Origin of the sequence: Pseudaquidulcibacter saccharophilus (assembly GCF_019455445.1) — a bacterium.
GTDB classification, from domain to species: domain Bacteria; phylum Pseudomonadota; class Alphaproteobacteria; order Caulobacterales; family Aquidulcibacteraceae; genus Pseudaquidulcibacter; species Pseudaquidulcibacter saccharophilus.
In genome coordinates, this window is sequence record NZ_JAHWUS010000001.1 from 634,386 (window position 1) to 690,878 (window position 56,493).

At 41.8% G+C, this 56,493-nt stretch carries 57 protein-coding genes, 1 tRNA gene, 3 pseudogenes and 1 riboswitch (2 of these 62 running past the window's edge); of the genes and pseudogenes, 40 read left to right on the forward strand and 21 right to left on the reverse strand.

What is annotated here, in order from left to right; translation table 11 throughout:
• A protein-coding gene (locus tag KXV15_RS02970; protein WP_240006673.1) for a winged helix-turn-helix transcriptional regulator crosses the window boundary here: on the reverse strand, positions 1-49 show its start. It extends 305 nt beyond the left edge of the window; the window shows 49 of its 354 coding nt (coding positions 1-49); the start codon lies at positions 47-49; its stop codon lies beyond the left edge, outside the window.
• A 140-nt stretch (positions 50-189) separates the two neighbouring features.
• Between KXV15_RS02970 and gstA the strand changes: the two genes are divergently transcribed.
• Positions 190-798 carry a glutathione transferase GstA gene (gene gstA, locus KXV15_RS02975; protein ID WP_240006674.1) on the forward strand — a complete coding sequence of 203 codons (609 nt, stop codon included), beginning with the start codon at positions 190-192 and terminating at the stop codon, positions 796-798.
• 39 nt (positions 799-837) lie between these two features.
• Here the strand turns inward: gstA and KXV15_RS02980 are convergent, their stop codons facing one another.
• The 4 genes from KXV15_RS02980 to KXV15_RS02995 form a co-directional block, all read right to left on the reverse strand.
• Entirely contained in the window at positions 838-2,298 is a 1,461-nt protein-coding gene (locus KXV15_RS02980) for an AMP nucleosidase (protein ID WP_240006675.1), read from the reverse strand.
• A 65-nt stretch (positions 2,299-2,363) separates the two neighbouring features.
• The gene (locus tag KXV15_RS02985) at positions 2,364-2,933 is read right to left on the reverse strand and encodes a hypothetical protein (RefSeq protein ID WP_240006676.1); all 570 of its coding nucleotides are present in this window, start codon (positions 2,931-2,933) and stop codon (positions 2,364-2,366) included.
• 66 nt (positions 2,934-2,999) lie between these two features.
• Positions 3,000-5,708 (reverse strand): PAS domain S-box protein, encoded by a 2,709-nt coding sequence (locus KXV15_RS02990; protein WP_240006677.1) that lies wholly within the window; start codon positions 5,706-5,708, stop codon positions 3,000-3,002.
• A gap of 374 nt (positions 5,709-6,082) precedes the next feature.
• Positions 6,083-6,159: transfer RNA gene (locus KXV15_RS02995), tRNA-Arg, on the reverse strand.
• Between the two features lie 233 nt (positions 6,160-6,392).
• On the opposite strand from KXV15_RS02995, the gene KXV15_RS03000 reads away from it, so the two are divergent.
• The 5 genes from KXV15_RS03000 (at position 6,393) to rimM (ending at position 10,789) form a co-directional block, all read left to right on the forward strand.
• Complete coding sequence (locus tag KXV15_RS03000) at positions 6,393-7,442, forward strand: hypothetical protein (RefSeq protein WP_240006678.1); 1,050 nt, start codon at positions 6,393-6,395, stop codon at positions 7,440-7,442.
• 52 nt (positions 7,443-7,494) lie between these two features.
• On the forward strand, positions 7,495-7,956 hold the full coding sequence (locus tag KXV15_RS03005; protein ID WP_240006679.1) for a transcriptional repressor: 462 nt from the start codon (positions 7,495-7,497) through the stop codon (positions 7,954-7,956).
• A gap of 334 nt (positions 7,957-8,290) precedes the next feature.
• Positions 8,291-9,814, forward strand: coding sequence for a signal recognition particle protein (gene ffh / locus KXV15_RS03010; protein WP_240007194.1), 1,524 nt, complete (start codon positions 8,291-8,293; stop codon positions 9,812-9,814).
• Positions 9,815-9,841: 27 nt separating this feature from the next.
• The gene (gene rpsP, locus KXV15_RS03015) at positions 9,842-10,255 is read left to right on the forward strand and encodes a 30S ribosomal protein S16 (RefSeq protein WP_240006680.1); all 414 of its coding nucleotides are present in this window, start codon (positions 9,842-9,844) and stop codon (positions 10,253-10,255) included.
• A gap of 3 nt (positions 10,256-10,258) precedes the next feature.
• Positions 10,259-10,789: a ribosome maturation factor RimM gene (gene rimM, locus KXV15_RS03020; protein ID WP_240006681.1), complete on the forward strand. Its 531-nt coding sequence runs from the start codon at positions 10,259-10,261 to the stop codon at positions 10,787-10,789.
• Here the strand turns inward: rimM and KXV15_RS03025 are convergent, their stop codons facing one another.
• A complete protein-coding gene (locus KXV15_RS03025) occupies positions 10,790-11,347 on the reverse strand; it encodes a TetR-like C-terminal domain-containing protein (RefSeq protein ID WP_240006682.1) in 558 nt (185 codons plus the stop codon). It lies immediately after the preceding gene.
• A 92-nt stretch (positions 11,348-11,439) separates the two neighbouring features.
• Between KXV15_RS03025 and rph the strand changes: the two genes are divergently transcribed.
• Entirely contained in the window at positions 11,440-12,201 is a 762-nt protein-coding gene (rph, locus tag KXV15_RS03030; RefSeq protein WP_275671532.1) for a ribonuclease PH, read from the forward strand.
• A 373-nt stretch (positions 12,202-12,574) separates the two neighbouring features.
• Here rph and mtaB read toward each other — a convergent pair whose 3' ends face one another.
• Positions 12,575-13,885 (reverse strand): tRNA (N(6)-L-threonylcarbamoyladenosine(37)-C(2))-methylthiotransferase MtaB, encoded by a 1,311-nt coding sequence (gene mtaB, locus KXV15_RS03035; protein WP_240006683.1) that lies wholly within the window; start codon positions 13,883-13,885, stop codon positions 12,575-12,577.
• A gap of 57 nt (positions 13,886-13,942) precedes the next feature.
• Here mtaB and KXV15_RS03040 point away from each other — a divergent pair, with 57 nt between their 5' ends.
• A complete protein-coding gene (locus KXV15_RS03040; protein ID WP_240006684.1) occupies positions 13,943-14,161 on the forward strand; it encodes a PLD nuclease N-terminal domain-containing protein in 219 nt (72 codons plus the stop codon).
• 63 nt (positions 14,162-14,224) lie between these two features.
• Here KXV15_RS03040 and KXV15_RS03045 read toward each other — a convergent pair whose 3' ends face one another.
• The gene (locus tag KXV15_RS03045; protein WP_240006685.1) at positions 14,225-15,085 is read right to left on the reverse strand and encodes an alpha/beta fold hydrolase; all 861 of its coding nucleotides are present in this window, start codon (positions 15,083-15,085) and stop codon (positions 14,225-14,227) included.
• A gap of 105 nt (positions 15,086-15,190) precedes the next feature.
• A riboswitch (TPP riboswitch) is annotated at positions 15,191-15,297 on the forward strand.
• A gap of 39 nt (positions 15,298-15,336) precedes the next feature.
• Here KXV15_RS03045 and thiC point away from each other — a divergent pair.
• From thiC to KXV15_RS03060, 3 genes are read left to right on the forward strand one after another with little or no spacing between them, the layout of a single operon-like run.
• Entirely contained in the window at positions 15,337-17,166 is a 1,830-nt protein-coding gene (gene thiC / locus KXV15_RS03050; RefSeq protein WP_240006686.1) for a phosphomethylpyrimidine synthase ThiC, read from the forward strand.
• An 8-nt stretch (positions 17,167-17,174) separates the two neighbouring features.
• Positions 17,175-17,579, forward strand: coding sequence for a hypothetical protein (locus tag KXV15_RS03055; protein WP_240006687.1), 405 nt, complete (start codon positions 17,175-17,177; stop codon positions 17,577-17,579).
• Positions 17,580-17,638: 59 nt separating this feature from the next.
• Positions 17,639-18,097 carry an SRPBCC family protein gene (locus KXV15_RS03060; protein WP_240006688.1) on the forward strand — a complete coding sequence of 153 codons (459 nt, stop codon included), beginning with the start codon at positions 17,639-17,641 and terminating at the stop codon, positions 18,095-18,097.
• 33 nt (positions 18,098-18,130) lie between these two features.
• Here KXV15_RS03060 and KXV15_RS03065 read toward each other — a convergent pair whose 3' ends face one another.
• The 3 genes from KXV15_RS03065 to KXV15_RS03075 form a co-directional block, all read right to left on the reverse strand.
• Positions 18,131-19,522, reverse strand: coding sequence for a methyl-accepting chemotaxis protein (locus KXV15_RS03065; protein ID WP_240006689.1), 1,392 nt, complete (start codon positions 19,520-19,522; stop codon positions 18,131-18,133).
• A gap of 169 nt (positions 19,523-19,691) precedes the next feature.
• Positions 19,692-21,062, reverse strand: coding sequence for a methyl-accepting chemotaxis protein (locus tag KXV15_RS03070; RefSeq protein WP_240006690.1), 1,371 nt, complete (start codon positions 21,060-21,062; stop codon positions 19,692-19,694).
• Between the two features lie 117 nt (positions 21,063-21,179).
• Positions 21,180-22,127 (reverse strand): cation diffusion facilitator family transporter, encoded by a 948-nt coding sequence (locus tag KXV15_RS03075; protein ID WP_240006691.1) that lies wholly within the window; start codon positions 22,125-22,127, stop codon positions 21,180-21,182.
• Positions 22,128-22,261: 134 nt separating this feature from the next.
• On the opposite strand from KXV15_RS03075, the gene rpmH reads away from it, so the two are divergent.
• The 4 genes from rpmH to yihA all read left to right on the forward strand — a co-directional run bounded on the left by rpmH (position 22,262) and on the right by yihA (position 25,326).
• Positions 22,262-22,396 carry a 50S ribosomal protein L34 gene (gene rpmH, locus KXV15_RS03080; RefSeq protein WP_240006692.1) on the forward strand — a complete coding sequence of 45 codons (135 nt, stop codon included), beginning with the start codon at positions 22,262-22,264 and terminating at the stop codon, positions 22,394-22,396.
• A gap of 69 nt (positions 22,397-22,465) precedes the next feature.
• Complete coding sequence (gene rnpA / locus KXV15_RS03085) at positions 22,466-22,867, forward strand: ribonuclease P protein component (RefSeq protein ID WP_240006693.1); 402 nt, start codon at positions 22,466-22,468, stop codon at positions 22,865-22,867.
• A gap of 32 nt (positions 22,868-22,899) precedes the next feature.
• Positions 22,900-24,693, forward strand: a complete 1,794-nt coding sequence (gene yidC / locus KXV15_RS03090; protein WP_240006694.1) for a membrane protein insertase YidC — start codon at positions 22,900-22,902, stop codon at positions 24,691-24,693.
• Positions 24,694-25,326, forward strand: a complete 633-nt coding sequence (gene yihA / locus KXV15_RS03095; protein WP_275671533.1) for a ribosome biogenesis GTP-binding protein YihA/YsxC — start codon at positions 24,694-24,696, stop codon at positions 25,324-25,326.
• 6 nt (positions 25,327-25,332) lie between these two features.
• Here yihA and KXV15_RS03100 read toward each other — a convergent pair whose 3' ends face one another.
• A complete protein-coding gene (locus KXV15_RS03100; RefSeq protein ID WP_240006695.1) occupies positions 25,333-25,677 on the reverse strand; it encodes an ArsR/SmtB family transcription factor in 345 nt (114 codons plus the stop codon).
• Positions 25,678-25,762: 85 nt separating this feature from the next.
• Here KXV15_RS03100 and KXV15_RS03105 point away from each other — a divergent pair, with 85 nt between their 5' ends.
• From KXV15_RS03105 to KXV15_RS03160, 12 genes and pseudogenes are all read left to right on the forward strand, one after another.
• Complete coding sequence (locus KXV15_RS03105) at positions 25,763-26,014, forward strand: helix-hairpin-helix domain-containing protein (protein ID WP_240006696.1); 252 nt, start codon at positions 25,763-25,765, stop codon at positions 26,012-26,014.
• Positions 26,015-26,144: 130 nt separating this feature from the next.
• Positions 26,145-26,933: pseudogene (gene phnC / locus KXV15_RS03110) on the forward strand (phosphonate ABC transporter ATP-binding protein); the annotation flags it as partial.
• Positions 26,934-27,017: 84 nt separating this feature from the next.
• Positions 27,018-28,079, forward strand: a pseudogene (gene phnD / locus KXV15_RS03115) (phosphate/phosphite/phosphonate ABC transporter substrate-binding protein); the annotation flags it as partial.
• Complete coding sequence (gene phnE / locus KXV15_RS03120; RefSeq protein ID WP_420830563.1) at positions 28,079-28,915, forward strand: phosphonate ABC transporter, permease protein PhnE; 837 nt, start codon at positions 28,079-28,081, stop codon at positions 28,913-28,915. The pseudogene phnD and the gene phnE, both read left to right, overlap by 1 nt.
• 96 nt (positions 28,916-29,011) lie before the next feature.
• Positions 29,012-30,181 (forward strand): OprO/OprP family phosphate-selective porin, encoded by a 1,170-nt coding sequence (locus KXV15_RS03125; RefSeq protein ID WP_240006697.1) that lies wholly within the window; start codon positions 29,012-29,014, stop codon positions 30,179-30,181.
• Positions 30,182-30,257: 76 nt separating this feature from the next.
• Positions 30,258-31,316 carry a substrate-binding domain-containing protein gene (locus KXV15_RS03130; RefSeq protein WP_240006698.1) on the forward strand — a complete coding sequence of 353 codons (1,059 nt, stop codon included), beginning with the start codon at positions 30,258-30,260 and terminating at the stop codon, positions 31,314-31,316.
• Between the two features lie 113 nt (positions 31,317-31,429).
• Complete coding sequence (gene mutT / locus KXV15_RS03135; RefSeq protein ID WP_240006699.1) at positions 31,430-31,831, forward strand: 8-oxo-dGTP diphosphatase MutT; 402 nt, start codon at positions 31,430-31,432, stop codon at positions 31,829-31,831.
• Between the two features lies 1 nt (position 31,832).
• Positions 31,833-32,021 (forward strand): Flp family type IVb pilin, encoded by a 189-nt coding sequence (locus tag KXV15_RS03140; RefSeq protein WP_275671534.1) that lies wholly within the window; start codon positions 31,833-31,835, stop codon positions 32,019-32,021.
• Between the two features lie 75 nt (positions 32,022-32,096).
• A complete protein-coding gene (purD, locus tag KXV15_RS03145; protein WP_240006701.1) occupies positions 32,097-33,374 on the forward strand; it encodes a phosphoribosylamine--glycine ligase in 1,278 nt (425 codons plus the stop codon).
• A 24-nt stretch (positions 33,375-33,398) separates the two neighbouring features.
• Positions 33,399-34,373, forward strand: coding sequence for a CorA family divalent cation transporter (locus KXV15_RS03150; RefSeq protein ID WP_240006702.1), 975 nt, complete (start codon positions 33,399-33,401; stop codon positions 34,371-34,373).
• The gene (locus KXV15_RS03155) at positions 34,373-34,867 is read left to right on the forward strand and encodes a methylated-DNA--[protein]-cysteine S-methyltransferase (protein ID WP_240006703.1); all 495 of its coding nucleotides are present in this window, start codon (positions 34,373-34,375) and stop codon (positions 34,865-34,867) included. Before KXV15_RS03150 ends, KXV15_RS03155 begins: the two co-directional genes overlap by 1 nt.
• The gene (locus tag KXV15_RS03160) at positions 34,867-35,667 is read left to right on the forward strand and encodes an ABC transporter ATP-binding protein (RefSeq protein WP_240006704.1); all 801 of its coding nucleotides are present in this window, start codon (positions 34,867-34,869) and stop codon (positions 35,665-35,667) included. The genes KXV15_RS03155 and KXV15_RS03160 overlap by 1 nt, the downstream gene beginning before the upstream one ends.
• Position 35,668: 1 nt before the next feature.
• On the opposite strand, the gene KXV15_RS03165 is transcribed toward KXV15_RS03160, so the two are convergent.
• Together KXV15_RS03165 and tadA are read right to left on the reverse strand one after the other, a co-directional pair.
• Positions 35,669-36,247 carry a GNAT family N-acetyltransferase gene (locus tag KXV15_RS03165; RefSeq protein WP_240006705.1) on the reverse strand — a complete coding sequence of 193 codons (579 nt, stop codon included), beginning with the start codon at positions 36,245-36,247 and terminating at the stop codon, positions 35,669-35,671.
• Between the two features lie 100 nt (positions 36,248-36,347).
• Complete coding sequence (gene tadA, locus KXV15_RS03170) at positions 36,348-36,809, reverse strand: tRNA adenosine(34) deaminase TadA (protein ID WP_240006706.1); 462 nt, start codon at positions 36,807-36,809, stop codon at positions 36,348-36,350.
• Between the two features lie 72 nt (positions 36,810-36,881).
• Here tadA and KXV15_RS03175 point away from each other — a divergent pair, with 72 nt between their 5' ends.
• Positions 36,882-37,715: a pseudouridine synthase gene (locus tag KXV15_RS03175; RefSeq protein ID WP_240006707.1), complete on the forward strand. Its 834-nt coding sequence runs from the start codon at positions 36,882-36,884 to the stop codon at positions 37,713-37,715.
• Here KXV15_RS03175 and KXV15_RS03180 read toward each other — a convergent pair.
• Positions 37,610-38,578: a CPBP family intramembrane glutamic endopeptidase gene (locus tag KXV15_RS03180; RefSeq protein ID WP_240006708.1), complete on the reverse strand. Its 969-nt coding sequence runs from the start codon at positions 38,576-38,578 to the stop codon at positions 37,610-37,612. The two genes, KXV15_RS03175 and KXV15_RS03180, sit on opposite strands and share 106 nt — an antisense overlap.
• Complete coding sequence (locus KXV15_RS03185) at positions 38,571-39,326, reverse strand: ComF family protein (protein WP_240006709.1); 756 nt, start codon at positions 39,324-39,326, stop codon at positions 38,571-38,573. Before KXV15_RS03185 ends, KXV15_RS03180 begins: the two co-directional genes overlap by 8 nt.
• A 46-nt stretch (positions 39,327-39,372) precedes the next feature.
• Between KXV15_RS03185 and KXV15_RS03190 the strand changes: the two genes are divergently transcribed.
• Both KXV15_RS03190 and KXV15_RS03195 read left to right on the forward strand, forming a co-directional pair.
• Positions 39,373-40,200: a methyltransferase domain-containing protein gene (locus KXV15_RS03190; RefSeq protein ID WP_240006710.1), complete on the forward strand. Its 828-nt coding sequence runs from the start codon at positions 39,373-39,375 to the stop codon at positions 40,198-40,200.
• 57 nt (positions 40,201-40,257) lie between these two features.
• On the forward strand, positions 40,258-41,448 hold the full coding sequence (locus KXV15_RS03195) for a hypothetical protein (RefSeq protein WP_240006711.1): 1,191 nt from the start codon (positions 40,258-40,260) through the stop codon (positions 41,446-41,448).
• A 61-nt stretch (positions 41,449-41,509) separates the two neighbouring features.
• On the opposite strand, the gene KXV15_RS03200 is transcribed toward KXV15_RS03195, so the two are convergent.
• Positions 41,510-42,163 carry a COQ9 family protein gene (locus tag KXV15_RS03200; protein ID WP_240006712.1) on the reverse strand — a complete coding sequence of 218 codons (654 nt, stop codon included), beginning with the start codon at positions 42,161-42,163 and terminating at the stop codon, positions 41,510-41,512.
• 235 nt (positions 42,164-42,398) lie between these two features.
• Here KXV15_RS03200 and rpsU point away from each other — a divergent pair, with 235 nt between their 5' ends.
• Positions 42,399-42,617, forward strand: a complete 219-nt coding sequence (rpsU, locus tag KXV15_RS03205; protein WP_240007199.1) for a 30S ribosomal protein S21 — start codon at positions 42,399-42,401, stop codon at positions 42,615-42,617.
• Positions 42,618-42,700: 83 nt separating this feature from the next.
• Here rpsU and KXV15_RS03210 read toward each other — a convergent pair whose 3' ends face one another.
• The 3 genes from KXV15_RS03210 to KXV15_RS03220 all read right to left on the reverse strand — a co-directional run bounded on the left by KXV15_RS03210 (position 42,701) and on the right by KXV15_RS03220 (position 46,953).
• Complete coding sequence (locus KXV15_RS03210; protein ID WP_240006713.1) at positions 42,701-43,477, reverse strand: dienelactone hydrolase family protein; 777 nt, start codon at positions 43,475-43,477, stop codon at positions 42,701-42,703.
• Positions 43,478-43,629: 152 nt separating this feature from the next.
• Entirely contained in the window at positions 43,630-45,219 is a 1,590-nt protein-coding gene (gene purH / locus KXV15_RS03215) for a bifunctional phosphoribosylaminoimidazolecarboxamide formyltransferase/IMP cyclohydrolase (RefSeq protein WP_240006714.1), read from the reverse strand.
• Positions 45,220-45,252: 33 nt separating this feature from the next.
• On the reverse strand, positions 45,253-46,953 hold the full coding sequence (locus KXV15_RS03220; RefSeq protein ID WP_240006715.1) for a polysaccharide biosynthesis protein: 1,701 nt from the start codon (positions 46,951-46,953) through the stop codon (positions 45,253-45,255).
• Between the two features lie 402 nt (positions 46,954-47,355).
• On the opposite strand from KXV15_RS03220, the gene KXV15_RS03225 reads away from it, so the two are divergent.
• From KXV15_RS03225 to KXV15_RS03265, 9 genes and pseudogenes are all read left to right on the forward strand, one after another.
• Positions 47,356-47,799, forward strand: coding sequence for an iron-sulfur cluster assembly scaffold protein (locus tag KXV15_RS03225; protein WP_240006716.1), 444 nt, complete (start codon positions 47,356-47,358; stop codon positions 47,797-47,799).
• 187 nt (positions 47,800-47,986) lie between these two features.
• Positions 47,987-48,220, forward strand: a pseudogene (yidD, locus tag KXV15_RS03230) (membrane protein insertion efficiency factor YidD); the annotation flags it as partial.
• Positions 48,221-48,360: 140 nt separating this feature from the next.
• A complete protein-coding gene (thrS, locus tag KXV15_RS03235; protein WP_240006717.1) occupies positions 48,361-50,295 on the forward strand; it encodes a threonine--tRNA ligase in 1,935 nt (644 codons plus the stop codon).
• 12 nt (positions 50,296-50,307) lie between these two features.
• Positions 50,308-51,546 (forward strand): O-antigen ligase family protein, encoded by a 1,239-nt coding sequence (locus KXV15_RS03240; RefSeq protein WP_240006718.1) that lies wholly within the window; start codon positions 50,308-50,310, stop codon positions 51,544-51,546.
• Positions 51,539-52,369, forward strand: coding sequence for a glycosyltransferase family 2 protein (locus KXV15_RS03245; protein WP_240006719.1), 831 nt, complete (start codon positions 51,539-51,541; stop codon positions 52,367-52,369). The genes KXV15_RS03240 and KXV15_RS03245 overlap by 8 nt, the downstream gene beginning before the upstream one ends.
• A gap of 42 nt (positions 52,370-52,411) precedes the next feature.
• Complete coding sequence (locus KXV15_RS03250) at positions 52,412-53,152, forward strand: chorismate mutase (protein ID WP_240006720.1); 741 nt, start codon at positions 52,412-52,414, stop codon at positions 53,150-53,152.
• A gap of 50 nt (positions 53,153-53,202) precedes the next feature.
• Positions 53,203-54,279 carry a histidinol-phosphate transaminase gene (hisC, locus tag KXV15_RS03255; RefSeq protein ID WP_240006721.1) on the forward strand — a complete coding sequence of 359 codons (1,077 nt, stop codon included), beginning with the start codon at positions 53,203-53,205 and terminating at the stop codon, positions 54,277-54,279.
• Positions 54,279-55,181 carry a prephenate/arogenate dehydrogenase family protein gene (locus KXV15_RS03260; protein WP_240006722.1) on the forward strand — a complete coding sequence of 301 codons (903 nt, stop codon included), beginning with the start codon at positions 54,279-54,281 and terminating at the stop codon, positions 55,179-55,181. Before hisC ends, KXV15_RS03260 begins: the two co-directional genes overlap by 1 nt.
• Before the next feature lie 260 nt (positions 55,182-55,441).
• Positions 55,442-56,086 carry an NADPH-dependent FMN reductase gene (locus KXV15_RS03265; protein ID WP_240006723.1) on the forward strand — a complete coding sequence of 215 codons (645 nt, stop codon included), beginning with the start codon at positions 55,442-55,444 and terminating at the stop codon, positions 56,084-56,086.
• Here the strand turns inward: KXV15_RS03265 and KXV15_RS03270 are convergent.
• A protein-coding gene (locus KXV15_RS03270) for an NAD(P)H-dependent flavin oxidoreductase (RefSeq protein ID WP_240006724.1) crosses the window boundary here: on the reverse strand, positions 56,019-56,493 show its end. Its footprint extends 488 nt past the window's final position; 475 of the gene's 963 nt are visible here — the last part of the coding sequence; its start codon lies beyond the right edge, outside the window; it ends in the stop codon at positions 56,019-56,021. The genes KXV15_RS03265 and KXV15_RS03270 overlap by 68 nt on opposite strands.

Here is a 56,493-nt window from a genome sequence, read left to right on the forward strand (position 1 = left end):
AACATTTGCCAGTTGGAAGTTTGAATTTGGCTGGGCGATGCTTTAGCATTTTTATGCCTATTTAAAAAAGTGCAAATTTGGAAATCAGGTTACCGATTGTAAACCTATAAAACCAGTAACATAAAGTAACCATGTTTACAAATGTAATAATGGATAATAGAGTTCGCCATCATTAAAAGAGAGGATATTATGAAATTATATTATAGCCCTGGCGCATGTTCATTATCACCACATATCGTTTTGCGTGAACTCGGACTTGAGTTTGAGCTTGTCAAAACCGATATTCGCGCCAAAAAAACCGAAAACGGCGATGACTATTTTCAAATTAACCCAAAAGGCCAAGTGCCTGCGCTTTTGCTCGATAGTGGTGATTTAATTACCGAAGGGGTTGCAATTACCCAATATCTTGCGGACACACACCAAGATAAAGGCCTTGCGCCTGCCGCACCGTCAATTGAACGTGCAAAATTAGTTGGTGTGTTAAATTATATTGCCGCAGAATATCATAAATCTTTCTCCCCATTGTTTAACCCGATGGCAAGTGATGAAGTAAAAGCATTCGCATTGGGTAATGTAAAACTTCGCCTTGATTATCTTGAAAAAGAACTTTCTGATGGTCGCGAATTTATTATGGGCGATAAATTCACAATTGCCGATGCTTATTTGTTCACCGTAACTAATTGGGTGAACCACGTTGGCTTAAAACTTGTGGATTGGATAAATCTTGCAAATTATTCAAAACGTATTGCTGGCCGTCCGGCTGTTCAGGCTGCATTAAAAGCAGAAGGTTTGATTTAAATTAAAAACCCCCTCCTTTTATTTGGGAGGGGGTGTTTTTTATCTAAATGGTGGCTCATCAAAAGAGCGAAGTTTACGGGAGTGAACCACACGACCCTCATTGCGAAGGTTTTCAATGGTTCGGATACCGATTTTCAAATGCTCTTGAATTGCGCGCTCATAAAATACGTTTGCCGCACCTGGAAGTTTGATTTCACCATGCACTGGCTTGTCAGAGATACAAAGCAATGTGCCATATGGAACACGATGGCGGAAACCTTGCGCTGCAACCATGCAGCTTTCCATATCCACACCAATGGCGCGTGACATATTGATAAGCTGCCGCTCTTTGGACCAATAAAGTTCCCAGTTTCTATCAGCAAAGCTAACCACTGTGCCGGTTCTTAGGCGGCGTTTAAGGGTTTCCTTTTGTTCGCCAGTGATTTGTTTTGCCGCCTCAAAGATTGCGATTTGCACTTCTGCAATTGGTGGGATGGGAACAGATACCGGTAAAATATCGTCAAGGACATTATCGCGGCGCAAATAAGCGTGGGCAAGGACATAATCTCCAATCCGTTGGCTTTGGCGCAAACCTGCACAATGGCCAACCATCAACCAGCAATGTGGGCGCAAAACCGCCAAATGGTCAGTGATGTTTTTGGTATTTGAAGGCCCAACCCCGATGTTAACAAGGCTAATGCCTTCGCCTTCTTTGCTAAGCAGGTGATAGGCCGGCATTTGATATTTGCGCCAATCGCTTTGCGAAGTAATCCTTACGGCATCATCGGCATTATTAATGTCGATTTCCACACCACCAGAGCATACAAGCTTATAATATGGGGTATTGGGGTTTTTAATTTCTTCGGCCGCCCATTTAACGAATTCATCAACATAACGGGCATAGTTGGTAAACAAAATCCATGGCTGGAAATTGCGCCAATCGGTTCCGGTGTAATGCAATAGACGTTTTAGGGAATAATCAGTCCTTAGGCCGTCATAAAGTGAAAGCGGGCGAATATTATGCCCATTAATGTCCCAAAGGCCGTCTGCAACCTCGTCACCAACGTGGTTTAAATCAGGGGTTGGGAAATGGCGCGCCAATTCATCGGGGGGGACATCGCCAACCCCAAGTTCATTTGCGCCTTCCATAACAAAGCCATAAGGAATTTCTTGATCCGAATATGTGATTTCATATTGTGGATCATATTCGTCAAACAATGGCTCTAATTGTTCGCGCAAATAATGGGCAAACTCATTAGGGTGGGTAAAGGTTCCAAGATAAGTTCCGGCAAAGTTAAACTTTGCATAGGCCCGCGCAGAAACCGGCGGTGGCTTATCCGGATTATATTTCAAGATTAATTGTGGATAGCGGAATTTTTGCCGCGTTTCATTACTTGGTGGCGTACGTGTTTTCACATATTCCGCCAATGCACCCCTTAGTGCATCAGATGCCGCCATGTATTTTTCGTTAAGTTCGTTTATAATTTTTTCGATAGTATTTTTATTATTGTTTTTATTCATACTCTTAATCATGAACCCGCTTTAAATTCTTGTCAAGCGGGGTATAAAATAAGTCCAACAAAGTTTTATGACGCAACCCATAAATTCCTAATAGATTTTGTATGGTTTTCAAAATTATTGACCAAACTCTTTAGTTTCGTAACAATAATTTCTTGCTTTGAAGCCTCAATAAACTCAACTTCTTTTCGATTGCTTTGACCGTTATTAGCATAAATGAGTAACATACAAACATACTTACCACTTTCGTCTCTTAATATCTTTGATGCTCCATGTGCAAGAAAGTTTCTTAGATTCTCATATTTTTCAATTTCTTTAAGAGGTTTTTTAATTTGCCCAATTTTTGATTTTAACTTGTTATCCTCTGAACTTAGCGTCAACATTAAATCTGTTCTGTAAGCATTTGTATTGGGAATATCTGCCTTTAAAATTTCAGTATTGTTTTTTAAGGCGAATAACGTTTCACACAGAAGTATCTCAAATCTTGTAAATTCACTTAAGAATTGTCCCCGAAAAAGATTGAATTCCGCAGCAATTTTTAGGTAATTATTGTCTCTTTGATTATTATTCGCTGCCTGTGGAACCGCATTTTTAGGCGCACATTTAGGGTTGATTTCTGCGTTGTTTGTTTTTGTCATTGAAAACTTATAGCGCAAAAATATAAAAATTCGCTTTTAAGGCTATGTAAAATTTTAACAAAACTCTTAAGCTATTTTAGCCGTTTCGTTATCATCTTCCGCCTCTAGTGCGCTTTCGATTGCGTTGAAAAGCGTGCTGATATTGATTGGTTTGGGTACGACATTGTCAAACCCGCTATTTAGATAGAGGTCAATTTGCTCTTTCAATGCATTGGCAGTAACCGCGATTATTGGGGTTCTGTCGCGGTGTGATGCGCATTCAAGATTTCGTATTTCCCGTGTCGCAGATAACCCATCAAGCACCGGCATTTTTATGTCCATAAGGATTATATCAAAATTCTGATTTTGCCAGCGTTCAACCGCCTCTTTGCCATTACAAACAATCTCGGCATCCAAATTGATTTGTTCTAACATGGTGCGGATAACAAGTTGGTTGGTTGGGTTATCTTCGGCGACGAGGATTTTTAAATCTTCACTATTTTCGCTTTCGTCAACCTCATGGTGGTTGGTGTCGTGCGCTACTTCTTGGGTTTGAATTTTCTTAAGCGGAAGACGCAGTGTAACCTTCATACCTTCGCCAATTTCAGAATCTGCGAAGATTGTACCTTTCATTAGGCGGGTTAGCTGATTGCAAACTGCAAGCCCAATCCCAGAGCCAGCAATTGAATTGACCATATCTTCTTCTGCCCAAGAGTTAAGCGAATAAAGACGGCATGCGGTTTGCCTATCCATGCCGATGCCTTCATCTTTGACGACAATTTCAAGCATGTTTCCGCTATAATTGGCACTTATGTAAATATTGCCTTGTGGGGTGTATTTAACCGAATTGGAAATGATATTATCAATAATCTGCTGGACCCTTATGGCGTCGCCAATATAATCTCCGCTTGCACCACTGATATCGAGAATGAATTTAACATTATTCTTTTCGATTTGTGCCTCGAAAAGATTAATCAGATTGGTGAACATATTATCGAGATTGAATTGTTTTTCGACAAGTTCAATCATGCCTTGTTCAACCTTGGTCAAATCAAGAATATCGTCAATTCGTGCCGATAAAAATTTGCTGCCATTCAAGCAAGTATCAAGCAATGATATTTGTTTCTCGGTTAAGTTTTCGCGTGGGAAAATTTGTAATAATCCTAGCATCCCATTTAACGGGGTACGCATATCGTGGCTCATGGCGGCAAGGAATTGGCTTTTGGCTTCGTTTGCCCGCTCAGCCTCGATTTTGGCGTTCAGATATTGTTGTTCATTGAGTTTTTTTGCGGTTATATCGCTTCTGGTTCCAATGAATTTTGCCGGTTTGCCGTTTTTGATTTCAACAAATTCACCGGTGACGCTTACCCAATTTATATAGCCTTGCTCATTAAGTTCGCGATATTCAAGCTTAAGCGGTGCGCTGTTTTTAACGCAATTTTGCCAATGATCATTAACCAGTGCAAGATCAAGGGGATGGACTTTTGCCCAAACTTTATCATGAAACTCTTTAACTGAACAATTGCCGTGAATATCAGGTTCATAAGCACTTTCGGCGGTGACAACGTCGTTGATATAATCAACTTCATAGATTGTCATGCCTGCGGTTTGGGTTGCAATACGGAAACGATTTGCAACCGATGTAATTCGATTTTTTGCTCTTACGTCTTCGCTAATATCGCGGATTGCCCCGATAAAACGTGCAATGTCGCCATCACTTCCATATAAAAACCGCGCCTTTAAATTTACCCAGACCATTAAATTATCCAGGTTATACATACGGAAGTTTATATTAATTGTTTCGCGGGTTACAACTGCTTCTTCGGTTCTTTTGAGAACCATCATGCGGTCGTCTTTGTGGATTTTTTCAACAATAAAATCCGGAAATTCAGTGACCGATGTCATTTCATCCAAAAGTCTTGCTGTATTTTGGATGATGTGAAGTTGATTACGCACGTAGTCACGATCAAAAACCGTGATTTCAGAACTTTCAATAGCAAGTTCAAGGCGGTTTGCGGATTCTTGAAGTTTATGTTTGCGAATTACTTCACGACTAATATCTTTTATACTGCCGATAAGGCGGATTCTTTTGTTGTTTTCGTCAAGAATTGGCTCGATAATAATTTTGGCCCAAATTAATTTATTATCGCTGCGAACAAAGCGTAATTGAACATCAAAGGTTTTATTATGCGTGCATAATAATTCCCATGCGTTTTGCAAAACATCAATATCATCTGGAAAGATGCTGTGCATAATACGTTCGGCAAAATTTTCGGCTTCGGGTGGGTATTCGCCAAAAACAAAATCGCAATGCTTTGAATAATAAACCTTATTCGTGGTCAAATCTAATTCATAAATATAAAGACCGGCGTCCGAAGATGCGACCTTTACCATATTCAAAGAACGTTCAAGTTCTTCTTGGGTTTCGACCAAAACACTAATATCACGCAAAATTGTTGAGAAATAAGCGTTTTCGCCATGTCCGGTTTTGGTTATACTTATCAAAGCTGGAAACACGGTTCCATCAGAGCGTAAACCATATACACGTCTTTTAATACTTTTCCCGAGGACAGGGTTTTTATTTGTTCGAAAATCTTCGGTAATTTCCGGATGTCGTGCGCGGTATTTTTCAGGTATCAGGAGTTCAACGCTTTTACCAATTACATCTTCTTTTTTGTGTTCAAAGATATTTTCAGCGCCTTGGTTGAATTCAATAATCTCCATATTGCAATTCGTGATAACGATTGCATCTTCGGAGGCGTCAAAAAGGCTCTTTAAAACACTTTGCTTAATCATAAGAATGCCACATTGAAATGACGATACGTCCCTGAAATTATAAATTGCATTACTGTATGGTAAGCATATATAGATTGATAATTAATTAAAACTTGTTAATTCCGAGTAAATTAATCGGGAATTATTCTCATAAAACCTGTGTTTAATGGGTTTTGTATAAATTTTATGCACAAAAAATATGCTTACATGATATATTTTTTAGCTTTAACTAAAACTAAAGTAAATTAGTGCAGGTGGTTTGCGTCAATTAAAGGTAGAATATTAAAGGGATGCACATGTGCGTTTTTTGCCATTAATCAGCACTAAAAAACACGCAAAATGGTGTGCCGATTAAATGCCACGTGCATAAATTTAGATAAATGTAAGAGGGAAAATGGCGCACCCAGAGCGATTCGAACGCCCGACCTATTGATTCGTAGTCAATTGCTCTATCCAGCTGAGCTATGGGTGCGCATGTGCAAGGCGGGCTTGTTATTAAATAAGTGACGAAAGTTCAAGCTATAATATCAGTAGAAATTCACATTCGCACAATTCATTACATAACATCGGCCTAAAGAGCCATTAAAATGGCGTGAAATTCGATTATTTAACGAAAATTCCGAGTGTGATTTCAATTAATTCGCCAATTTGGCTAATGCAATGGAAGTTTTTCGGCTTTTGTGCTTTGTAATATCCATGAGCAGAATGGCACAAATTAGAATTTACAATAACGAATCTCGAATTGCGGGGATTTTGCAACTTGGTAATGAGTTGCTGTGGCGTGCCGTGCCGTTTTTAATATTTTTTGCGGTTTTTTCACCGGTTTTAATTGGGGCATACCGTGATTTTTCATCGGGCGCGTTGCCTTTGCAAACACCGCAAACAATTGCGTCTGGGGAAACATTTTTTCGTGCGTTAATTTTAAAAAACTTTGGTGAAATTGGGCTTAAATTATTTTCATTAGTGCCATCGGCGATAATGATGTTTGCGGTTTTCAAAATCACCAAATTATTTGACGCACCGATTTGGGCTCGTGCCATTGCTGCAAGTTTGATTGTGGTAATGCCAATATTTAATCTTGCCCCCAATTTGTGGGAGCGCCCAGATGACGCGATTTTCGCGGCACTTTGCGCTTTGATGGCATATAATCTTATACGTGCCATAAAAACTTCAAGCCATTATAACCTTGCATTTGCCTTTCTTATTGCAATAATAATTACGTTCCTACGCCCAATCAGTTTTTGGCCACAAATTTTGATTTTTGTGGTTGCAAGATTTACTTCTGATGGTTTTAAAAGTGACGCGAAATATGGCTTTATAAGCTCGTTAATTTGGGGGCCGGGCTTATTTGTTGTGTTGGCATTTTTGAATGCCTTCAAATCCCATAGCGTGGTAAACAGTGCGAAATTGGCGCTTTCCGATACATTGAAAAATAGTATGGCAAGCGATGTAACAGGCAATGCGTTTAATTTTCTTGGGCTATTGCCTTCAATGTTGCCGCTTTTGATATTGTTGGGCTTGGGGCTTTTGGGGCTTGTCCTTTTGCTTACCAATGAAAATCGTGTCAAAAATCATTATTATGCAACCGCAATTATTTTGCTTTGTTTTATGGGTGTTGCCGTGTTTGGTGGTGGTTTGTCCTTGGTTCGGCTGCTTTTAGATCCAATTTTATTGGCACTTGCGGCGGCAATTGCCGGCGTTGGCACGGATAAATTACGTGCGCTTTTTGCCCCTTTTGAATTCAAGATTAAATAAGAATGCTAATTCGTCTCATTGACTTGGGGTATGATTACACTACATTTGTTATATGTCAGACTTAATTGATAGCGCATTATTAAAAGCCGAAGAAAAAACCAAATCAATTGGTGAACGTTTCACTGCGCCGCGCCGCATGGTTATGAAAAAATTATTGGAGGCTGAAAAACCGCTAAAAGCCTATGACATTATTGGCATTCGTGAAGAAAACGGCACACCCGCCAAACCGCCGACCATTTACCGTGCGCTTGAGTTTTTGTGCCGCACGGGCTTGGTTCACAAGATTGAAAGTGATTCAAGTTATTTCGTCTGCACCCATTCCGATCATTGCCATTATGATACCCATGTTCCGATGGTGATGATTTGCGATAAATGCGGCACAGTAAGCGAGGTTCATTTGGTTGCGGTCGAGGCAATGATAAATGAAACCGCCAAAAGTGCTAATTTCCAAATTTCCCGTACCCTAATCGAAACCCATGGTACATGTGCAAATTGCCGGACGGCATTTGCGTGATATGATTGACTAGTTCAGTTGTAATCCTCCCCGTCAAGCGCACAAGCGTGCGCCGGCGGAAGTCCGCCGCCCCACCGGAGGCTTGAGGGAATTGCATTTACGATTAGTAAATGCCCCGAGATAGCCGTGAGGTCAAAAGCATAATTTGACTCTTAACCTTTTTTCCTATATAGCCCGCGCAAGAATTTCGGCACATTGCCAAAATAACCATGTCTGCACGGTCTCGTCCTTAGAAATTTAAGGGTAAAACGAATGGGGTAGAGTGGTCCCCCCGCACAGCGTTATCGCCCTGCGGGGTGTTTTGCGTTGTGTGGTTTTGAAAGGTTTTTTAGAAGTGTTTGATGCTTTAACGGAAAAATTAGGCGGTGTGTTTGACAATCTTACCGGGCGCGGTGCGCTTTCGGAAAAAGATGTCGAGGCGGCATTGCGTGAGGTTCGTGTCGCCCTGCTTGAGGCTGACGTTGCACTTCCTGTGGTTAAACAATTCATCAACACCGTAAAAGAAGAAGCCGTTGGCGAAAAAGTTATTCGCGCAGTAAAACCGGGTCAACAAGTTGTAAAAATCGTTCACGATGCCTTGATTGAAACTTTGGGCGGCGCACAAGAGCCAGAAGATTTGAAAATTTCTTCTCCGCCATCGGTTATTATGATGGCGGGTTTGCAAGGTTCTGGTAAAACCACCACCACCGGTAAATTGGCACTTCGTCTAAAGAAAAAAGACCGTAAAAAAGTATTATTGGCGTCACTTGATACCCGTCGCCCTGCGGCGATGGAGCAGCTTGCAATTTTAGCAACCCAAGCCGAGGTGGAAAGCCTTCCCATAGTTCAAGGTCAGTCACCGGTTGAAATCGCAAAACGCGCGATGCAGGCGGCAAAATTTGGCGGCTTTGATGTTGTAATCCTCGATACCGCTGGTCGTACATCAATTGATGAAGAAATGATGGTTGAGGCGGCGAATATCGCAAAAATCGCTAATCCATCTGAAATCCTTTTGGTTGCCGATAGTTTAACAGGTCAAGACGCGGTCGAAACCGCAAAACGCTTCCATGAGCGTTTGCCACTAACTGGTATCATCCTTACCCGTGCCGATGGTGATGGGCGTGGTGGTGCGGCATTGTCAATGCGTGCGGTTACTGGCTTGCCAATCAAATTCCTTGGTATCGGCGAGAAGATTGACGGGCTTGATGTTTTTGATGCCCGCCGTATTGCTGGTCGGATTTTGGGCCAAGGTGACGTTGTCGCATTGGTTGAAAAGGCGGTTGAAAATGCCGATATGGCGGCAGCCGAAAAAATGGCTGCCAAAATGGCAAAGGGCAAATTCGACCTTGATGATTTGTCTATGCAATTGCGCCAAATCCAAAATATGGGTGGACTTGGTGGCATTATGGGCATGTTACCGGGTGCGCAGGCGGCAAAAAAAGCGCTTGATAATGGCGTGGTAAACGAAAAAATCATCACTCGTCAAATTGCGGTCATTTCTTCAATGACCAAAAAAGAGCGCCAAAAGCCAGACCTTTTGAACGCATCACGCCGCCGCCGTATTGCAACGGGTGCCGGTGTCGATGTTTCAGAGGTTAATAAGGTTATCAAAATGCACCGTTCAATGGCTGATATGGTTAAATCCATCGGCAAGGGCGGCATGAAAGGCCTTATGCAGAAAATGGGTGGCATGAAAGGCGGCATGCCAAGTGAAGAACAATTAAAAGCATTGGGGGAAAAGGCACTGCAATCAGGTGCGATGCCGCCAATGGGACAGAATATGCCACAGGGTCTTCCGGGGCTTGGTGGCGGTGGTTTACCTGGGCTGGGCGGCGGTTTGCCGGGTTTAGGTGGCTTTGGTTTTGGTAAGAAAAAGTAATTTTAAATTTAAGTAAGGAAGTAAAATATGTCTTTGAAAATTCGTTTGGCTCGTGGTGGCTCTAAAAAACGTCCAGTTTACCGTGTTGTTGTTGCTGATGCGCGCTCTCCTCGTGATGGCCGTTTCATCGAAAAAATCGGTACTTATAACCCACTTTTGAGCGTTGAATCAGGCCAACGTTTTGTTGTTGATCTTGAAAAAGCTGCTGAATGGGTAAAAAAAGGTGCGCAACCTACTGATCGTGTTGCTCGTTACCTTGCTCAACAAGGCGTTGGCACTTGGACCAACAGCAACAACCCACAAAAAGGTGAACCTGGTCAAAAAGCAAAAGAGCGTGCTGCTGAACGTCTTCAAAAAGAAGAAGATGCAAAAGCTGCTGCTGCTGAGGCTGCTGCTGCACCGGCTGAAGAAGTTGCAACCGAAGAAGCGGCTTCTGAATAATTTATGTCTGATAACAACCAAGTATTAATTGGTGTTATACAAGGTGCCTTTGGGGTGCGTGGTGAATTGCGTGTGAAGTCGTTCACCGCCGACCCCGAGGCAATCTTTGAATATTCGCCCTTTTTGAATGAAAAGGGCGATATTTTATTTGAAGTAAAATCATGGCGCGCCATTAAAGAGGGATTTTCATTTTTTCCGAAAAAATCCGTCACTCGTGAAGAAGCAATGGCTTTGCGCAATGTGAAACTTTATGTGCCGCGTGATAAATTCCCCGAACTTGAAGAAGATGAATATTATCAGGTTGATTTAATCGGCCTAAAGCTTGAGGATTTGGACGGCAATTATATGGGTCGCATCAAGGCAATCATCACAACAGGTGAAGATTTGCTTGAAGTTGAAGATACCCCAAATGTCAAAAAAAGCTGGTTTGTGCCGTTTACGCGCGCCAATGTGCCAATTGTTGACATAAAAAACAAAAAACTGGTTTGCGATTTACCAGATGGCTTCTTAGAGCCAGAAGAAAAAGAACAATAATTATTTCGTCAATAAACTAAAGATCGTAAGCATCAAATCTTCAGGGTTTGTTGTGTGCGCCTCTTCGCCCGCAAGCAAATGCATGTTTTCAAGCGTTAGTGCGCCAATGCAGGTTGACCATAATAATAACGCAATTTTTTCAGGGGTTTGCCCCTTGATTGGGCGTGGTGCATAGCTAGTGAAGGTTTTGATTATATAATCTTTTGCCTTTGTACTCATGTCTTCAAATTCGGGTAGGGTGTCTTCCCATTTGCGGAATATAAGGGCAAAGCGATAGGGGTATTTTTGCGCCCAATGGATGAAAAAATTCATCATTGAAACTACGTTGCCATAAGATGGTGTCGCCTGAACCGCAGGGATAGATTTTATGATATTATCAATTTCAATTGAAGCCAGGCGTAATAAAAGCACGCCATTATCGGCAAAGTAATTTTTACCGGAACCGGGCGTAAGTTGATACATTTCTTCAATTTTTTGTATATCAACAAAATGATGCCCCTTGTCGTCAAGGATGCGAAACGCACCATTTATTATTATCTCTTCTGTCCCGCCAGCCATAATACACACCCTAAGCGCGGAATAGCATGTAGTAATTATTTCTACAAGTAGCCAAGAGTTGTAATTATATTTGCTTTTTATGATTGAAAAGCATGCAAAGTCCATCTAAACAAGCCGAAACAGAAAGATATTCTATGACAAACCGCCCGTCGCAACGACAAAATAACGAAACCCGTAAAATCGAACTTATCCCCAATTTTTCACCTTATGCCGAAGGTTCGTGCTTGGCAAAATTTGGCAATACCCATGTTCTTGTCACCGCAACGGTCGAAGAAAAGATTCCAAATTGGTTAAAGGGGCAAAAAAAGGGTTGGATTACCGCCGAATATGGCATGTTGCCACGCGCCACCCATACGCGCGGTCGTCGTGAAGCGGCATCGGGCAAACAATCGGGGCGCACCCAAGAAATTCAGCGACTTATTGGCCGCGGTCTTAGAAGTGTGGTTGATTTGGAAAAATTGGGCGAACGCCAAATCTTGCTTGATTGCGATGTGATTCAGGCCGATGGCGGCACACGCACTGCAAGTTTGACTGGTGCATATGTGGCATTACAGGGCGCGGTTAAATATTTGCTTGAAGAAGGTCTTTTAACCGAAAACCCAATCAAGGCAGCGGTCGCGGCGATTTCTTGCGGCATTTATGAAGGTCAACCCGTGCTAGATTTGGATTATGCCGAAGATTCGAACGCCGAAGCCGATGCAAACTTTATTATCGCCGAAGGTTTGGGCTTGATTGAGGTGCAGGCAACCGGCGAAGAACGCCCATTTACCGAGGCCGAATTCCAAGAGCTATTAAACCTTGCAAAACAAGGTTGCGGCGAATTGTTTGAATTGCAACGCGCGGCATTGGGATAGATTTTACTTGTTGAGATGTCTGCCGGAAAACCCAAAGGAAAATTCCGGCATGACAGCACTTAACTCCTTCCCTCAAGGAAAGCAGTTAAGAAATACTATCCACCACCACTTCATTTACCCTTATAATATGGACATATCCGCCAAATCAAAAACTGATGCTTGGTTGAAAATGTCAACAAATGTCAGCTTTTTTGGCGAATTGCGGAAAAACGCCATTAAAAATCGCGTAATTAATTGATTTATAATGGTTTTATTTGCAAAAATTGCTGTTACAAACTGTCAAAAACGTTACAAAATAGGGGAAAAATTGTTACATTTCTGAATTTTGGGGTGAATTTAGTGGTTAAATTCCGGCATGATAAGGTTTGTAATTCTAAACCATTTCTCCAAGCAAAAATTCACCATCAACACCGATAATGCGGGCATTTATTATGTCGCCCGCCGCGTCATGTGGGATTTTTACACGGGTGAAATTATCCAACCTGCCGTGGTTGTTGTTTTCAAGCAAAACCTGCTGCACTGTGCCAATTTCGGCATTTAGTAGCTTTTGTAATGCCACCGCCGCATGGTCACGCAAAATCTTTGCGCGCTCTTTAATAAGCCCGCGTGGATGTTGCGGCATCTTTGCCGCCGGCGTCATTGGGCGCGGGGAATAGGGGAATACATGAACAAAGCTAAGGCCGGCTTCATCAATTAATGACAGGCTGTCGGCAAAATGGCTTTCATCTTCGGTCGGGAAGCCCGCAATAATATCTGCGCCAAAGGCAATTTCGGGGCGCACGGCTTTAAGGCGGGTGGTGATTTCAATTGCCTGTTCACGGCTATGGCGGCGCTTCATCCGTTTAAGGATAAGGTTATTCCCATGCTGCAAAGACAAATGCAAATGTGGCATTAAACGTGGGTTTTCGGCAAAATGCCGGAAAAGTGTATCGTCAATTTCCACCGCATCAATTGATGATAATCTAAGGCGCGGTAAATCTGGGCAAAGCCTGAAAATTCTATCAACCAAATTGCCAAGGTTTGGCGCGCCCGGCAAATCCGCACCCCATGCGGTTAAGTCAACGCCAGAAAGGACAACTTCTTTGATGCCTTTATCAACCAAGCGATTGATAACACGAACAATTTCCGTCGCGGGAACCGAGCGGGAATTACCACGCCCAAAAGGAATAACGCAAAATGTGCAACGGTGATCACAACCGTTTTGAACCTGAATATATGCCCTTGTGCGGCCCTCGATACCGTCAATCAAATGCCCTGCGGTCTCTTTGATTGACATTATGTCATCGACCACGATTTTTGCATCATCATGAAAAAGATTGAGATAGGTTTTTTCATCCGCCTTTTGGGAGTTGCCGATAACTTTGGTAACCTCTTCCATATCGGCAAAACTTGCGGGGTCAATTTGTGCGGCACAGCCAGAAACAAGAATTTGCGCACCTGGGTTTTCGCGTTTTGCCTTGCGGATTGCTTGTTTTGCTTGGCGCACTGCCTCGGCGGTAACGGCGCAAGTATTAACAAGGATAACGGGTTGATTAAGACCGCGTGCGGCTTTTTTCATCGCCTCGGTTTCATATAAATTAAGACGGCAGCCCAAAGTAATCGCCTTGATATTTCCTTCGGAGGCGATATTAATTTCAAAATCTTCTTTATTTTCTTGCTTGTTGTTTTTTGGGCTATCTGTCATTAAAATATTGTCAAATCTAATTTATGCCCCATATATAGACAAAAAGGGATTATTACAATGTTAGAGATGTTTCAGCGTTTGGCACATGGCGGTGGCGGTTTTTGGCTTTTTGTACATTTTGTTTTGGCGGTTTGGGCGGTTTATTCAATTTTTCAAAACCAAACTAGTGGCGGTCTTGCCAAGGCACTATGGGCATGTTTGGTATTCTTCTTCCCTGGCGGCGGCTTGATTTTATGGTTCTTCTTTGGGCCAAAAGCACCGAAGAAATTGGGATAGAAACCAAAAGATAAAATTTATTTGGGGGATGTTTATCCCCCATATTTATTTGCGGAATATAATTTAAAACTTCGCCGAAAATTCTTTTATTGCCGCAATTGCTTCTGGTTCATCCAAAATTGGGGCGTGACCAACATTGGGGACATCGCGCACAATTAAATCTGCCTTTACTTCGTGCATTTTGGCAACAATGTCGGGGGTGTTAAGGTCACTTATCGCGCCGCGTATCAACATGGTTGGGATGGCAATGTTCGCCTTGAATTGTGGCCAAATATCAGGAAGTGGTGCATCGGGGTCGGCACTTGCGACGCTTTCACGGATTTGCGGATCATAATCAAGAATAAAGCCATCATCGGTTTTGCGGCAGGTGCGCCCCGCAAATTCAAGCCAGAATTTATCGTCATCACCACGGCTTGGGAATGCATCAAGGTTTATTGCCTTTACCGCCGCCGCCGCATCATCAAGGGTTTTGAATAATGAAACGCTACCAACATAAGAGCGGATGCGTTTAATGCCGCCCAATGCCACCTCTGGTCCGACATCGTTTAAAATTATGCCTTTGAACAAATCGGGACGGAAGGAGGCAAGAAGCATTGAAATCAAACCGCCCATTGAGGTGCCAATAAAAATGGCTGGTGGGATTTTTAATTCATCGAAAATCGCAATGACATCCATCGCATAGGTTACGGGGTTATAATTGGCGACAATCTTATCATAATCAGATTTACCGCGACCACGCACATCAATTGCAAAAATCTCATGCCCTAAACCCAAAAGAGTATCAAAAATTGGTGCAAAGTCTTTATGATTACGGGTTAAACCATGGATAAGAAACACCGGTGGCTTTGCACTTGGTGTTTGTGGTTTTAGATTAAGAACAAATGTTTTTACGCCATCTTTGCCAGCAATGTAAAATTCTTGCATTTTTCCCCCGTAAATATGCTTACAAGTTTCATTGATTTGGCGCGTTTTTATTTAACAACATAATTGCTGGACTACAAAGCGAAAATAACATATGAAACCAAAATCAATAAACCCCCGGGGAGCCATGCTTTGGCTGAGAGGTATAGGTTGCGCTATACGACCCGTAGAACCTGTAAGTTAAAACTTGCGAAGGGAAGGGATTGCGGAATATCCGCCACGCCCCCTTTTCGCCTTATAATGAGAGAAACCAAATGGCGAATAATCTTAATGTAACAACTGGTCCAATCCGTGGCAGCCGAAAAATCTATGTTGGTGATTATAAGGTTGCGATGCGTGAAATCGATCTTGAACCAAGTGCGAATGAACCTTCTGTTCGGGTTTATGATACATCTGGCCCATATACTGACCCAAATATCAATATTGATATTGAAAAGGGGCTTAACCCACTGCGCCGTGATTGGATTATGGCGCGCGGCGATGTTGAGGAATATGACGGTCGTGCCCTAAAGCCAGAAGACAATGGACAGCTTGGCCCCGATCGTTCTGGCGGTGTTAAACCGTTTCCGAATGTGCCTTTAAAGCCTTTGCGTGCGAAATCTGGCATGAATGTTTCGCAAATGCATTATGCAAAGCAGGGGATTATTACCCCTGAAATGCATTATGTTGCCGAGCGTGAAAATCTTGGTCGTGCGCGTCTTAAGGAATATGTGCGCGATGGTATGGATTTCGGCGCAAGCATACCTGATTATGTGACCCCTGAATTTGTGCGTGATGAAATTGCACGTGGTCGTGCCATTATCCCTTGTAATATCAACCACCCGGAAACCGAGCCGATGGCAATAGGGCGTAATTTCTTGGTCAAAATTAATGCCAATATTGGTAATTCTGCGGTGGCCTCTGACGTTGCCAATGAGGTTGATAAAATGGTGTGGTCAATCCGTTGGGGTGCCGATACGGTTATGGATTTGTCAACCGGTCGCAATATTCACGACACACGTGAATGGATTATCCGCAATTCACCTGTGCCAATTGGTACTGTTCCAATTTATCAGGCATTGGAAAAAGTGGGCGGCATTGCCGAAGAATTAACATGGGAAATTTTCCGTGACACCTTGATTGAACAAGCAGAACAAGGCGTTGATTATTTCACAATTCACGCCGGTGTGCGCCTTGCTTATATTCCGCTTTCGGCAAAACGGGTTACGGGGATTGTTTCGCGTGGTGGCTCTATCATGGCGAAATGGTGCTTGTCGCATCATAAAGAAAGTTTCCTTTACGATAATTTTGAGGAAATTTGCCACATCATGAAGCAATATGACATTGCATTCTCACTTGGTGATGGTCTGCGCCCTGGCTCAATTGCCGATGCCAATGATGAGGCGCAATTTGCCGAACTTTATACGTTAGGTGAGCTAACTAAAATCGCGTGGAAGCATGATGTTCAAGTAATGATTGAAGGCCCTGGGCATGTCCCAATGCACAAAATCAAACAAAATATGGATAAGCAGCTTGAGGCATGTGGTGAAGCACCATTCTATACCTTAGGGCCCCTAACCACTGATATTGCACCGGGATATGACCATATTACATCAGGCATTGGTGCGGCAATGATTGGCTGGTACGGTACGGCGATGCTTTGCTATGTAACCCCGAAAGAGCATTTGGGCTTACCTGACCGCGATGACGTTAAAGTTGGTGTGGTGACATATAAATTGGCAGCCCATGCGGCGGATTTGGCAAAAGGGCATCCGGCGGCAAAGGTGCGTGATGATGCCCTATCGCGTGCGCGCTTTGAATTCCGTTGGCGTGACCAGTTTAATTTATCCCTCGACCCCGATACCGCAGAACAATATCACGACCAGACACTTCCAGCCGAAGGTGCGAAAACTGCGCATTTCTGCTCAATGTGTGGTCCGAAATTCTGTTCAATGAAAATTACCCAAGAAGTGCGGGACTTTGCCGCAAAGCAAAATTCACAAGAATTTGTTGCGTCGCCAATCGTAAACGCAGAAGATGGCATGAAACAAATGAGTGAAAAATTCCATGAACAAGGCGGGGAACTTTATATTCCCGCAAAATAGGGTTTTGCATGAAGAAATTATTTATCGCCCTTTTGATACTTTGCCTGCCGCAGATTGCGGCGGCAGAGCAACCCCAAGAAGATCATAATTCCGCGGATATTTTTTATGGAACGATAGAAAATAAGGGCGATAAATTAATTTTGAAACGGTGCGATATCGGTTCGCACGAATATGTTTTGCTAAATTCACCAACAACTAAAACCCCAATGTTGGATAATCTTAAAAAGATTAAATTCAAAAGCCCAACTTCTATAATGATTGTTGGGCATTATACCGAAATTGCGGCGGGTAATGGTATGACTGAACCAATGGTCTCAGCGCTTGAAATCATTGATTATGATGAAATTCAAGAGGGAAGTTCGTGCCATCTTTTGGATGCCTTTCCTGAGCCTGCCATAAATAAACCGCACTGATTTTTTATTTTTGATTCCCTAAGAAAACAACAAACAATATAAATTTTCAGGGGAGCAAAATGGCAAAATACGAATTATCAATAAATCGCATAATAAATGCCACACCAGAAAAGATTTGGCAGGCGTGGACAAAGGCCGAAATTCTCGAATTATGGTTTTGCCCCAAGCCATGGCATGTAAAAGTTCATGAGCTTGATGTTCGGGTTGGCGGCGCATCAAGAATGACGATGTATGGGCCAAATGCCGAAGAGTTTCCAAACGATGGTGTTTATTTAGCGGTTGAACCAAATAAACGTCTTGTTTTTACCGATGCCTTTACCAAAGACTGGATGCCATCAGCACGGGCGTTTTTTGTTGGCGAAATTTTACTTGAAGATTTGGGTAATGGAACCACAAAATATATTGCAACCGCACGCCATTGGACTGAAGAAGCAATGAAAGAGCATGAACAAATGGGCTTTCACGAAGGTTGGAATATTTGCGCCACCCAAATGGAAGAAATTATACAAGATTTATAACAAAAACCCCGCCTTTTGGGCGGGGGCTTTATTTTATTTTCTTTCAACTTCGGCAATAAGCTCATCAAGTTTTTGAACTACGACTTTGGATGCCTCATCCATTTTAAAGAATGATTCGAGTGCACCATGGCGGTCGCCATTGTTAAACAATCTGGCGGCTTCTTTACCATACTCATGCACTAATTTGTGCGGTGCCTCGATGGCATAAAAAGCGTTGCTAAGGTCGGCGCGTTCAACTTTCATATTATTCCACCACTTACCAAGGCGGCATGAGTTATGGTCGGTTAATTCGCTTTCGTTCAATGATGACATTCCAGAAATCAAACCTGCAAGGCGTTTCTTCCATAATAAGTGATCTGATTTTGCGCGGTAAAGCACGTAATTATCAACATTCGCTTGTTCAAGGATTGCAAATTGTTGGTTTACGCTGTTTTCAGATTCTGCAACCACACCAACGGCTTCATTGATTAAATCCATTGCGCCACTTGCCGAATTTGCGGCGCGGCTTGCGCTTTGGGTTAATTCATCAACCGCCATTTTTTGTTCACCAAGGACATGGGCAACATTGGCAACACCATGTGCGCCTTGGGCAACTTCGCTTGATGCCTCGGAAACACTATTGGCTGCCATGTGTGCGGCTGATGTTGCCTCCGATGCTGCGCTTTTGGCGGTGTTAATTGCATCGATAATGGAGTTTAAAGCTTCTTCAAGGCGACCAATACGAACACGAATTGTTTCGGTTGATTTGGCGGTTTGCGATGATAATTGTTTTACTTCCTGTGCAACCACGGCAAAACCACGACCTGCCTCACCGGCGCGTGCCGCTTCAATTGTGGCGTTAAGAGCCAATAGGTTGGTTTGTGATGCGATATTTTCAATTTCTTGGGCCATGCCACGAATATCGCCAGTGGCTTCGGAAAGGTTTTTTAAATCCGTATCAACAAGGTTAAGTGCTTCATTAACGCTTTCGCTGGATTTTGCTGCACCAACAACCTCTTGTGCGCCTTGTGATGATTTTGCGGCGGCAGCCTCTAATGAAACATCGGTATCCTTGGCAAGGTTTGCAATTTGTGAAATCGAGGCGGTCAATTCCTCAATGGCCGATGCCATTGCCGAAATTTCGCTTTCACTAGTTTTCATTTCCGCATAAGAGCGGGCGATTGATGCCTGAATATTGCTGGCGTTAAGCGATGAATTAACCGCAAATGCAAGTGCGTTACGGTCACTTTCTTTTATTTTTGCCTGCGCAAGGTTTATTATTGGCGAAAATTCACTTTTTGGAATCTCGCAATTAATTGATTCTCGATTTAATACAGAACCCAATATTGCAAGATTATCTTTAAAAAACGTTTGATTTTCAGTTACTTCATTATTTACGGAACTTGCGAATACAGAATCATTATTTGCTTTTAAAGTATTAAACACTTTTACAACCTCTTATTTACTTGTCTAAATAAGGTTATTGAGTAAACAAAAGGCTAAAAATGTAGCAAATGTGACAAAATTGCACAATTATTAGACAGTTCTAATATAATGCTATTTGTGCAATGGTATTAATTTAAAAAAAGCCCCATTTTGATGGGGCTTTTAAAATTTATTTTCTTTCAGCTTCGGCTATTAGGTCATCAAGTAGTTTGACAACTTGTTTTGATGCCTCATCCATTTTGAAATATGCATCCATTGCGCCTTTTGCATCACCCGCTTTATAAAGTCTTGCGGCTTCTTTGCCATTGTCGTGCACCAATTTATGTGGCGCATCGAGTGCATGGAAGGTTGAAGATAGGCTTGCGCTTTGGTTTTTCATTTCGCCCCACCATTTACCAAGGCGGCAAGAATGGTGATCGGTTAATTCACGTTCATCAAGGCTTGCCATGCCGGAAATCAAGCTGGCTAGCTTTTTCTTCCATAGAATGTGATCTGATTTTGCACGATAAAGAATGTAATTATCAACATGCGCCATTTCCAAAACATGAAGCTGTTGTTCAATTAATGTGTCTGAGTGGGTTGCGACTTCAACCGATTCGTTAAGGAGGTTCATTGCCTCGGTAGCAGAATTTGCGGCACGGCTTGCACTTTGAGTTAATTCATCAACTGCCATTTTCTGTTCACCAAGGACATGGGCAACATTGGCAACACCGTGTGCGCCTTGGGCAACTTCGCTTGATGCTTCGGAAACACTATTAGCCGCCATTTGTGCTGCACTTGCCGCTTCGTTTGCTGCATGTTTCGCTGTGCTTATGGCATTAACAATTGAATGCAAGGCTTGTTCAAGGCGACCAATACGAACACGAATTGTTTCGGTTGATTTGGCGGTTTGCGAAGATAATTGTTTTACCTCTTGTGCAACCACGGCGAAACCACGACCTGCCTCACCGGCGCGTGCCGCCTCAATTGTGGCGTTAAGTGCCAATAGGTTGGTTTGTGATGCGATGTTTTCAATTTCTTGTGCCATGCCACGAATATCGCCGGTGGCTTCAGAGAGGTTTTTTAAATCCGTATCAACAAGGTTAAGTGCTTCATTAACGCTTTCGCTGGATTTTGCGGCACCAACAACCTCTTGTGCGCCTTGTGATGATTTTGCGGCGGCAGCTTCTAATGAAACATCGGTATCTTTGGCAAGGGTCGCAATTTGTGAGATCGAGGCGGTCAATTCCTCAATGGCCGATGCCATTGCCGAAATTTCGCTTTCACTATTTTTAAGTTCAGAAAAAGAACGTGCGATTGATGCCTGAATATTGCTAGCACTAAGTGAGGTGTTTACTGTAAATGCAAGCGCGTTACGGTCACTTTCTTTAATTCTTGTTTGCGCAAGATGAATTACCGGAGAGAATTCATTGGCTGGAATTTCACTATCTACATGCTCACGATTAAGGATGCTGCCCAAAATTTTTAAACTTGTTTGAAAGTCACTAGCTGAATTTTGGGGATAAGTTTCCGTTGAATTTGAATTTAGTACATTAAGCATAAGCTTCCTCCGGCATAATTAGCTGATTCTAATGTATGCCGGTAAAGAAAGCCCTAATATTCTAATAATTATTGTATGCAATATATCACAATTGTCATAAAACTGTCGTAGATATTATTAATGCAGGCCAAAATCTGGGTGCCCATGCGGTTCACCGTCTTCATCAGGGTCCGCGTGAATGATGGTGTCAGTATCTGGATAGGCTTCGCGGATGCGTGCCTCGGCCTCAACAACGATTGGGTGTGCTTCTTGCAATGTTAGTTCAGGTGGAAGTTCAAGGTGCAATTGCACATGAAGCCATTTTCCCGAAACCCGTGTTCTTAGATCATGCATTCCGCGTACTTTATCAATCGAAAGAATGATTTCGCGGATTTTTTCACGCACTTCTTCGGGGGCTTCTTTATCTAGAAGGTGGTCGATTGCCTCGGCGGCAATGTGCCATGCGCCAATTAAAAGCCAAATTGTGATAAATAAGCCGGCGATGGCATCGGCAAAAAGAATCTTAAATTTGATTGCCAAGAAAATACCGATTAATGCCACTGCGTTCGATAATAAATCGCTTAGGTAATGCGCCCTGTCGCCCTTGGTTGCAATTGAACCAGTTTGACGTAATGCCCACGTTTGAAAGCTTATAAGTGCGGTGGTGAGAACAATCGAAATTGCCATAACCCAAATTGCACCACCTTCTGGGCGGATTTCAACAGGGCTAAAAAGCCTTCCAATTGAGCTTGTGCCAATCAGAATACAAGAAATTGCAACTAGTCCCGCCTGAAACATTCCGGCAAGTGCTTCTGCCTTGCCATGTCCATAACGGTGATCTTCATCAGGCGGTGCTTGCGCATAGCGTACAGAGAATAAGGTTATTAATGATGCCACTAAGTCCAGGCCGGAATCCGCCAAAGATGCCAATACTGCATTAGAACCTGAATATCTTACAGAAATTGCCTTTATAACTACTAGAATAAATGCAACACTTACCGAAGCTATTGAGCTAAGCATAAGGATTTTTTCACGCGAATTAGTGTTTGTTGGGGGGGAGGCCGCCATTTTTTTGTGATTCTCCATATATTTTGTAAGAATGTTCAGCAAAAACACATCTACAAGATTGACTTTTTCAATCAAGACCAATAACAGCAGCCACTTGTTTTTTATTCGTAACTTTTACAGTTACTCAATTACCTCTGTTTGGAGAAACTACCGTGAAACGGACATATCAACCTTCTAAACTCGTTCGCAAACGCCGCCATGGTTTCCGTGCGCGCATGGCTACCCGTGGTGGTCAGGCTGTTTTGGCACGTCGCCGTGCAAAAGGACGCAAACGTTTAAGCGCCTAATTTAGGCGTTTGAACGAAGGCATTTTTGCGGAACATGTACCACGAATATGCCTTTTTATGGGGAATGTAATGGTCAAAGACGAAAGCCTGATTATTGCAGTCCTTAAAAAAAGAGCTGAATTTCTTTATGTCGCCCAGGGAGAAAGAGCCGGTGGGCGATTTTTGTCGTTGCAGGCACGAAAGCCAAAGCCTCGATTGGGTGAAAACCATGCTGAAAGCGACAAAGAAAATAGTTTAATACGTTATGGTATTACCGCTTCAAAAAAGGTTGGTAATGCTGTAATGCGCAATCGTGCCAAACGGCGCCTGCGGGTATTGTTAAAAAACCATCTGCCACAAAAAGGGCATCGTGGTTTTGACTATGTGGCAATCGCACGGCCACAAACCACAAGCGCAGATTGGCAAGAACTTGAGCAAGATTTGCTCAAGTTATTAAACAGACTTACAAAACCAAAGTCTGGCACTATATAGAGTAATTGTGAAATAAAGCATTAGGGCTAAATATGCAGCAAAATCCAAATACACCTGATACCAAGAATTTTTTGATTGCTATCACTGCTTCGCTATTAATATTGTTTGGTTATCAGACATTTTGGGCAGGCCCTCGTGAAAAAGAGCGTCAGGCTGCTGTAAAAGCACAACAGGCGCAAATTGCCAAAAACCCTAATGCAACGGCGCCATCTGCGACAGCGGTTGAAAAAATTGTTCCTCGTGATCAAGCTTTGAAGATGACCCAACGCGTGCAAGTTGATGCTCCATTGGTAAAAGGCTCGATTTCGACATTTGGTTCACGCCTTGATGATGTTTCATTAAAAAATTACAAGCAAACTGTTGAAAAGAATTCACCCGATGTAACCCTTCTTAGCCCACAGGGTTCTGAATTTGGTTATTATGCGGCTTATGGTTGGGCAGATGTAAATAATTCAAACGTTAATGTACCGACCCCAAATACTGTTTGGAAAGTTGTATCGGGCACAACATTAACCCCAACTACACCTGTAACTCTTGAATATGATAATGGTCAGGGGATTAAATTCACCCGTAAGATTGAAATTGATAAAGGCTATGTCTTTACCTTTACCGATAGCGTGACCAATAACGGAACTGCTGCAGTTAAATTGCAGCCTTATGGTGTTGTACGCCGCTTTGAAGAGCCGCCTCCTGCAAAATCTGGTGCTAACCACCAAGGTACTGTTGGTGTAATTTCGGATAAATTGTCACGCCTTACTTATCGCGATCTTAAAAAAGGTAAATCAGTTGATTTAAGCTCTGATAAAGGTTGGCTTGGCTTTTCTGATGAATATTGGTTGGTTTCATTGTTGCCAAAACAAGGTGAAACCTTCAAAGCCAACATGAAGGCCGAAGATTTAGGTGATAAGAAATATATTTATGAAACTTCTTTCTTTGGTAGCGCGCATGATATCGGTGCGGGGCAAACCATTTCTAATGTTGAACATATTTATTCTGGTGCAAAGGATACCAATACCCTTGAGGCATATGGCAAACAATTAAATCTTCCACGTTTTGAAGATGCTATTGATTGGGGTAAATTATGGTTTATCACCAAACCATTCCATTGGTTCTTAATCTTCCTTGATAAAAACATTGGTTCTTTGGGCTTGGCGATTTTAGCATTTACTGTTGTGGTAAAAGTTGCGACCTTCCCACTTGTGTATCAATCATACAAAAGCTTTGCCAAAATGCGCGACCTTGGCCCGAAAATGAAAGAAATTCAGGAAAAGTACAAGGACGACAAACAAAAGCAACAACAGGCAACTTTGGAATTCTATCAAAAAGAAAAAGTAAATCCTGTTGCGGGTTGTATTCCAATGATTATGACCATGCCAATCTTCTTGGCGCTTTATAAAACTTTGTCTGTGGCAATTGAATTGCGTCATGCGCCGTTTTATGGCTGGATTAAGGACTTGTCGGCAAAAGATCCGACCTCTATTTTGAACTTGTTCGGATTGTTACCATATGACCCAAGCCATATTCCACTTATTGGTGTGGCATTAGGTATTGGTATTTGGCCAATTCTTTATGGGCTTTCGATGGTGTTGTTGCAAAAAATGCAATCAACCGCACCGCAAACCGACCCAACAATGCAGCAGGTGATGACTTTGATGCCAATCATGTTCACCTTCATGTTTGCTAGCTTCTCATCAGGCTTGGTTATTTATTATACTTGGTCAAACCTTCTTACTATTGTGCAGCAATATGTAATTGCGAAACGTCAAGGTAGCTCAACCCCAATTGATGAATTCTTCACTAAGCTAAAACAGAAGAAAGGTGCTTAATTGACTGAAGAGGGCGTAATAGACAGCGAGTTTTTGCGTTTATCACCCGAATTCCTTTGGGCGTCAAAAAACATGTCAGATTTGCCGCCAATGTCGGTGACTGAGATTGCTTTTGCTGGTCGTTCAAATGTTGGCAAGTCAAGTTTGGTGAATGGGGTTCTTAATCGTAAAGGTTTGGCGCGTGCCTCATCTGAACCTGGAAGAACCCGCGAGTTGATATTCTTTGCCCTAAAAAATATTGAAGGCAATGAAGTTATTCGTATTGTTGACTTGCCTGGTTATGGTTATGCCCGCGCGCCAAAAACTGAAATTAAACGATGGACCGATGCGACGCGTGAATTTTTGATGGGACGCGCGGTCTTAAAGCGTGTTTTCGTTTTGGTTGATTCACGTCATGGCATAAAAGAATCTGATGAAGAAGTTATGCGCGCCCTTGATAAGGCGGCGGTAAATTATCAAATTGTTTTGACTAAAATTGATAAAATTTCTGCGGCAGAACTTGAAAAAGTTAAAAGCAAAACCCTTGATGCGATTAAAAAACGTCCCGCGGCGCATCCAGCACTAATTTGCGCATCATCCCACAAAAATGTTGGTATGTCGCAATTGCGCTATGAAATGATGAATTTGCTTTAGCTTGAATTAACAAGCTTTTTTAAAGCCGTCAGTTGTATCGCAGTATAATTTATTTAGAACCGCCATTATTTCATATACTTCGTCCGATGCAATGCGGTAATAAATATGTTGTGCCTCGCGGCGAGTTGCCACTAATTTAAGGGCGCGTAATTTTGCCAAATGCTGTGACAACGCTGCCTGATTAAGCGTAACCCTCTCTGCTAAATCATTCACAGAAATCTCACCCCCCAAAAGGTTGCAAAGTATCAATAAACGTTTTGGGTTTCCCATTGCCGTCAAAAGCTGTGATGCTTCTTCGGCAATTACTTCCATTTCAACATGTGTAAGTTTTATATCTGTATCAGTAGCCATGACTATATATTAGCATATACGCATATTTATGCAAATGCGATAAAATGACCCTATTAATTTTGTGCATATTTATTATAGTAAAACTATGACTAAATTCGATATAAAAGAGCGCGAAATTCTGAAAACGGCAAAATTTGTTGGTGACAAAGTTATTGATAGATTTGAAGAAATTGGAATTTACACCTGTGTTGCGCTGTCACAAAAGACGGTTGATGAAATTTGCACATTGGTGGCGGCGCATTTGGGAGCAAGCTGCTGGAAAAATTCACCGCAGTCAAAAGCGGCGGTTGCAAATGCCATTAATACCGCCAATGAATACCTAAAAACAAAAGGGTAGAAGATTTCAATTTTTCTTCCCTTTGGGCATTAATACATCAAGAGTGCGGATAATGTCACAAAAGTGTCGTGACTCTTTGGAAAAACAAGCTAAAACTAATCCGCCGTATTAAATAATATAAGATTCGGGGCTGAATGTGGGCAAAATTTTAGAAGCCAAAAATCTCGTGCGTACTTATGGCACACGCCGCGCACTAGATAATGTTTCCGTAAAAGTAAAAGAAGGTGAAATGGTTGCACTTATCGGGCCTTCTGGTTCGGGTAAATCAACTCTTTTGCGCGCTACTACCGGTTTGATTTTAACCGATAAAAATGGTGGCGAAGTTTCATTAATGGGTATTCCGGTTCAGAAAGACGGTGAGCTTTGTAATAGTGTTCGCGCCGCCCGTTCAAAAGTGGGCTTCGTTTTTCAACAATTTAACCTTGTTGGTCGCCTAAGCCTATTTGAGAACGTAATGCTTGGTGCGCTTGGTCGCTTGCCTTTCTGGAAAGGCTTTTTCGGTAATTGGCCGCAAAAAGACCAAGAACTTGCTATGAAGGCATTAGACCGCGTGGGTGTTGCCGAATATGCAGCGCAGCGTGCAAACGTCCTATCCGGTGGACAGCAGCAGCGCGGCGCAATCGCACGTGCCTTGGTACAGGGTGCAAAGGCAATTTTCCTTGATGAACCTGTGGCATCTTTGGATCCGGTTTCAGCCCGTAAAGTTATGGAATTGCTTGAAGATCTCAATAAAAATGACGGTGTGACCGTAGTTGTTGTGCTTCACCAAATTGAATATGCTCTTAAATTCTGTGATCGTGTGGTTGCACTAAAAGCGGGTAAAATCGTTTATGATGGCCCGAAAGAAGGTCTTGTTCGCGACAAATTGATTGAGATATATGGTGCGGAATATGATGAGGAATCTGGTGGTGCAGCGCCATTAGAAGAAACCCCGCCGCCACTTGAAACAACAAAAAAATCAAATATCTTCCTTACAATTGCGCAGTGGTTAGTTGCCTTGGCAATTGTTTCGGCGGCTGGCTTTATGCTTTATAAGCAAAGTTCACATAAGCAGGCGGATATTAATTTCTCAATTCTTGCAACCGAAAATTCGCAAAATGCCAAAGAACGCTGGAAGCCATTTCTTGACGATATGCGCAAACAAACTGGCCTTGATATTAAACCTTATTTCCAAAGCCAATATGCCGGCCTTGTGCAGGCAATGGCATTTGGCCAAACACAGGTTGGTTGGTTCTCAAATAAATCTGGTTTAGAGGCGGTAAAATCTGGTAAAGCCGAAGTATTCTTGCGTTCGGCTGATACTTCTGGGGTTGATGGCTATCAATCTGTTTTGATTGTTAATTCTAAATCCAAAATCAATCTTGATGATGTGTTAAAATGCGATCGCTCATTGGAATTTGGTATGGGTGATGCATCTTCAACCTCTGGCACATTGGTTCCAATGGTTTATTTGTTCGCGCCGAATAATGTTGACCCACAAAATTGCTTCAAAGTAGTTCGTTCAGCAGGACATGAGGCCAACTTCTATTCCGTTGCCAATGGTCAAATACCGGTTGCCACTAATAACTCAACTTCTTTGCAAGTAATTGGTAAAGAGCATCCAGAATTATTGAAAAACGTCCGTGTTATTTGGACTTCACCAACCTTACCGGAAGATCCAATCATTTGGCGCAAAGACTTGCCGGCAGATAAAAAAGATAAAATTCGTAAGTTTTTCTTAAATTATGGTCGTCAAGGCGATGCCGCACAACAAAAGCGTGAGCGTGATATTCTTAAATCATTATCATTCGGTCTTTTCCAACCGGCAAATGACACACATTTGTTGATTGTGCGTGATATGGAAGCCAAGCTGGATTTAATTAACGCCAAAAAGACCGGTGATGTCGCCAAGATTTCACAGGCTCAAAAAGTTGTCGATGCAATTGAACAAGAACAAAAAACTGCAAAACCAGTTCCGCTTTTGTGGTCTGAACCAACCGACCCTGTGGAGGCTGCTGCTGTTCAAAAGGCTATGAAACTTAATAACGCTCAACCAACAACTAAACCTGATAATGGTGCAAAATAATGGCTAGTGAAGATAAAAATGCCAAAGGTTTTTATGCCGAAAATAAAGGTCGTGTTTTAACGCCGCCAACCCGTCCATTTTCTGATAAAATGTTTGATTATATTTTATGGGGCGGCATTATTTTATTATTGGTCGTAAGTTTTGCGCCAACTGAAATTTTCAAAGTTACAAAACTATTTGAAAATTCCGAAAATATGAGCAACTTTATATCACGCTTCTTGCATCCTGATTTTTCGGATTGGAAGAATTATGTCCGTGACATGTGGCTTACCATTCAGATTGCTTTATGGGGCACATTCTTTGCGGTTGTAATGGCAATTCCACTTGGTTTTATGTGCGCATCAAACGTTTCACCACAATGGTTGGTTTTGCCAATGCGCCGCCTAATGGACTTCTTACGCTCTGTTGATGGTCTGGTAATGGGTACTGTTTTCTTGGTTGCAGTTGGTCTTGGGCCATTGGCTGGTGTTTTGGCTTTGGCACTAAACACCGCGGGTGTATTGGGTAAATTATTCTCAGAAGCCGTAGAAGCAACCGATTCTCGTCCTGTTGAGGGGGTACGGGCAACCGGCGCAACCAAACTTCATGAAATCAAATGGGGTGTCTTGCCACAGGTTGCGCCATTGTGGACATCATTCTCGCTATATCGTTTCGAATCAAATGCGCGTTCGGCAACGGTTTTAGGCTTGATTGGTGCTGGTGGTATTGGTCAAACTTTGTTTGAATCAATCAACGCATTTAAATACGAGGAAACTTCGGCTATTGTTGTGGTTCTTGTGATTGCGGTATCACTAATCGACCTTTTGTCACAAGCAATGCGGTCACGTTTATTGTAATTGTCATAAAAATTTTACAAGTGTCATAATAAATCGGGTATTTGTCACACGCTTGTCATAAAAACTTTATAAACGGCCGCAAACAAGTGGGGTTCTATGAAGTTTTTAGGTGGATTAATTTTATTACCAATCATGTTTTCTGCCTCTTTTGCATATGCAAAAGAGTTTGAACCAGAATATAAATTTGATAATGGCGCCAGTGTAAAATTATCTGCCCGCTTGACTGCAGATACGTATAATCTAAAAAATGATTATGAAACTGGTGTAGATACAAAATTTAATGATACTTCTCCCACTCGTGCCACTTTTATCGTATCAGGCAAATTAAACCCAAAAATACATTATAAATTAGAAGCCTGGGTATTGAATGGCGATGTGACATGGGATGATGTCTATATTGAATATGAACCCAATAAAAACACCACAGTTTGGCTTGGATCAAATTATCAAACTTCAGCAATTGATGGCGGAACATCGTCACAAGTACAAACATTTTCTCAAAAAAGCTTGGCATCAGGTGCGTTTACACAAGCATCGCGAAATGTCGGCATTGCAGTTCGTAAAAATGGCAAAAATTGGCAATGGACCAGTGGTTATTATGGCGGTTCATTGGCACTTCCAATGGACAGGCTATTTTCACAAAGTAATTTTGTCCAAAGTAGGTTTTCAATTGCTCCAATTAATGATGATAACCTAACCCTGCACCTTGGAACCAGTTTACGTTATCGAACCCGTGAAGATGATGGGCGTTATTCATATTCAGCCCGTCCAATACAAATGAATTATAATGATTCATTGTTAAAAACTGGGACAATTGGCAAAAATGATACTAATATTGGGCTAGAGGCCGCCTTATCAAAAGGTCCATATTGGATAATTTTGGATGCCCAACATAATAATGTTAAGTCCAATAGCGTTGCATATAAATTTAATGGCGCAAGCCTAGAAGTCGCATATGTTTTGAGCGGTGAACATCGCTCATATAGCGTGAAAAACGGTAATTTTGGTGCAATAAAACCCAAAAAATCGGTTTATAGCGGTGGCGCTGGGGCGTGGGCATTGACCGGACGTTATGATTATCTTGATTTGCAAGATAATGGTCTTGGTGGCACTGAAAAAGGCTATACTTTGGGGCTTAATTGGTATCTCGCCCAAAAAACAATAATTCGTTTTAACTATGCGCATAGTGACTTTAATTTTGCGCAAACCACAAACCGCGACATCAAGAGCAATATTTTCAATATCAGGCTGCAAATAGGGTTTTGATGAAGTTTCACAATTTTGTGACAATAAACAATTAGAGACAAATTATCCAAACGATAGATTTATCACGGAGAGATTTATGGAAAACAAATTTATTAAATATGGTATGATGTTTATGGCTGTTGCTGCCATTGGTCTTGCCGGATGTGGAAAGAAAGAGGAAGTCCGCAACCGAATTGCGATCGTTGGCTCTTCAACAGTATTTCCTTTTTCATCTGTTGTTGCCGAGCAATTCGCAACATCAAGCGGCAATCAGGTTCCAAAAGTTGAATCAACTGGTACTGGCGGTGGCATGAAAATTTTCTGTTCAAGCACTGGTCTTTCAGGTGTTGATATTACCAATGCATCGCGGCCTATGAAAAAATCAGAATGGGACGATTGTCAGAAAAACGGCATCAAAGACATCATCGAGCTTAAAATAGGCTATGACGGTATTGTTATTGCAGATTCAAAAGATGGTGCAGAATTAAACCTTAGCCGTAAAGACATTTATCTGGCGCTTGCCAAACAAGTTCCTATTGACGGCAAATTAGTTGATAACCCTTATAAACTTTGGAGTGATGTAAACCCTGCACTTCCGAAAACCAAAATCGAGGTAATGGGCCCGCCACCAACTTCTGGAACGCGCGACGCCTTTGTTGAATTAATTATGGAAAAAGGCGCTGAAGAAATTCCACTATTAAAAGCATTAAAAGAAAAAGACAAAGATGCGTTCAAAGCCGCCTCAACTGCAATCCGTGAAGATGGTGCATGGAAAGATATGGGCGAAAATGATAATCTCATTGTTCAAGCACTTACCACCAACAAAGAGGCATATGGCATTTTTGGTTATTCTTTCTATGAAGAAAACAAAGATCGTCTAAAAGCGGCAACAATTGATGGGGAGATTCCAGAACTTCACAAGATTATTGAAGGTAAATATCCGGCGTCACGTTCATTGTATTTTTACACCAAAAAAGCCAATATTCCTTTAATTCCAAGCATCAAAGATTATTTGCTTGAATTTACTTCGGCTAAAGCAGCGGGCGAAAAAGGCTATTTGGTTTCGCGTGGACTTATTCCGCTAAAAGCTGAGGATTTGGCGGTACAAGCAAAAATTGCGGCATCGCAAACCACTATGGCAGCACCAAAAGAATAGTTTGAAAATATGAACTTAAAAGGGCGGTTAATTACCGCCCTTTTTAATATTGCCAATATTGCCTAGACTGTGTATCGGGCTTTTGTTTTTTTGTGAATGGCATAAAAAACATTATGGCCAAATTAATTCTTGTTGTTGCCGCCGCCCTAATTGATGAAAATAACCATGTCCTTCTTGCGCAAAGGCCAAAAGGTAAAAGTCTTGCCGACCTTTGGGAGTTTCCAGGTGGGAAGATAGAAGAAGGCGAACGCCCAGAACAAGCACTTATCCGTGAGCTTGAAGAGGAATTAGGCATAAAAGTTAATGAAAAAAACTTAATTCCACTAACATTTGTTAGTTTTTGTTATCAAGATTTTCATCTTTTAATGCCACTATGGGCAATCAGGGAGTGGAAAGGGGCAATCCATCCTTATGAACATCAGGCGCTAAGCTGGGTGTCAAAGGAGGGGCTTGATAATTTCAACATGCCACCTGCCGATATTCCTTTAAAGGAATTTTTATATAAGTATTTGTGACATGGAAAAATTAACGCTGAAACTTAAAAATCTTTCTAAAGACACGCGGGGCGCGACGGCCATGGAATATGGTCTTATTATCGCCCTTATGGTTATCGGCATCATTGCAGGCGTTTCAAATTTTTCTGGTGCAACCACCAATATGTATAACGTTATCACAAATAAAATCACAGCGTCCACTGGTGTTTAATATTATAACTTTCTAGTGATTTAAGGCTTTAAAAAGCCGCAAAATCCATTAAGGGATATTGCGGGAGTTTATTTTATGAGAGTTTTGGTCATCGGTTCTGGTGGGCGTGAGCACGCCTTGGTTTGGAAAATTTCACAATCAAAATCTATTAGCTTTTTGGGTGCTGCACCGGGCAATGCCGGTATTGCCAAAATTGCAAAGTGTTTTGCCGTTGGTGCCGAAGATGTTGACGGTCTTGTAAAACTTGCTGTCGCCGAAAAAATTGACCTTGTTGTGGTCGGGCCCGAGGTTGCGTTGTCTTTGGGGGTTGCTGATAAATTGCGTGAACTGGGAATTGCCACCTTTGGTCCATCACAAGCGGCCGCACAATTGGAGTCGTCCAAAGCGTTTTCAAAAGATTTCATGGCACGCCAAAATATTCCAACTGCTGCTTATGGTGTTTTTACCCAAAGTGATGCCGCAATAAAATTCTTGGAAACCTTATCCGCGCCATATGTCTTGAAGGCATCTGGTCTTGCCGCGGGTAAAGGCGTTGTAATTGCTGAAACGCTTGAACAAGCCAAAGAAGAAGTGAATGAAATGCTTTCTGGCAAATTTGGCGATGCTTCAAGCGAATTAGTAATTGAAGAATTCATGCAAGGCGAAGAGGCAAGTTTCTTTGTGCTTTGCAATTCAAAAAACATTATTCCTCTTCCGGTTTGTCAGGATCACAAACGTGCTTTTGATAATGATGAAGGCCTTAATACCGGTGGGATGGGGGCATATGCACCAACTACTTTGGTTGATGAAAATGTCAAAGCACGAATTATGCAAGAGATTGTTATTCCATCGGTCGAAGGCATGGCAAAGGAGGGCAACCCATATAATGGTGTGCTTTATGTCGGGCTTATGATTAAAGATGGTGTTCCGCGTGTGGTCGAATATAATTGCCGTTTTGGTGACCCCGAATGTCAAATTCTAATGCAATTCATGCCAGATGATTTTGCCGAAATTTTGGGAAAAATAGCGCGCGAAGAAAAAATAGAAACCGCTTTAGACTTTGCTGGTAAAAGTGCAGTGACTGTGGTTATGGCTGCCAAAGGTTATCCTGAAAACTATGAAAAAAATGGCGCAATTAACAATATTGACAATGCCGAAAACGAAACCGGCGCATTTGTATTCCATGCTGGTACTAAAATTGAAGATGCAGGGCAGTTACGTGCCAATGGTGGGCGGGTTTTGAATGTGACTGCAAATGGCGATACTTTGCAGGATGCATTAGACAAGGCCTATGCCGCCGTTAAAAAAATCGATGCGCCATCATTATTTTATCGAAATGATATTGGGCAAAAGGAAATATGCCGCAATAAATAACCAAACAATTAATCAGGAAAAGACATGATTATTTTTTATCCAAAATCAAATCCATCATTGCCAAGTAATGATTTGGAAAATTTGAATAAGGTTGATTGTCTTTGGGTTGATATTTTGGGCAATAATGATGCCGAAACCGATGCGGTTGAGAAGATATTTGGAATAGATATTGTGACCCAGTCGGAAAATCGCGGTATCGAAGAATCGGCACGTTTTTATGAAGATGGCGGAAACTTATATCTTAATATTTTTGTTCCTGCCCGCATTGGTGCGCGCCCTTATGAACCAATTCCACCAACTGCGGTTTATCATCGTTCAACATTGGGTTTAATCCTTACACCTGATGTTTTGATTTCTTATCATGAGCATGCCCTAAAGGCATTGGAAACAGGAAAAACCCGTGCATCGGTGCGGCTTGATGGGGTGAAAACTCCGGCAGATACTTTGCAAGTAATGCTTGAGGCATTAATTGAACGCCAAGCAGGGTTACTAGCCCGAATTGGTAATGATTTGGATGCTGTTTCATTACCAGTTTTAGCGGAAAAACAATTAATAAAGGCAGAGCCGCGCCTTAAAAAACTTGGGCAGTTAGGTGCGCAATTGGCGCTTTGCCGTGATTGCTTGTTTGATTTGGCACGAATGAACGCATTTTTGCATTCATATGAGGGAAAATTTGGGTTTAGTCGTGATGGGTTAACTGCATTTAAAGATGATATTGCGGATTTGTTGAACTTAAACCAATCACAGACAAATGATTTAACATTTTTGCTTGATGCAACATTGGGTCTTATTAATGCCCGCCAGAGCAGCGCACTAAGCTTTATGGCGGTGGTTACGTTGCTCTTTGCACCACCAACTTTGTTGGCATCAATATTTGGGATGAACTTCAGCCACTGGACGATTTTTAATTCACCGGAAGGTCATTGGTTCGCGCTTATATTAATGGGTTTCTCGGCATTAATGGTTCTGCTTATTGCCAAGTTGGCGAGGTTGTTTTGATGCAAATATTTAAATCAAATTATGACGCCCCATTTGGTAAAATCTACTTATTCTATGATGCTGATGGCGTTGTTTATGTCCTCGGTTTCAATGAGGATTATAAGAATTATTTTGATAATGCCTTGGGTGCGGGTAACTATAAAATTACATCTGCGCCACTGGTTGAATTCCTTAAAAACGCGCTTGATGCCTATTTCGATGGTAAAAAAAACGTTTTTGCTAATATCAAATTAAAAACCTTTGGCACAGAGTTTCAACAAAAAGCATGGGATGCAATGAAAACAATTCCCTATGGCAAAACCATTTCATACCAACAAGAAGCTGAAATTGCGGGAAATATAAAGGCGGTTCGGGCAATTGGTGGCGCAAATAATAAAAATCCGATTGCAATTATAATCCCATGCCACCGCGTGATAGGAAAAAATGGTAAAATGGTCGGCTATGGTGGTGGGCTTCATATAAAAGAATGGCTTCTTCAACACGAAACAAAATAATGACAAAAACACCAATCTTACAATTTGAAAACGTTAACCTTCGTTATAGCGAAACCGAGATTTTAAAGAACATTAATCTTGAAATTGCCGATGGTGAACATTGCGCTATACTTGGACCTAATGGCTCTGGTAAATCAACACTTATCAAACTGATTAGTAGTGAGCTTTACCCATCAATTGTAAAGGAACACTCACAACGAAAAATCCTCGGTGAAGATGGTTGGAATATTGCCGAATTACGCCGCCATATTGGTATTGTAACCAATGATTTACATAATTCATTCAGCGTTGATGGCGGTAATTTGACTGGCCTTGAAACAGTTATGAGCGGGTTTTTCGGGACATTGGGGCTTTTTCCGCATCAAATTATTGAAAATGATTATGAGCCAAAGGCAAAATTGGCACTAGAGAGGCTTGGAATTGCGCGTCTTGAAACCCAAAAAATTGGAACAATGTCAACGGGGGAGTTGCGCAAATGTCTTGTAGCGCGGGCGTTGGTTCATCCGGTTCGTGCGATATTGCTTGACGAACCAACAGTTGGCCTTGATATAAAAGCACAGCTAGATTTTATTGAAATGATGCGCGCCCTTGCCAACGGTGGCACGACAATAATCCTTATTACCCATCACATTGAAGAGGTTTTTGAAGAAATCTCAAAAGTACTTTTGATCAAGAATGGACGTATTTTCGCACAAGGCGCAAAGCAAGAAGTATTAAATGCAACCAATTTATCGCAAGTGTTTGATGTTAATCTTTCGCTTAGCCATAAAAATGGGCGTTATAGCATTGAAGTAAACTAGATTACTTACGTGCTTCCCAATTGGGAACTGCGCCTTCAAGCTGGGCAACATCTGAAAAATCATTCCATACATAGGCGATTGATATAAGAGTGCCGTTATTTAGTGTGTCTTCGCGACGACCAGCAGGAGTAGCGCCCAAGTCTTCACAGAAGTTGCAGCCTTGAACATTGTCTTCGGCAACCCATGTGCCGCCGGTAAATAAACCACGGCTTATAAGCCAACGTGAAACAGCCAGCATTAATGCCTTGCCTAGGCCATAACCTTGATGGTCGCGGCGTAGATAAAGTTCATAAATTTCGCCCTGGCCAAGAATTTTTTGCGCCCGACTATTAGTTGCGCCACAAGACGCAAAACCAATTATTTCATTATCTTCATTTTCAATAACGAAAATTGCACGGTCCGCATCATTGATTTGATCTACAAAATCGCCACGCCATTTTTTAAGCGCAGATTCAAAAGTTATTTCAGCAAGATCTTTGGCGTGCAAAATATCCGAATAGGTCTCGTGCCAGCATTTCACATAAGCCCGCGCGAGATTGTCAATATCATTAACATTGGCATTTCTAAGAACAAACTTCATAATGACAGACTTCTTTCATTCATCAGATTTTGCAAGAATATAATAAATCTTACTCTAATTTATTAAGATATTGGTCTTATTTGCCAAATATTCAAGCACACTATTTACGTTTTTTCGCAAAAAAAGATTTTAGCAGTTCTGAGCATTCGTTTTCCAATATCCCGCCAATAATTTCTGGCCGATGGTGGCATTGAGGTGATGAAAAGAATTTTACGCCGTTTTCAACTGCACCACCTTTTTTATCAACTGCACCAAATACGATCGTTTTTATACGTGCAAATGAAATTGCGCCGGCGCACATTGTGCATGGCTCAAGCGTTACATAAAGGCATAGTTCGGGTTTAAGGCGATAGTTTTCAAGTGCTTGTGCTGCGCTACGTAATGCAATCACTTCGGCGTGGGCGGTTGGGTCATGAGATTTTATGGGTTGATTATAGCCGCGTGAAATTATTTCGCCGCTTTGGGAATCAACAATTATTGCGCCAATTGGGACTTCGCCAATTTCTTCTGCCTTCTTTGCCTCTTCGATGGCAAGGCGCATAAATTCAACATGTTTATCCATCTTTATTCTCATAACAAAAAACATTATAGAAAACAAACCACCTGTGAAGGGCGTGTTCTGAAAGGATAGAAAATGGAAAAAGAATTTAGTGGTGAACGTATTGCCAAAACTATGGCGCGTGCGGGTGTTTGTTCTCGCCGTGAAGCCGAAAAAATCATCGAAGAAGGTCGCGTAAAAGTAAATGGCAAGGTTATTACCTCGCCCGCGTTAAACGTTACCGATGACGATAAAATAATGGTCGATGACAAACCATTGGCGCAGAAAGAGGCAACTCGTCTTTGGATATATCATAAACCACCTGGTCTTGTTACCACCCACTCAGACCCTGACGGTAGGCCGACCGTTTTCCAAAATTTACCATCTGATTTGGGACGTGTTATTTCAGTTGGGCGTCTGGATTTGAATTCAGAAGGTCTTTTACTTTTGACCAATGACGGTGAATTAGCGCGCCTTTTGGAATTGCCGCGTTCAGGAATTGAACGCATTTACCGCGCCCGCGCCTTTGGCGATATTACTCAAGAAAAACTAAACACACTACAAGATGGGATTGAAGTTGACGGTGTTCATTATGGTTCAATTGATGCCATTCTTGAGCGTGATGCCACAAAGAATGCGTGGATCCGTGTGGTTCTACGTGAAGGGAAGAACCGCGAGATTCGTAAAGTTCTTGCCGCGCTTGGTTTACAGGTAAATCGTCTTATTCGCGTTAAATATGGTGATTTTGAACTTGGTTCTTTGGAACGTGGTGAGCTTTCTGAAGTCCCACAACAAAAAGTCAAAAAAACTTTTACAAAACTTGCTCAGGTAATTAAGTCTGCGCCGGCGCCATCACGCCCTTTTTCTTTCAAGAAATCAGGAAAGAGTTTTAAAAATAATTCCAAAAGAACCACAAAAAACAACAAATAGACAATGCCGCCAAAATAGGCTTCGTCACCAATTTGTTTATTGTCCATTTGGCCAATTATTGCGCCAACCATGAAATTATTCATTATGTGCGCACCCATTGATAATTCAATGCCATTGGTGCGCCATGTTGAATACGCAAATGAAAGCCCCATACAAGCGGTCATCAAAAGCACACTTTTATCAATGCCCGGTTGGAAGTGCAGCATGCCAAAAATTCCATTAGATATAATTGCTGCAAGCCATATTGGGGCCTTTAATCTTCTTAAATGTTGCATGAATCCGGCGCGGATAAAAACTTCTTCAAATGTTGACTGCACACCAAATGCAAGTAAATAAATTGGCAATAAAACTATATAATGCTCAAAGCCCAATGCGTTAAATCTTGATGCCATTGCGGCAAAGCTATTTTCGCCGCCGACAAGTGATAAAAGCGCTGAAATAATAATTATTGAGGGTGCAATCATTGCACCCAAAAAGAATAGTCTTAAGCGGAAATAACTTGCACCACTAAAAAGCGTTAAAATTGGCAATTTTTCAAATAGTTTGCGCCAGAAAATTGCGGTCAAAAGCCCGATACCAAATGAAAAGAATAATACAAAAACTGCAAAACGTATTTCGGCGGCAAAGTTGCCTTGGGGAATTTTGGCAAGACCACTTACCTTTTCGAGGAATTCACTTTGGTCAAATGGAAGGCCGCTTTTTAATGAAGGCATCATTTCATAAAGTGCAAGGCCAAGAATTGCCACGACTTGTGCTAAATTCCACAAAACAAAAATAACAATCAAGCTTGAGAGCATAAGGGCAAAACCAGTTGCGATGTTTCGCGGTCTTTGGTCTTTAAGAATGTCTTCAAACTTATTCATTTATTATGCCTATTGTCATATCTGCTTCATTGGAGTTGGTATGTGAATTAACCCGCATAAGGGTTAATACATCTATTCTTTTTGCCCCCGCACGCTTTAAAGCCTTGGAACAGGCATTTATAGTCGCACCCGTGGTAAATACATCATCAATTAATAAAATACTCTTACCTGTAACAGGTTTTTGCACAAAAAACGCCGATTTTACGTTATTTTTGCGCCCAATTTGGCTTAGGCCATTTTGTGAAGGCGTATTTTTAGTGCGCTTAAGAATAAAGGCATCAAAATCCTTGTTTAAAATTTTTGCTAATTCCTGCCCTAACCATACTGATTGATTAAATCCACGATCGAAAAGGCGCTTTTTATGGATTGGTACGGGTATTATCACATCAACCAATTCAGGATTAATTGCGCAATCACGCATCATGGTGGCAAAGGTTTTTACCCCGTCACGTCGGCCTGCGTGTTTTAATTGTAATATCAGTTGTTTTGAATTGTCATCATACGATAATGGTGCGCGCGCACTATCAAAAAAAGGTGGTTCAGCAAGGCATTGCCCGCAAATAGTTTCTGGGTTTGGCGCATCGTTCAGTTTGACCCCGCAGCAATGGCATTTGGGGCCATAATTAAAAGTTAGATTTTGCCATTTTTCAATTTCAATCGTGCCATTAATTTTTACCCTATTATCACTAAGCAGCGAAATAGGTGGCCATATAAGGTCGATAATGGTGTTAAAAAATGCAAATTTCATATTTTTATGATTTTACCTGCGTAGCAAATATGTCTATTAGCAAAATATGGCATTGGGGGCATCCGATTTATTATTTGATACTGCACTTTTCCTGTCCCGCAGGCAAAAAGCATTGGTGCGTGCGCAACTAAATCCAAAAAGCCCATTTTTCCTTCATAATTTTGCGCTTGAAGGAAATATTGATACCATAAAAACCCTTAAGCCAGATTTTGATAATGCCTTGGAATTATTTTCGGGAAATGGTGAATTTGCTACTGCATTGGCGGATGAAAATCTTTTGGGTGCGGGCGGAAAGATAAAGTCCCTAAAGCTTTATGAGCCAGCATTTTCGCATTTTATTGGCGCAAAATGCATTAATGAACTTGAGGACCTGCCGCTCGAAGATGGTGTGTATGATTTAATAATTGCCAATAGTTGCCTTAATTGGGTTAATGACCTTCCTGGGCTTTTGGCACGAATTAAACGTGCTTTAAAAAAAGATGGTTTGTTTATTGCCTCATTCCTTGGTGGGCGTACATTGAATGAATTACGCCAATCGTTTCTTGCGGTTGAGGCTGAGGAAACTGGTGGGGCATCAATGCGAATTTCGCCAATGATTGATTTGGAAAATGCCGCCGCTTTATTGCGCCGCGCTGGCTTTTTATCGCCTGTAAGCTCTTCAGAGGTTTTGCGTGCGCGTTATGACAATGTTTTTGCGCTCTTCCGTGATCTTAAAGCGATGGGTGAGAATTCTGCCTTTGCGGTTCGAAATGCGGCACCATTAAACCGTGGCTTAATTTCCAAAATCGCCACAAATTATCAGGAAAAAAATGCTGATAGCGATGGTCGTGTTGGTGCAACATATGAAATCGTCACGGTTTCTGCGTGGAATTAGACATTACTTTGAAATAATTTTAATTGAAATTATACAAAAAACCTATTTACTTGCTTTATGTCTGATGGATTTTTTGATTTTGGCAATATAGGAGGCAAAGCGCGCGCAATCGCGTTTGCTGAAAGCCCGTTTGATGAAAACGGCTTTCCCAAGCCTTGGGTTCTTGCCATTACAGTTTTTGGGCATTTATTATTATTGGTCACGCTTATTAATATCGAACCAATGATAATTAAAAAAGACAATGTGGTTTATGGTGTTGATATTGTAAAACTTCCACCAATAGAAAAACAACAAGAGCCACCGGTTGAGACCCAAAAAACCTTGCAGGAAAATAAACCGGTTCCGCAACAAGAATTGCCACCAATTGCGCAGCAAACTATTCCAGAGCCAGAGCAGCAGCAAGCGCCGCAAATAGTGCCGCAAGAACAAGTTCCAGAAGAAGTTAAGCAAGAAATTGTTCAACCAGCAAAGGTTCAGCTTTCGCCACAACAAATCCAAATGCAAAAGGTGCAAAAATTAAAAGCGCCAAACATAGATAAAATTGAGGAACAAGAAGAAATAAATCTTGCCACCGTTCCCAATCTTAACATCCAAGTGCCGCAATTAAACAAATTACAAAATCGGGACGTTGATGTTAAGCGACCAATTAATGCACAAAAACTTGATGCGCCAAATAATATTAAAACCGCTAATCCAAACATTAATCGCCCGGCAAATGATTTAAAAATTAATGTTGATGAATTAAATCGCAATTATGAAGAGCAACAACGACAGGCGGATATGGCGCGCCAAAAGGCTCTTGATGACCAAAAACAAAAGCAAGATGCAATTCGCCAAAGCGCAAACGCACCCAAGGCAAATGGTGGTGAACTTGCGCCACCATCTGGTAGTTCAAGCGGTGTAACGGCAATTGGCGGCGGCGGTGCGCCAGCTAGAGGTGGGGCATCCGGTGGCGTTTTGCCAAATGCACCAAAATCTTATGGTGGCCGCAATGTATTTGAAGAAAATGAAAACGGCTCATTGCTTGCTAGAATGGGGCGTACTGCTGACTGTGCGTCATTGAACCGTCAGCGTGATGAAAAATGCCCGAATTGGGAACCCTTGGATGGGCATTTGGGCGGAAAAATCGCCCCAAAAGTTCAACCGCAGTATAAAGCACCACCAACACATGTTGATCCGCTTCCGGTTTGTCCACCAGGGACACCGAAATCAAATTTCGGTCTAAGCTGTTTGCCTGCGAAAAATTAATTTAATTATCGGCCATTCAGATTTGCGAGCAAAGCCCACGAATTAGCCGTGAGGTATAAATTTATGGCATTGGTCGTTTGCCAAAGCGCAATCCCGCCAATAATGGAATGGGATCTGGGATTTTGGCCTTGAATTCACGAAATTTGAATTTTGCTTTTTCGATTTGCATAATATTTTCAATGCGGCGATCAAGAAATTCCCACGTTTCAATATTATCTTCACTTTCATCACCCAAAAAACAGGCTGCTGTTGATGCGTCAACGGCCAAAAGCATGGTGCGTTTTGAGTAATAGTTAAAGTCAGTTGATTTATCACCAAATGCCCGCCAAACCTTATCCGTAAAGCGATAACCAATAGCCAAAGAATGAGGCAGGTTTTGCGGCAAGGCAAGAATCATAAGCGCATGCCGAAGTGCTTCACGATGTTGCCCCAAAAATTCAAGGCGGCTGCGTACAGCTAATGTTGCTTTTTCACGTATTTTAAGTGATTTTCTTGCGGCGAGTGTGGCAATAACAAAGTCATCGGCCTGTAAAAACCAATAATCAATCATTGAAATTATACCATTGGGGGCAAGAATTTGTAATTCTCCATAATCAAGGCCAATTTTGTGTGCGGCGGCCTTAAGCCCCTTTGTTGAAAACCCGTCAAAGGCAGCATTTTCTAAAAACGCTTGTAATAGAGTGCTTTTTTCAGAAGTTAAGTCAACGTCGGTCATTTGATAATGGCTTTTAAATATGCTATATAATCAGCGGAAACTAATTTTGACGTGTCGCATGTGCAAAGTCAAGATTTGGTTTTTGCATTTTGCCCATTACTTTTAACCTTTCTTATGCGATTTTTTTATGAATCGCAGGGTTTAATTGACTAAAGGTGTGGACATGGCGGCTAGTTTTGGTTATAGCCGCCCATCATTTTATTTTAGATTAACTCTTATTTACAGGAGAAGGACCCTGGTTCAGATTATAGTGCGCGAAAACAACGTTGATCAAGCGTTGAAAGCTCTTAAGAAAAAAATGCAACGTGAAGGCACTTTCCGTGAAATGAAACGTCGCAATCATTTTGAAAAACCATCTGAAAAACGCGCTCGCGAACAAGCGGAAGCTGTGCGTCGTACCCGCAAATTGCAGCGTAAACGCGCGCAACGTGAAGGCCTATTGGCAATCAGATAATCGCAAAATAAAATGTTTCTGAATGCCGCCACGATTAATATCGGGCGGCTTTTGGTGTTTATGATTCTTGTTATTATTTCTGTTTAGCTTTGCAGCCCAAACTTGCGTTGGGCAAAATCCAGCAATATATCGCACGCCATGCTTGTATATTTACGTGAATATCTTTGTGCAGGGTGGAAGGTGCCTTGTTCATCAAAGCTATGGGTGGCATTTTCAAAAAATGTGGTTTCAATATCGACGCCATCTCTTCTAAGGCGTTCAACTGTCTTATTTAAGAAGAAGTCGCCAACCACCATGTCGCGTCCACCAATAATCATATGTGCAGGGATGTGCCGCCTCCAGCCATAGGCAAAAGAATAAGAGCCAGCGCCACACCATGGGTAAACCATGAAAGCAAATTTAAGATTTTCGAGCGGGGTTTTGCCAATATCGTTTAAATATGCATTGGTTCCGATTTTATCTTCTTGAGACAATGCATCCATTATCGTCCAACCACCGTGTGACCAACCGGCGGCACCAATTTTTTCTTTATTAATCCAATCTTGTGATCCCGCCCAATGTAGTGCTGCAACAACGTCACCAGAACGCTCTTTGCCATGAAATTTTAGGCCGGTGCAGATAAGTGTTCCCGCTTCGACCAAATTAACATCACGCGGAGTATAAGAATCAACCAAGACAGCGGCAATGCCCGCTTTTTGTAAAGTTTCGGCATAGGCGACCATTGGCGATGTTGGACGTCCGCAACCATGAAACATAAAAACCACTGCAAAAGGACCATTTCCTTCGGGGCGATAGATTTCAAAATTTTGCGATAAACGCGTGGCACGCTCATCAACGGTTTCAACTGGAAATTTTTTCATAAATCAAACATAGCAAAGATTTGTTAGCTTGATAAATAAACTTTATGTTAAAAATTAAAAAAGGCCTGCCATTGGAAGCCTTTATATTAAAATTTTAAATAAAGCCAACTCATACGTATGCGCAACGCGCACAGGTTAGAATTTTTGCTTATTTAGTGTCTAAAATGTCTTTGACCTGTAAAGACCATTGCAATGCCGTGCTCGTCTGCGGCCTTGATAACTTCTTCATCGCGGATAGAGCCACCAGGTTGAATAACCGATGTTGCCCCTGCTTCAATAGCTTCAAGTAGGCCATCAGCGAATGGGAAGAAGGCATCAGATGCAACCGCAGAGCCAATTGTTTTCGCTTTATCCCAGCCTGCCATTTTTGCAGCCTCAACGGCACGTTTTGCGGCGATATATGCGCTGTCGCGGCGGTTCATTTGCCCTGCGCCAATCCCCGCGGTTGCAAGGTCTTTTGCATAAACGATGGCATTTGACTTAACGTGCTTGGCCACTTTAAAGGCAAAAAGCATGTCTTCGATTTCTTTGTCTGTTGGTGCGCGTTTGGTAACTACTTTAAGGTTTTCACGTAAAACTGGTTTGTTATCGCGTGACTGCACCAAGAAGCCGCCGGCAATGTTACGATAGTTTACGGCGTCAGTAGTTGGGTCAGGAAGGCCGCCGGCAACAAGCAAGCGAAGGTTCTTTTTGGCAGCAAATACCGCTTTTGCTTCTTCGGTTACTTCCGGTGCGATAACAACTTCTGTGAAGATTTCGGCGATTGCTTTTGCGGTTTCCCCATCCAAAATTTGGTTGCACGCAACAATGCCGCCAAATGCTGAAACAGGGTCACATGCAAGCGCGTTTTGATATGCTTCTAAAAGGCTTGAGCCAACTGCAACGCCGCATGGGTTTGCATGTTTTATGATTGCAATTGCAGGTTTTTCTTTGGGAGAGAATTCCGCAACCAATTCATATGCGGCATCAGTATCATTCAAATTATTGTATGAAAGTTCTTTGCCCTGAAGCTGTTTTGCCGTGGAAACACCAAAGCGCTTGTCGCCATTTGAGTAGAATGCCGCCTTTTGGTGTGGGTTTTCGCCATAGCGCATTTCCTGCACTTTAACGCCGCCCATTGTGCGATATTTTGGGCTTTCCTCTTTGGTTTGTTCAAAGTACCAATTTGAAATCACTGCATCATATGCAGAGGTGCGTGAATAGGCGCGTGCCGCAAGTTTTTTGCGGGTTTCGTGGCTTGTGCCACCCAAAGCTTCTAAGTCGGCAAGCACAAGTTCGATGTCATCATTGTCTGTGGCAACCGCAGTAAAACCATGGTTTTTAGCACCTGCACGAATCATTGCGGGGCCGCCAATGTCGATATTCTCAATCATTTCATCAAAATCAGCATTTTTTGCCAAGGTTTCTTCAAATGGATAAAGATTAACCCACAAAAGATCGATACCGGTAATTCCATGTTCGCTCATCGCCTTGGCGTGGTCTGGGTTATCACGAAGTGCAAGTAGCCCTCCATGAACCATTGGATGAAGGGTTTTAACGCGGCCGTCCATCATTTCAGGAAAATTGGTGATTTCTGAAACATCAATAACCGGAATACCCAAATCTTTTAGCGCTTTTGACGTTCCGCCAGTTGATAAAATTTCAACATTTTTTGCCGCCAATACCTTGGCAACTTTTTCTAAAGACGATTTATCTGATAACGAAATCAGCGCGCGTTTAAGCGGAACAATATTTTGTGACATGAAACCTACCAAACCAAATTTTGCGAAATAAAATTATTTCTTGGATACCTTATACCCGGGAACAATTCGCTCTAATAATTTCAAGGTTTCCCGAATATCATTCTTGGTAGCTGCTTTAACGGTTTTCTCGATTAATTCAATTAGATTTTCATCCAATTCCTTGCTGGATTTCACACCAAGAACACCATCAACCGGTGTTTCGACCGCTTTTTCATAATCGTAGAAGATTTCTTCGTGAATTTTTTCACCAGGTCGGACGCCGGTTTCAATAATATCAATATCCTTGTATGGCTCATAACCTTTTAATCGTATCATTGCCTCAGCAAAGGATATGATTTTCATTGGTTCACCCATATCAAGGACGAAAAGCGGATAATTATATTTTACCTTTTTACCGTTTTTGCCGGTAATCATGCCGCCGCCCAATGCCGCCGATTGCAATACTAGGCCAACGGCCTCTTTAACCGTCATAAACCAACGGGTCATTTCTTTAGAGGTTACGGTAACGGGGCCCATTGCTGAAATCTGTCGCTCAAAAAGCGGCATAACAGAACCAGAAGAACCAAGCACATTGCCAAATCGTGTTGAAAAGAATTTGCTGCCACTTTTTTCGAAACAATAACGAACATATAATTCAGCCGCACGTTTTGCGGCACCCATAAGGTTGGTTGGGTTAACAGCCTTATCAGTTGAAATCAGAATGAATGCCTCCACACCGGTTCTAAGGGCGGCATCGGCAACATTCTTTGTTCCACCAAGGTTAACCATTATTGCTTCACGCGGATGTTCTTCCATCAGTGGTACATGTTTATTGGCGGCAGCGTGGAACACAATTTGCGGCAAATACGTATCGAATAAATCATCAATCGAGCGATAATCACGAATATCTTTTAATCGAATAACGGTTTCAATTTGAGGGAAACGCTCGCCTATAATTTGGTTGATTGTATATAAATTATTCTCTGAATTATCGACAATAACAATTTTTTTCGGATTAAAAGTTGCAACCTGAAGCGCAAGCTCAGAGCCAATAGTGCCACCGCCCCCAGTGATAAGAATTGTTTTGCCTTCAATAAGCTTTGATGGGCCACTCGGGTCAAGGTCATACTTATGGCGACCAAGAACATCCTCGGGGTTAACGTTAGAAAGTCTTTTAGAGCCAATCTCTGGCATGCGAGAAAGGCGAACTTTTTTATCGTTCATCGCGCCGATTGCAGCCTGCTTCACATATTCAGGGTGATTATCGCCGACCAATATGATTCGTACGTGGCTATAATTATATTCAGTTAGTGCGCGTTTAATTAATTGTTGGAGAGTTTCATTAAAGTTTTCGCCTGAATATACACGTGCCCCTGAATATACTTTGCCAATTTGGTTGCCTTTTGTGGAAATAATTGCAAGCGGTTTGAATGGTAATGGCCCGCTTTTTCTGGCTTGGTGAATTGCCAATGTTACCATATCGGTTCCACCAACCATAATTGCCGGTGGGGCATTTGGTAATGCAGGCCTGAACAGCGCGCTTAACGCCATAATATTACCGCCGGTCGAAATGAAGCGCGCAAGACCGCGTGCCCCCATCATGAAAGATAATAATAGCAACGATACAATTATCGGAACTTTTGGCGTAAAACGTAAATTAAGCGATACAATAATAATTACATAAAGAACCGATGTGATTAAAACCGCCTGTGCAATTCGCAGCAAATCATCAGATGTAGTCCAACGCCACACCATCTGCCATGATCTTGTTAGTAGTAAAGAAAGGAACAAAGCACCGAAGTAAATAAATATTTTGGTGAGTATTAAATTTTCATCATTTGTTTCTGTGTCAATAGATGATAGTATACCGATAAGTATTGCAATTAATCCAATAAATAAATCGGCAAACAACCCTTTCGTAAAGGGCGATCTTATAGTATCTTTCACCTGCCACCTATCAGAAACATTTATTGCTATCCAGTTTGTATGCACTGGCTTGCTGAATTACATAAAACACAAAGTCCGCTACTATTAAATCAGCTCGAAAAATTTATCAAACAATTATATTAAATTGTTTCAGTATTATGGCTAATGTATGTCTATTTTTTACGCTAACTGAAATATTATATTGGTGTTGGAAAATTATTTGGTGGAAATATGAGTGTTTACAATTCAAAGGTTATCGAGCTTGCGACGCAAATCGAAAACATCGATAAGATATTGGAAATAAATGATAATTTATTTGGAGAGGCAAAAAAGACATCTCGCGTCTGTGGTTCCACCATTGGTTTGAAAATTTCTTATAATAACAAAGACAACGTTGTCATGGATTTCTCAATTGATCCAAAAGCTTGTGCATTAGGGCAGGCAAGTGCGGCAATTTTGTCACGCAATTTAGTTGGTGCAACGCCACAAGAAATATTCAAAGCCAGAGATGATTTGCGAGCGATGCTAAAAGAGGGCGGCAAACCACCTGAAGGTCGATTCTGGGAGTTGCGCTATCTTGAGGCAGTTGCTGATTACCCGCCGCGACATGCTTCTGTAATGCTTGCATGGGAAGCTGCTTGTGCAATTTTTGACGAAATGTTTGCAAAAGAATAATATTTGTATTATAGGCGTTTTTCATGCCAATAGCGTTCTTATATACATCTACAACAACCACTACCGCTTAATGCCGGCGGCGTTGTGTGGGCGCGTCGCAAGCGGCAGGTAATTCCCACAAAAAACGCTTCAAATTCAAAACAAAGGGTTAGTTTTGACTGATACTAGTAATAATGGCAAAGTCACAATACCTGCCTTGTTATTACTGGGTTTATATCGGCTTTATAAAATTTTTCTGTCACCTTTAATTGGTAATCAATGTCGCTATCTGCCAACATGTTCGGATTATGCGGCCGATTGTGTTAGAAAGCATGGTGCATGGAAAGGGGCATGGATGGGATTTGCAAGGGTTTGCAGATGTCATCCGAAAGGTGGTCATGGTTTTGATCCTGCACCTGAAACTGCGCCGGTGGCGAAATGGTATAAACCATGGGATTATGGTGATTGGGATAATCGGTTCAGGGACCCAAAAGACTATAAACCACCTAAAGACTTAAAACCAAAAGAATTTGAAAATTTAAATAAATCACTTCAAGAAGAACAAAATATAGAGAAGCAATAATGTTTGAATTAAAATTTCCAGATGGCGCCATACGTCAATATGAAAATAATATCTCCCCATTAGAAATTGCCGAAGGCATTTCAAAATCACTTGCAAAGCGTGTGGTTGGGGCAAAAATCGACGGACAAGTTTGGGATTTATCGCGCCCAATCGAACCCAAAGATACTCCACAAACATTTGAATTAATCAACCGTGATAGTGATGATGGCCTTGAAATTATTCGCCACGATGCAGCACATATTATGGCGCAAGCAGTACAGGAATTATTCCCTGATACTCAAATCACAATTGGCCCATCAATCGAAGATGGCTATTATTATGATTTTGTACGCGAAGATAAATTTTCGACTGATGATTTCGAAAAAATCGAAGCTAAAATGCGTGAAATCGTTGATCGTGATTTACCAATCGTCCGTGAGGAATGGGACCGCGAAGTAGCAATTAAACATTTCAATGAAATCGGTGAAATTTACAAAGCAAAAATCATCGAGGAAATCATCCCAGAAGGTGAAACCCTTACTGTTTATAAACAAGGTGACAATTGGAAAGATTTGTGCCGTGGACCGCATATGCCGTCCACTGGTCGTCTTGGTAAAGCCTTTAAATTGATGAAGCTTGCGGGGGCATATTGGCGTGGCGATGCAAAGAATGCACAGCTTCAGCGTATTTATGGTACTGCATGGGCCGATGAAAAAGGTCTTAAAGATTATTTGGTTCGCCTTGAAGAAGCCGAAAAACGTGACCACCGTAAATTGGGTCGTCAATTAAACCTATTCCATATGCAAGAAGAAGCAAAAGGCATGGTTTTCTGGCATCCAAAAGGTTGGACCATGTATCGTGCGCTTGAAAACTATATTCGTCGTAAAATTGAAGCTTCTGATTATGTTGAGGTTAAAACCCCACAATTGATGGATAAAACCCTGTGGGAAAAATCTGGACATTGGGAAAAATTTGGCCACGCAATGTTTACTTGTGAGACTGTTGAAGAAGAAATTCTGGCGGTTAAACCAATGAACTGCCCGGGGCATGTCCAAATCTTTAACCAAGGGCAAAAATCATATCGTGATTTGCCATTACGTATGGCGGAAATGGGTTGTTGTCACCGTTTTGAACCATCTGGTGGTTTGCACGGTATTATGCGTGTGCGTAACTTTACCCAAGATGATGGCCACATTTTCTGTCGTGTTGATCAGATTTACTCGGAAACTAAGGATTTTTGCGAACTTTTACGCACCGTTTATAATGATTTGGGCGTAGAGCTTCATTCGGTTAAACTTGCACTTCGTCCTGATGTTCGGGCGGGATCTGATGAAACTTGGGATTATGCCGAAAAGATGCTTAAAGAAGCAGCCGAGGCGGCAGGAGAAATCGTAGAATTGCTTCCTAATGAAGGTGCATTCTATGGCCCTAAGCTTGAGTTCCATTTGAAAGATGCGATCGGTCGTACATGGCAATGTGGCACTTTACAGCTTGATTTTGTGTTGCCTGAACGCCTTGATGCCGAATATACTGGTGAAGATGGTCAAAAGCACCGCCCTGTAATGCTTCACCGTGCAATTTTGGGAACATTTGAACGTTTCTTGGGTATCCTAATTGAAAACCATGCCGGTAATTTCCCAATGTGGCTTGCCCCAGTGCAGGTAGTGGTTGCCAATATCACCTCTGATTCAGAACAATATGCAAAAGACGTTTGCCACAAATTGCGTGCTGCTGGCATTCGCGCTGAAACTGATGTGCGTAATGAAAAAATCAACTTTAAAATCCGTGAGCATTCTTTGCAAAAAGTTCCTGTTATTGCAGTTGTTGGTTCGCGTGAAGCCGCAGAGGGCAAGGTTGCGCTTCGCCGTTTTGGTTCACAGGCACAAGAAATCTTGTCACTTGAAGAGGCAATGGCGATGCTTTCAACAGAAAGCCTGCCACCAGATATGAAATAGGCTTAGAATATAATGGTGAAATCTACTCAAAAGGGTGCAATTGCTGGTGTTACTGGCATCGGGCTTGGTCTTATGACTTTGTTTGGTGGCGTTGATATTCCGACATTGGCGGCAATAACTTCAATTTGGGCATTGATTGTAGCCATTGTACAAGGCGGTATTATTGATGTGATAAAGGGCGTGTTAAAGCGCCCTTTTTCATCAATGTTTTTTATTGCTGCCCTTACTTATCTTGTGCTTACCCGCATTAATCAGGCCGAAGTTTTAAATGAAACGGCACGTAGTCTTTTGGTGGGGGTATTGTTTTTGCCGTTTTTGTCATGGGCCTTTATGACAGGTAATGCAGAAGATAAAAAAATCGCGGGGCGGGGCCTGATTGCGGGCTTTGTATTTGCCGCGGTTTTATTATCATATGAGGCTGTGAGTGGTTATCAGTTATACCATCTTGCTGTCCCACACCAAGATCCACTAGAAATGGAGCGTAATCTAGGGCGCGGGGCATATATACTTATTATAATGCTATTCCCTGTGCTTCTGACGATAAAAGCGCAGCATTTAGACATTAAGCTTAAGATTTTTGTGATTGTAGCCGCTATTTTTCTCTCAACCCGTTTTGGGATTGATTTGAATATAATAACTATTGCTGTTGCAGGCATTGTTTACGGCTTGGCATTGGTTTTTCCAAGGGTGGCAATCATTTCTGTAAATCTGGTTGCAAGTTTTTTAATTGCATTTGCGCCATTCATTTATGAAATAATTGCCAAGTTTGCAAAGTCTTTGTGGACACCAGATACAATTCCATTGTCATATGGTCGCCGTGCCGATATGTGGCTTTACGCAATTGATCGTATAAAAGAAAAGCCAATTTGGGGCTGGGGTCTGGATGCAGCAAAGACTTTTAATCAACCTATAAAATGGCGTGGCTTTGATTGGACCGTACTTCAAATGCACCCGCATTCTGCACCGTTGAATTTGTGGTTAGAAGGTGGCGCAGTTGGGGCGCTTTTGTTTGTTGTTGCAATTAATTCTGGTAGCATTTGGTTGCTTCGTTCTGTTGGTAAAAACCGTGAACTTGCGGCGACGATTTCCGCAAGCTTGACTGCAATCATTTTTGGTTGGGCGGTGACATATGGTGCATGGCAACAATGGCTTTGGGTTTGTCTGTTCTTTGCGATTATTTATCCATTCTTGAACGATATGCCCAAGCAAAGGTCAAAAAAGGCATCCGAGGAATTACAAGAAATTGTCTGATAATAAACGCATTAGCATTATAATCGTAACATACCACACTGGTGATGCGGTTTTTGACGCTATTAATTCTGCGCTTTTGCAAGATGCTTTTGAGATAATTGTGGTTGATAATGGTAATGATGACGGCACACGCTGTCGGTTGCAACAAATGTCAATTGATACACCAAATCTAACCTATATAATTAATAATGAAAATATTGGCTTTGGTGCGGCATGTAACAAAGGGGCAAAGGCTTCAAAAGGTGAAATACTGGTCTTCTTAAATCCCGATGCGAAATTAGAAGAAAATGCGCTTTTTGAAATGGAAAAAACTGCCCCTAATCAAATTATGGGTGGTTTAATAAAAAACCATGATGGTATTGAGCAAAGGGGCGCACGCCGCAATGAATTAACCCTTAAAAATGCAATCTTTGCCTTTATGGGAATTAAAGATGAATTCAACCTTGATAAAAACCCGATGCCAAATGAAATAACGCCAGTTGCCAATATAAGTGGGGCATTTTTTGCAATCCATAGGTCAGACTTCAAAAATCTTAAAGGTTTTGATGAAAAGTTTTTCCTGCATGTTGAAGATATTGATATTTGTACAAGGTTTAAAAAAGCGGGGGGCGATGTTGTTTTTAACCCCAACGCCCAAGCATTCCATATTGGTGGAACCTCCAAGGCATTAAAAATTCGGGTTGAATATTATAAATTTATGGGCTTTGGAAGATTTTTTATAAAAAACGGCAATTGGGGCGAAAAGATAGGCTTTTTATTTGTTGCGCCGTTTTTATTCTTGGCAATGATGTTTCGTGCAATAATATCGCAAAAACGCCATTAAATACTTGCTAAATCGGCAAAAATTGTTCATTTGCAAAATATCATGACCAATAAACAAGACGAAACCGATATTGCCCTTTTACGTGCCCGCATTGATGAAATTGATGCCGAAATTGCGCATCTTTTGGTGCGTCGTACGGAAATTGCGCAAAAGGTTGCATTTTCAAAAATTCAGGATGCAAAACTTGCAAATATTGAACTTGGTTTTGGTTGGCGTCCAAAGCGTGAAGTGGAGATAATTCGCGAAATTTTACGGCGCGAACCCACATTGGGTCGGCGCCTTTCTTATATGGTCTGGCGGGCGATGATTACACGTAACCTCGCTAATCAAGCCCCGATGGAAGTGGTTTGTGTCGAAAGCTCGAATGCTGCAAGTCGTATGGGATTTGGCGCAGCGGTCGTTCCACAAATCGCCACCGATTGCGACAGTGCAATTAAAATTGCCTCAGAGAAGGAAAATATGATTCTTTCTTTGCCTTTCCCTGATGACAATCAGGATTGGTGGCAAAAACTATTGTTACCACAATATCAGGCATTAAAAATCAACATGGCTCTTCCGCATATTGAGGATGTTCAACCAGAGGCATTGTGCCTTGCCAAAATCACACCGCTTGAAACCGGCAATGATTATTCCTTAATCGCGGCGCCAAATGATAAAAATCTTGCTGGAAAAGTGGTTTCAAAATCTTCAAGTCATAATCTTTGGCTTTTAAAAGGGTTTCATGAAACCTTGGCTGATAATGCCAACGGCATTTATTTCCTTGGCGCATATTCAATTGCCTAAATTTTTGTTTTTCTATATATGTTGCGCCATAAAATTTAACGGAAAAAATAATGCGTCCACAACCAATTAATAATATTATGGATATTGTGCCTTATAAAGGCGGGGAATCAAAAATCGCTGGCTTTGATAAGGTTCACAAGCTATCTTCAAACGAAAATCCACTGGAATGTTCGCCGCTTGCAAGACAAGCATTTATTGAAGAGGCACAAAACCTTCACGCATATCCTGATGGTGCGCACGTTAAATTACGTGAAGCAATCGCAACCCGCTATGGCCTTGATGTAAATCGTATAATTTGCGGCAACGGATCTGATGAATTGTTTCAGCTTTTGGGGCGATCGTTTATTGCACCAGGTGATGAGATTATTCAATCTGAATATGGTTTCCTTGCTTATGGCTTGTTGGCACAGCAGCAGGGTGCAAAGTGTATCTCTGCCAAGACCAAGGATTATGTGACTCAGGTTGATGCCATTATTGCTGCCATTACCCCAAAGACCAAGGCAATTTTCCTTGACAATCCATCAAACCCAACCGGAACTTATATCAGCTTTGATGAGGTAAAACGTCTTCATGCTGCAATACCATCGAATATAATTTTGGTTCTTGATGCCGCATATGCTGAATATGTAAATAATAATGATTATTCGGCCGGCCTTGAATTGGCGGGCGAATTTGAAAATGTCATTATGACTCGTACATTCTCAAAAATTCATGGGCTTGCGGCGCTACGAATTGGCTGGGCATATGGTGCACGAAATATTATTGATGCCATGAACCGCGTTCGTGACCCTTTTAATCTTAACTCTGCGGCTATTGCGGCAGGGGTTGCGGCATTAAACGACTACGAATTTGTTGCAGCTTCCAATGCCCATAATAGCAAATGGCTTGAGATTTTGAGCGCTGAATTCAATGATAATGGTTTTAAGGCAATTCCAAGTGTGACCAATTTCATAATGGTAGAGTTTGATAGTGAAAACACCGCCAACAGATTTGATGAGCATTTGAAATCATATGGCATAATTGCCCGTAAAATCGGTTCTTATAAATTATCACAAAATATACGTATTTCTATTGGCACAGATGAGGCCAACCAATTGCTTATAAAGGCGATGAAAGAGTTTAAATGATGTTTGAAAAGCTCGCGATAATTGGTATCGGATTGATTGGATCTTCTATTGCGCACAAAGTTAATGCGGAAAAACTTTCCAAGGAAACCGCGCTTTATGATGCATCTGAAACCGTGCGGGCGCGTGCCAAAGAGCTTGGATTGGGTGTGGTTTACGATAATTATACCCACCTTTTGCATGGCGCAGAATTGGTTATAATTTGTACGCCATCTGGGGTTATTGCCAATGTGGCGCAGGAAATTATGCCATATCTTGATAGCGGTGCGATTTTATCAGATGTGGGTTCGGTAAAAGGGGAAATTATTAAAAACATTACCCCTTTATTGCGCGATGATGTTTATTTTGTTCCCGGTCACCCACTTGCGGGTACAGAGTTTTCAGGACCTGACGCTGGTTTTGCAAGTTTGTTTGAAAATCGTTGGTCGATTATTTGTCCACTTGATGATGAGCGTGCAGAATATAATGCCGCGCAAGAAAAATTGGTCAATTTTTGGAAAGCGTTGGGCGCAAATGTTGAAGTCATGAATGCACAGCGCCACGATATGGTTTTGGCGGTAACCTCACATATTCCGCATTTGATTGCTTTTACCATTGTTACGACTGCCGAAGATATTGAACATGTTACTGAATCCGAGGTGGTGCAATATTCTGCATCAGGTTTCCGTGACTTTACCCGTATTGCCGCATCAGATCCAACAATGTGGCGCGATGTCTTCCTTTTGAACAAAGATGCGATTCTTGAGGTTTTAAGTCGCTTTTCAGAAGATCTAACTGCGCTTAAGCGCGCAATTCGTTGGGATGATGGGCAGCTTTTGTTTGATACAATCACCCGCGCCCGCAGAATGCGCAAAGAAGTTATCGATGCAGGACAAGATATTAATAAACCTAACTTCGGTAGGTGATTGTAAATATTGTTATTACTTGAAATCGATTGCTTATCAATTACTTAGGTAAAATTAGCGTGGTGAATGCTATAAAAACCCTACTAATACTATGTAATTATTGTTTATATTGCACATTGGTTTTTGTTAATGCTTCATTCATATTGCTATGAGTTAAATTATAATTCATACTAAAAAAGGACTTACTTGCGATATTTTAATTGTTGCATTTAGAATATTATAATGTATGGACTTATAAAAATATAAATTTGTGGTTAGATATGAAATTAAATATTATTATTACTTCGACCCGTCCAAATAGGGTAAGCCCTTGCATAGGTAAGTGGTTTTACGAAGTTGCAAGGCAGAATAACAACGGTCTTCAGGTGGTTTTAACTGATTTGGCAGATGTGAATTTGCCATTGCTTGATGAGCCATATCACCCGTCAAAGCATCAATATCTTCATGAGCATACTAAAATATGGTCAAATATTATTGAAACATCTGATGCGTTTGTCTTTATTTTGCCGGAATATAATTCATGTGCACCGCCATCATTTGTTAATGCAATCGATTATTTATATAATGAATGGAATTTCAAGCCCGTTGGTTTTGTTGGTTACGGTGCAATTAATGGCGGCCGTCACTCTGTTGACAATGCAAAGAACCTTATGGAAGCGGTAATGGCGCTTCCGGTTGAACAATCCGTAATTATTGAACATGCGGTTGACCAAATGAGCGATGACAAATTTATCGCCAAAGATACGCAAATAAGTGCGGCAAAGCGCATGATTGAAAGCATTGCTGTCGTCGCCTCCGAGCTACGCGAAATGCGCACCCCGGGCAATATAGAAGCGGTTAAGAAAGTGTCGTGGAACAAATTCTCGCCTTGGCACGCAGATATTCTTTCTCAAGCCGGTCAGTAATTTTGGCAATTGGTGCGATTTCTTTGATTGCGCCAATCCCTTGACCCGAACCCCAGATATCTTTCCACGCTTTTGCGCCCGTTGCCGCCGCACCAAAATCCATTTTGCTTTTGTCGGCATCGGGAAGGTTATCAGGATCAAGCCCAGATTTTGTAATTGATGGCTTTAGATAATTACCATGAATTCCAGTGAAATAATTGGAATAAACAATATCATTGGCATTAGAATCAACAATCATTTGTTTATATTCATCTGCGGCGCGCGCTTCGTTGGATGCAATGAATACAGACCCGGCATAGGCAACATCCGCACCCATCGCCTGTGCTGCCAAAATAGCGTCACCTGTGGCGATTGCACCAGATAGTGCAAGTGGGCCATCAAACCATTCACGAATTTCTTGAATAAGC

What these genes read in the sequence shown, in the direction of transcription:
- rimM (WP_240006681.1), top strand. Translation starts at nt 10,259, where the DNA reads ATGTCTGATAACAACCAAGTATTAATTGGTGTTATACAAGGTGCCTTT.
- yidC (WP_240006694.1), top strand. Translation starts at nt 22,900, where the DNA reads ATGCAGCAAAATCCAAATACACCTGATACCAAGAATTTTTTGATTGCT.
- KXV15_RS03195 (WP_240006711.1), top strand. Translation starts at nt 40,258, where the DNA reads ATGTCTGATGGATTTTTTGATTTTGGCAATATAGGAGGCAAAGCGCGC.
- rnpA (WP_240006693.1), top strand. Translation starts at nt 22,466, where the DNA reads ATGGTCAAAGACGAAAGCCTGATTATTGCAGTCCTTAAAAAAAGAGCT.
- KXV15_RS03260 (WP_240006722.1), top strand. Translation starts at nt 54,279, where the DNA reads ATGTTTGAAAAGCTCGCGATAATTGGTATCGGATTGATTGGATCTTCT.
- KXV15_RS03155 (WP_240006703.1), top strand. Translation starts at nt 34,373, where the DNA reads ATGCAAATATTTAAATCAAATTATGACGCCCCATTTGGTAAAATCTAC.
- KXV15_RS03250 (WP_240006720.1), top strand. Translation starts at nt 52,412, where the DNA reads ATGACCAATAAACAAGACGAAACCGATATTGCCCTTTTACGTGCCCGC.
- KXV15_RS03225 (WP_240006716.1), top strand. Translation starts at nt 47,356, where the DNA reads ATGAGTGTTTACAATTCAAAGGTTATCGAGCTTGCGACGCAAATCGAA.
- KXV15_RS03160 (WP_240006704.1), top strand. Translation starts at nt 34,867, where the DNA reads ATGACAAAAACACCAATCTTACAATTTGAAAACGTTAACCTTCGTTAT.
- thiC (WP_240006686.1), top strand. Translation starts at nt 15,337, where the DNA reads ATGGCGAATAATCTTAATGTAACAACTGGTCCAATCCGTGGCAGCCGA.
- KXV15_RS03140 (WP_275671534.1), top strand. Translation starts at nt 31,833, where the DNA reads ATGGAAAAATTAACGCTGAAACTTAAAAATCTTTCTAAAGACACGCGG.
- KXV15_RS03180 (WP_240006708.1), bottom strand. Translation starts at nt 38,578, where the DNA reads ATGAATAAGTTTGAAGACATTCTTAAAGACCAAAGACCGCGAAACATC.
- KXV15_RS03150 (WP_240006702.1), top strand. Translation starts at nt 33,399, where the DNA reads ATGATTATTTTTTATCCAAAATCAAATCCATCATTGCCAAGTAATGAT.
- KXV15_RS03060 (WP_240006688.1), top strand. Translation starts at nt 17,639, where the DNA reads ATGGCAAAATACGAATTATCAATAAATCGCATAATAAATGCCACACCA.
- tadA (WP_240006706.1), bottom strand. Translation starts at nt 36,809, where the DNA reads ATGGATAAACATGTTGAATTTATGCGCCTTGCCATCGAAGAGGCAAAG.
- KXV15_RS03190 (WP_240006710.1), top strand. Translation starts at nt 39,373, where the DNA reads ATGGCATTGGGGGCATCCGATTTATTATTTGATACTGCACTTTTCCTG.
- KXV15_RS02990 (WP_240006677.1), bottom strand. Translation starts at nt 5,708, where the DNA reads ATGATTAAGCAAAGTGTTTTAAAGAGCCTTTTTGACGCCTCCGAAGAT.
- mutT (WP_240006699.1), top strand. Translation starts at nt 31,430, where the DNA reads ATGGCCAAATTAATTCTTGTTGTTGCCGCCGCCCTAATTGATGAAAAT.
- KXV15_RS03100 (WP_240006695.1), bottom strand. Translation starts at nt 25,677, where the DNA reads ATGGCTACTGATACAGATATAAAACTTACACATGTTGAAATGGAAGTA.
- KXV15_RS03005 (WP_240006679.1), top strand. Translation starts at nt 7,495, where the DNA reads ATGTCAGACTTAATTGATAGCGCATTATTAAAAGCCGAAGAAAAAACC.
- KXV15_RS03025 (WP_240006682.1), bottom strand. Translation starts at nt 11,347, where the DNA reads ATGGCTGGCGGGACAGAAGAGATAATAATAAATGGTGCGTTTCGCATC.
- hisC (WP_240006721.1), top strand. Translation starts at nt 53,203, where the DNA reads ATGCGTCCACAACCAATTAATAATATTATGGATATTGTGCCTTATAAA.
- KXV15_RS03185 (WP_240006709.1), bottom strand. Translation starts at nt 39,326, where the DNA reads ATGAAATTTGCATTTTTTAACACCATTATCGACCTTATATGGCCACCT.
- KXV15_RS03200 (WP_240006712.1), bottom strand. Translation starts at nt 42,163, where the DNA reads ATGACCGACGTTGACTTAACTTCTGAAAAAAGCACTCTATTACAAGCG.
- thrS (WP_240006717.1), top strand. Translation starts at nt 48,361, where the DNA reads ATGTTTGAATTAAAATTTCCAGATGGCGCCATACGTCAATATGAAAAT.
- purH (WP_240006714.1), bottom strand. Translation starts at nt 45,219, where the DNA reads ATGTCACAAAATATTGTTCCGCTTAAACGCGCGCTGATTTCGTTATCA.
- rph (WP_275671532.1), top strand. Translation starts at nt 11,440, where the DNA reads ATGCAAAGTCCATCTAAACAAGCCGAAACAGAAAGATATTCTATGACA.
- KXV15_RS03240 (WP_240006718.1), top strand. Translation starts at nt 50,308, where the DNA reads ATGGTGAAATCTACTCAAAAGGGTGCAATTGCTGGTGTTACTGGCATC.
- KXV15_RS03220 (WP_240006715.1), bottom strand. Translation starts at nt 46,953, where the DNA reads ATGGTGTGGCGTTGGACTACATCTGATGATTTGCTGCGAATTGCACAG.
- KXV15_RS03000 (WP_240006678.1), top strand. Translation starts at nt 6,393, where the DNA reads ATGGCACAAATTAGAATTTACAATAACGAATCTCGAATTGCGGGGATT.
- KXV15_RS03210 (WP_240006713.1), bottom strand. Translation starts at nt 43,477, where the DNA reads ATGAAAAAATTTCCAGTTGAAACCGTTGATGAGCGTGCCACGCGTTTA.
- KXV15_RS03075 (WP_240006691.1), bottom strand. Translation starts at nt 22,127, where the DNA reads ATGGAGAATCACAAAAAAATGGCGGCCTCCCCCCCAACAAACACTAAT.
- KXV15_RS02980 (WP_240006675.1), bottom strand. Translation starts at nt 2,298, where the DNA reads ATGAATAAAAACAATAATAAAAATACTATCGAAAAAATTATAAACGAA.
- mtaB (WP_240006683.1), bottom strand. Translation starts at nt 13,885, where the DNA reads ATGACAGATAGCCCAAAAAACAACAAGCAAGAAAATAAAGAAGATTTT.
- KXV15_RS03125 (WP_240006697.1), top strand. Translation starts at nt 29,012, where the DNA reads ATGAAGTTTTTAGGTGGATTAATTTTATTACCAATCATGTTTTCTGCC.
- purD (WP_240006701.1), top strand. Translation starts at nt 32,097, where the DNA reads ATGAGAGTTTTGGTCATCGGTTCTGGTGGGCGTGAGCACGCCTTGGTT.
- KXV15_RS03045 (WP_240006685.1), bottom strand. Translation starts at nt 15,085, where the DNA reads ATGCAAGAATTTTACATTGCTGGCAAAGATGGCGTAAAAACATTTGTT.
- KXV15_RS03165 (WP_240006705.1), bottom strand. Translation starts at nt 36,247, where the DNA reads ATGAAGTTTGTTCTTAGAAATGCCAATGTTAATGATATTGACAATCTC.
- KXV15_RS03265 (WP_240006723.1), top strand. Translation starts at nt 55,442, where the DNA reads ATGAAATTAAATATTATTATTACTTCGACCCGTCCAAATAGGGTAAGC.
- KXV15_RS03175 (WP_240006707.1), top strand. Translation starts at nt 36,882, where the DNA reads ATGGAAAAAGAATTTAGTGGTGAACGTATTGCCAAAACTATGGCGCGT.
- KXV15_RS02985 (WP_240006676.1), bottom strand. Translation starts at nt 2,933, where the DNA reads ATGACAAAAACAAACAACGCAGAAATCAACCCTAAATGTGCGCCTAAA.
- rpsP (WP_240006680.1), top strand. Translation starts at nt 9,842, where the DNA reads ATGTCTTTGAAAATTCGTTTGGCTCGTGGTGGCTCTAAAAAACGTCCA.
- KXV15_RS03040 (WP_240006684.1), top strand. Translation starts at nt 13,943, where the DNA reads ATGTTAGAGATGTTTCAGCGTTTGGCACATGGCGGTGGCGGTTTTTGG.
- KXV15_RS03105 (WP_240006696.1), top strand. Translation starts at nt 25,763, where the DNA reads ATGACTAAATTCGATATAAAAGAGCGCGAAATTCTGAAAACGGCAAAA.
- gstA (WP_240006674.1), top strand. Translation starts at nt 190, where the DNA reads ATGAAATTATATTATAGCCCTGGCGCATGTTCATTATCACCACATATC.
- KXV15_RS03070 (WP_240006690.1), bottom strand. Translation starts at nt 21,062, where the DNA reads ATGCTTAATGTACTAAATTCAAATTCAACGGAAACTTATCCCCAAAAT.
- KXV15_RS03055 (WP_240006687.1), top strand. Translation starts at nt 17,175, where the DNA reads ATGAAGAAATTATTTATCGCCCTTTTGATACTTTGCCTGCCGCAGATT.
- KXV15_RS03130 (WP_240006698.1), top strand. Translation starts at nt 30,258, where the DNA reads ATGGAAAACAAATTTATTAAATATGGTATGATGTTTATGGCTGTTGCT.
- phnE (WP_420830563.1), top strand. Translation starts at nt 28,079, where the DNA reads ATGGCTAGTGAAGATAAAAATGCCAAAGGTTTTTATGCCGAAAATAAA.